At 40.3% G+C, this 51,547-nt stretch carries 57 protein-coding genes (1 of these 57 only partly in view); 20 read left to right on the top strand and 37 right to left on the bottom strand.

Features of this window, described 5'->3' with window-relative positions; genetic code table 11:
• A protein-coding gene (tatC, locus tag AC1M9L_RS05585) for a twin-arginine translocase subunit TatC (RefSeq protein WP_481591565.1) crosses the window boundary here: on the top strand, positions 1-590 show its 3' portion. It extends 193 nt beyond the left edge of the window; only the last 590 of its 783 coding nucleotides appear in the window; the start codon falls outside the window, past its left edge; it ends in the stop codon at positions 588-590.
• Between the two features lie 165 nt (positions 591-755).
• Positions 756-2,963, top strand: a complete 2,208-nt coding sequence (locus AC1M9L_RS05590; protein WP_035266728.1) for a PhoX family protein — start codon at positions 756-758, stop codon at positions 2,961-2,963.
• A gap of 27 nt (positions 2,964-2,990) precedes the next feature.
• Here the strand turns inward: AC1M9L_RS05590 and AC1M9L_RS05595 are convergent, their stop codons facing one another.
• The gene (locus AC1M9L_RS05595; RefSeq protein WP_481591566.1) at positions 2,991-3,794 is read right to left on the bottom strand and encodes an NRDE family protein; all 804 of its coding nucleotides are present in this window, start codon (positions 3,792-3,794) and stop codon (positions 2,991-2,993) included.
• A gap of 93 nt (positions 3,795-3,887) precedes the next feature.
• On the opposite strand from AC1M9L_RS05595, the gene lgt reads away from it, so the two are divergent.
• The 8 genes from lgt to msrA all read left to right on the top strand — a co-directional run bounded on the left by lgt (position 3,888) and on the right by msrA (position 10,055).
• Positions 3,888-4,703, top strand: coding sequence for a prolipoprotein diacylglyceryl transferase (gene lgt, locus AC1M9L_RS05600; RefSeq protein WP_035266733.1), 816 nt, complete (start codon positions 3,888-3,890; stop codon positions 4,701-4,703).
• 84 nt (positions 4,704-4,787) lie between these two features.
• On the top strand, positions 4,788-5,159 hold the full coding sequence (locus AC1M9L_RS05605; protein WP_481591589.1) for a hypothetical protein: 372 nt from the start codon (positions 4,788-4,790) through the stop codon (positions 5,157-5,159).
• Between the two features lie 531 nt (positions 5,160-5,690).
• Positions 5,691-6,182: a lipocalin family protein gene (locus AC1M9L_RS05610; protein WP_481591567.1), complete on the top strand. Its 492-nt coding sequence runs from the start codon at positions 5,691-5,693 to the stop codon at positions 6,180-6,182.
• Between the two features lie 192 nt (positions 6,183-6,374).
• On the top strand, positions 6,375-7,217 hold the full coding sequence (gene thyA / locus AC1M9L_RS05615; RefSeq protein ID WP_035266815.1) for a thymidylate synthase: 843 nt from the start codon (positions 6,375-6,377) through the stop codon (positions 7,215-7,217).
• 93 nt (positions 7,218-7,310) lie between these two features.
• The gene (locus tag AC1M9L_RS05620; RefSeq protein WP_035266739.1) at positions 7,311-7,823 is read left to right on the top strand and encodes a dihydrofolate reductase; all 513 of its coding nucleotides are present in this window, start codon (positions 7,311-7,313) and stop codon (positions 7,821-7,823) included.
• A gap of 26 nt (positions 7,824-7,849) precedes the next feature.
• A complete protein-coding gene (locus AC1M9L_RS05625) occupies positions 7,850-8,920 on the top strand; it encodes an Lnb N-terminal periplasmic domain-containing protein (RefSeq protein ID WP_481587592.1) in 1,071 nt (356 codons plus the stop codon).
• A gap of 74 nt (positions 8,921-8,994) precedes the next feature.
• Positions 8,995-9,450, top strand: a complete 456-nt coding sequence (locus tag AC1M9L_RS05630) for an META domain-containing protein (RefSeq protein WP_035266743.1) — start codon at positions 8,995-8,997, stop codon at positions 9,448-9,450.
• 83 nt (positions 9,451-9,533) lie between these two features.
• Positions 9,534-10,055, top strand: coding sequence for a peptide-methionine (S)-S-oxide reductase MsrA (gene msrA / locus AC1M9L_RS05635; RefSeq protein WP_035266744.1), 522 nt, complete (start codon positions 9,534-9,536; stop codon positions 10,053-10,055).
• A gap of 50 nt (positions 10,056-10,105) precedes the next feature.
• Here msrA and AC1M9L_RS05640 read toward each other — a convergent pair whose 3' ends face one another.
• The 5 genes from AC1M9L_RS05640 to AC1M9L_RS05660 all read right to left on the bottom strand — a co-directional run bounded on the left by AC1M9L_RS05640 (position 10,106) and on the right by AC1M9L_RS05660 (position 13,833).
• Positions 10,106-10,510, bottom strand: a complete 405-nt coding sequence (locus AC1M9L_RS05640; RefSeq protein WP_035266746.1) for an ExbD/TolR family protein — start codon at positions 10,508-10,510, stop codon at positions 10,106-10,108.
• Positions 10,510-11,133: a MotA/TolQ/ExbB proton channel family protein gene (locus tag AC1M9L_RS05645; protein WP_180028347.1), complete on the bottom strand. Its 624-nt coding sequence runs from the start codon at positions 11,131-11,133 to the stop codon at positions 10,510-10,512. Before AC1M9L_RS05645 ends, AC1M9L_RS05640 begins: the two co-directional genes overlap by 1 nt.
• A gap of 20 nt (positions 11,134-11,153) precedes the next feature.
• The gene (locus AC1M9L_RS05650; RefSeq protein WP_092766747.1) at positions 11,154-11,972 is read right to left on the bottom strand and encodes an energy transducer TonB; all 819 of its coding nucleotides are present in this window, start codon (positions 11,970-11,972) and stop codon (positions 11,154-11,156) included.
• Between the two features lie 213 nt (positions 11,973-12,185).
• Positions 12,186-13,052 carry a formyltetrahydrofolate deformylase gene (gene purU / locus AC1M9L_RS05655; RefSeq protein WP_092766746.1) on the bottom strand — a complete coding sequence of 289 codons (867 nt, stop codon included), beginning with the start codon at positions 13,050-13,052 and terminating at the stop codon, positions 12,186-12,188.
• 88 nt (positions 13,053-13,140) lie between these two features.
• A complete protein-coding gene (locus AC1M9L_RS05660; protein WP_035266753.1) occupies positions 13,141-13,833 on the bottom strand; it encodes a TetR/AcrR family transcriptional regulator in 693 nt (230 codons plus the stop codon).
• A gap of 124 nt (positions 13,834-13,957) precedes the next feature.
• Here AC1M9L_RS05660 and AC1M9L_RS05665 point away from each other — a divergent pair, with 124 nt between their 5' ends.
• From AC1M9L_RS05665 to AC1M9L_RS05680, 4 genes are all read left to right on the top strand, one after another.
• Positions 13,958-15,406: a coniferyl aldehyde dehydrogenase gene (locus tag AC1M9L_RS05665; protein ID WP_035266754.1), complete on the top strand. Its 1,449-nt coding sequence runs from the start codon at positions 13,958-13,960 to the stop codon at positions 15,404-15,406.
• Between the two features lie 165 nt (positions 15,407-15,571).
• On the top strand, positions 15,572-15,808 hold the full coding sequence (gene rpmB / locus AC1M9L_RS05670) for a 50S ribosomal protein L28 (protein WP_000048256.1): 237 nt from the start codon (positions 15,572-15,574) through the stop codon (positions 15,806-15,808).
• Between the two features lie 12 nt (positions 15,809-15,820).
• Entirely contained in the window at positions 15,821-15,976 is a 156-nt protein-coding gene (gene rpmG / locus AC1M9L_RS05675) for a 50S ribosomal protein L33 (RefSeq protein WP_001205031.1), read from the top strand.
• Positions 15,977-16,127: 151 nt separating this feature from the next.
• Positions 16,128-17,846, top strand: coding sequence for a cation:proton antiporter (locus AC1M9L_RS05680; RefSeq protein ID WP_179998680.1), 1,719 nt, complete (start codon positions 16,128-16,130; stop codon positions 17,844-17,846).
• A gap of 36 nt (positions 17,847-17,882) precedes the next feature.
• Here the strand turns inward: AC1M9L_RS05680 and AC1M9L_RS05685 are convergent, their stop codons facing one another.
• From AC1M9L_RS05685 to AC1M9L_RS05710, 6 genes are all read right to left on the bottom strand, one after another.
• Positions 17,883-18,161: a hypothetical protein gene (locus AC1M9L_RS05685; RefSeq protein ID WP_035266758.1), complete on the bottom strand. Its 279-nt coding sequence runs from the start codon at positions 18,159-18,161 to the stop codon at positions 17,883-17,885.
• A gap of 122 nt (positions 18,162-18,283) precedes the next feature.
• Complete coding sequence (locus AC1M9L_RS05690) at positions 18,284-18,787, bottom strand: DUF6586 family protein (protein WP_481591568.1); 504 nt, start codon at positions 18,785-18,787, stop codon at positions 18,284-18,286.
• Positions 18,788-18,981: 194 nt separating this feature from the next.
• A complete protein-coding gene (locus AC1M9L_RS05695; protein WP_481591569.1) occupies positions 18,982-19,308 on the bottom strand; it encodes a hypothetical protein in 327 nt (108 codons plus the stop codon).
• Between the two features lie 297 nt (positions 19,309-19,605).
• The gene (locus tag AC1M9L_RS05700; protein WP_035266766.1) at positions 19,606-19,857 is read right to left on the bottom strand and encodes an RNA recognition motif domain-containing protein; all 252 of its coding nucleotides are present in this window, start codon (positions 19,855-19,857) and stop codon (positions 19,606-19,608) included.
• A gap of 80 nt (positions 19,858-19,937) precedes the next feature.
• Positions 19,938-21,926, bottom strand: a complete 1,989-nt coding sequence (locus tag AC1M9L_RS05705; RefSeq protein WP_481591570.1) for an ATP-dependent helicase — start codon at positions 21,924-21,926, stop codon at positions 19,938-19,940.
• A 102-nt stretch (positions 21,927-22,028) separates the two neighbouring features.
• Positions 22,029-23,171 (bottom strand): glycerate kinase family protein, encoded by a 1,143-nt coding sequence (locus AC1M9L_RS05710; protein WP_481591571.1) that lies wholly within the window; start codon positions 23,169-23,171, stop codon positions 22,029-22,031.
• Positions 23,172-23,305: 134 nt separating this feature from the next.
• Between AC1M9L_RS05710 and AC1M9L_RS05715 the strand changes: the two genes are divergently transcribed.
• Positions 23,306-23,821, top strand: coding sequence for a hypothetical protein (locus AC1M9L_RS05715; RefSeq protein WP_481588666.1), 516 nt, complete (start codon positions 23,306-23,308; stop codon positions 23,819-23,821).
• Between the two features lie 55 nt (positions 23,822-23,876).
• Here the strand turns inward: AC1M9L_RS05715 and topA are convergent, their stop codons facing one another.
• The 4 genes from topA to AC1M9L_RS05735 all read right to left on the bottom strand — a co-directional run bounded on the left by topA (position 23,877) and on the right by AC1M9L_RS05735 (position 28,571).
• Entirely contained in the window at positions 23,877-26,516 is a 2,640-nt protein-coding gene (gene topA, locus AC1M9L_RS05720; protein WP_481591572.1) for a type I DNA topoisomerase, read from the bottom strand.
• Positions 26,517-26,548: 32 nt separating this feature from the next.
• Positions 26,549-26,998: an ammonium transporter gene (locus AC1M9L_RS05725; RefSeq protein WP_481587602.1), complete on the bottom strand. Its 450-nt coding sequence runs from the start codon at positions 26,996-26,998 to the stop codon at positions 26,549-26,551.
• Positions 26,999-27,202: 204 nt separating this feature from the next.
• Positions 27,203-28,213 carry a hypothetical protein gene (locus AC1M9L_RS05730; protein WP_481591573.1) on the bottom strand — a complete coding sequence of 337 codons (1,011 nt, stop codon included), beginning with the start codon at positions 28,211-28,213 and terminating at the stop codon, positions 27,203-27,205.
• Between the two features lie 112 nt (positions 28,214-28,325).
• Complete coding sequence (locus AC1M9L_RS05735) at positions 28,326-28,571, bottom strand: SlyX family protein (protein ID WP_035266784.1); 246 nt, start codon at positions 28,569-28,571, stop codon at positions 28,326-28,328.
• 34 nt (positions 28,572-28,605) lie between these two features.
• Between AC1M9L_RS05735 and AC1M9L_RS05740 the strand changes: the two genes are divergently transcribed.
• Positions 28,606-30,516 (top strand): ATP-binding cassette domain-containing protein, encoded by a 1,911-nt coding sequence (locus AC1M9L_RS05740; RefSeq protein ID WP_481591574.1) that lies wholly within the window; start codon positions 28,606-28,608, stop codon positions 30,514-30,516.
• Positions 30,517-30,575: 59 nt separating this feature from the next.
• On the opposite strand, the gene AC1M9L_RS05745 is transcribed toward AC1M9L_RS05740, so the two are convergent.
• The 5 genes from AC1M9L_RS05745 to AC1M9L_RS05765 all read right to left on the bottom strand — a co-directional run bounded on the left by AC1M9L_RS05745 (position 30,576) and on the right by AC1M9L_RS05765 (position 33,996).
• On the bottom strand, positions 30,576-31,145 hold the full coding sequence (locus AC1M9L_RS05745) for a HupE/UreJ family protein (protein ID WP_035266789.1): 570 nt from the start codon (positions 31,143-31,145) through the stop codon (positions 30,576-30,578).
• Positions 31,146-31,162: 17 nt separating this feature from the next.
• Positions 31,163-31,777 (bottom strand): urease accessory protein UreG, encoded by a 615-nt coding sequence (gene ureG / locus AC1M9L_RS05750; protein ID WP_035266791.1) that lies wholly within the window; start codon positions 31,775-31,777, stop codon positions 31,163-31,165.
• Positions 31,778-31,799: 22 nt separating this feature from the next.
• The gene (locus AC1M9L_RS05755; RefSeq protein WP_481590387.1) at positions 31,800-32,465 is read right to left on the bottom strand and encodes an urease accessory protein UreF; all 666 of its coding nucleotides are present in this window, start codon (positions 32,463-32,465) and stop codon (positions 31,800-31,802) included.
• Complete coding sequence (ureE, locus tag AC1M9L_RS05760) at positions 32,452-32,937, bottom strand: urease accessory protein UreE (RefSeq protein ID WP_481591590.1); 486 nt, start codon at positions 32,935-32,937, stop codon at positions 32,452-32,454. The genes AC1M9L_RS05755 and ureE overlap by 14 nt, the downstream gene beginning before the upstream one ends.
• A 171-nt stretch (positions 32,938-33,108) precedes the next feature.
• A complete protein-coding gene (locus AC1M9L_RS05765) occupies positions 33,109-33,996 on the bottom strand; it encodes a DMT family transporter (protein ID WP_481591575.1) in 888 nt (295 codons plus the stop codon).
• Positions 33,997-34,388: 392 nt separating this feature from the next.
• Here AC1M9L_RS05765 and AC1M9L_RS05770 point away from each other — a divergent pair, with 392 nt between their 5' ends.
• Complete coding sequence (locus tag AC1M9L_RS05770) at positions 34,389-35,876, top strand: PAS domain S-box protein (protein WP_481591576.1); 1,488 nt, start codon at positions 34,389-34,391, stop codon at positions 35,874-35,876.
• A complete protein-coding gene (locus tag AC1M9L_RS05775) occupies positions 35,867-36,514 on the top strand; it encodes a response regulator transcription factor (RefSeq protein ID WP_092766732.1) in 648 nt (215 codons plus the stop codon). The genes AC1M9L_RS05770 and AC1M9L_RS05775 overlap by 10 nt, the downstream gene beginning before the upstream one ends.
• A 35-nt stretch (positions 36,515-36,549) precedes the next feature.
• Here AC1M9L_RS05775 and AC1M9L_RS05780 read toward each other — a convergent pair whose 3' ends face one another.
• The 10 genes from AC1M9L_RS05780 to AC1M9L_RS05825 all read right to left on the bottom strand — a co-directional run bounded on the left by AC1M9L_RS05780 (position 36,550) and on the right by AC1M9L_RS05825 (position 44,893).
• Positions 36,550-37,542, bottom strand: a complete 993-nt coding sequence (locus AC1M9L_RS05780; RefSeq protein ID WP_481591577.1) for a 2Fe-2S iron-sulfur cluster-binding protein — start codon at positions 37,540-37,542, stop codon at positions 36,550-36,552.
• Positions 37,543-37,547: 5 nt separating this feature from the next.
• The gene (locus AC1M9L_RS05785) at positions 37,548-37,880 is read right to left on the bottom strand and encodes a non-heme iron oxygenase ferredoxin subunit (RefSeq protein WP_092766730.1); all 333 of its coding nucleotides are present in this window, start codon (positions 37,878-37,880) and stop codon (positions 37,548-37,550) included.
• Entirely contained in the window at positions 37,877-38,647 is a 771-nt protein-coding gene (locus tag AC1M9L_RS05790; RefSeq protein WP_092766729.1) for an SDR family oxidoreductase, read from the bottom strand. Before AC1M9L_RS05790 ends, AC1M9L_RS05785 begins: the two co-directional genes overlap by 4 nt.
• Positions 38,644-39,168: a flavin reductase family protein gene (locus AC1M9L_RS05795; RefSeq protein ID WP_092766728.1), complete on the bottom strand. Its 525-nt coding sequence runs from the start codon at positions 39,166-39,168 to the stop codon at positions 38,644-38,646. The genes AC1M9L_RS05790 and AC1M9L_RS05795 overlap by 4 nt, the downstream gene beginning before the upstream one ends.
• Positions 39,155-40,426 carry a styrene monooxygenase/indole monooxygenase family protein gene (locus tag AC1M9L_RS05800; RefSeq protein WP_481591578.1) on the bottom strand — a complete coding sequence of 424 codons (1,272 nt, stop codon included), beginning with the start codon at positions 40,424-40,426 and terminating at the stop codon, positions 39,155-39,157. The genes AC1M9L_RS05795 and AC1M9L_RS05800 overlap by 14 nt, the downstream gene beginning before the upstream one ends.
• Before the next feature lie 34 nt (positions 40,427-40,460).
• Positions 40,461-40,937, bottom strand: coding sequence for a nuclear transport factor 2 family protein (locus AC1M9L_RS05805; RefSeq protein WP_481587616.1), 477 nt, complete (start codon positions 40,935-40,937; stop codon positions 40,461-40,463).
• 13 nt (positions 40,938-40,950) lie between these two features.
• On the bottom strand, positions 40,951-41,304 hold the full coding sequence (locus tag AC1M9L_RS05810; protein ID WP_481587617.1) for a hypothetical protein: 354 nt from the start codon (positions 41,302-41,304) through the stop codon (positions 40,951-40,953).
• A gap of 11 nt (positions 41,305-41,315) precedes the next feature.
• Positions 41,316-42,518: an aromatic ring-hydroxylating oxygenase subunit alpha gene (locus tag AC1M9L_RS05815; RefSeq protein ID WP_481587618.1), complete on the bottom strand. Its 1,203-nt coding sequence runs from the start codon at positions 42,516-42,518 to the stop codon at positions 41,316-41,318.
• A 110-nt stretch (positions 42,519-42,628) separates the two neighbouring features.
• Complete coding sequence (locus tag AC1M9L_RS05820) at positions 42,629-43,963, bottom strand: acetamidase/formamidase family protein (RefSeq protein ID WP_225530670.1); 1,335 nt, start codon at positions 43,961-43,963, stop codon at positions 42,629-42,631.
• Positions 43,964-44,008: 45 nt separating this feature from the next.
• Complete coding sequence (locus AC1M9L_RS05825) at positions 44,009-44,893, bottom strand: SphA family protein (RefSeq protein WP_481591579.1); 885 nt, start codon at positions 44,891-44,893, stop codon at positions 44,009-44,011.
• A 332-nt stretch (positions 44,894-45,225) separates the two neighbouring features.
• On the opposite strand from AC1M9L_RS05825, the gene AC1M9L_RS05830 reads away from it, so the two are divergent.
• Positions 45,226-45,699: a nucleotide triphosphate diphosphatase NUDT15 gene (locus AC1M9L_RS05830; protein WP_481591580.1), complete on the top strand. Its 474-nt coding sequence runs from the start codon at positions 45,226-45,228 to the stop codon at positions 45,697-45,699.
• 22 nt (positions 45,700-45,721) lie between these two features.
• Here the strand turns inward: AC1M9L_RS05830 and AC1M9L_RS05835 are convergent, their stop codons facing one another.
• From AC1M9L_RS05835 to AC1M9L_RS05855, 5 genes are all read right to left on the bottom strand, one after another.
• The gene (locus AC1M9L_RS05835) at positions 45,722-46,258 is read right to left on the bottom strand and encodes a GNAT family N-acetyltransferase (protein ID WP_481591581.1); all 537 of its coding nucleotides are present in this window, start codon (positions 46,256-46,258) and stop codon (positions 45,722-45,724) included.
• Between the two features lie 243 nt (positions 46,259-46,501).
• Positions 46,502-48,202: an urease subunit alpha gene (gene ureC / locus AC1M9L_RS05840; RefSeq protein WP_481591582.1), complete on the bottom strand. Its 1,701-nt coding sequence runs from the start codon at positions 48,200-48,202 to the stop codon at positions 46,502-46,504.
• A 12-nt stretch (positions 48,203-48,214) separates the two neighbouring features.
• Positions 48,215-48,523, bottom strand: a complete 309-nt coding sequence (locus AC1M9L_RS05845; protein ID WP_035270651.1) for an urease subunit beta — start codon at positions 48,521-48,523, stop codon at positions 48,215-48,217.
• 22 nt (positions 48,524-48,545) lie between these two features.
• Entirely contained in the window at positions 48,546-48,848 is a 303-nt protein-coding gene (ureA, locus tag AC1M9L_RS05850; RefSeq protein ID WP_035270654.1) for an urease subunit gamma, read from the bottom strand.
• Between the two features lie 96 nt (positions 48,849-48,944).
• Positions 48,945-49,820 carry an urease accessory protein UreD gene (locus AC1M9L_RS05855; protein ID WP_481591583.1) on the bottom strand — a complete coding sequence of 292 codons (876 nt, stop codon included), beginning with the start codon at positions 49,818-49,820 and terminating at the stop codon, positions 48,945-48,947.
• Between the two features lie 235 nt (positions 49,821-50,055).
• Here AC1M9L_RS05855 and AC1M9L_RS05860 point away from each other — a divergent pair, with 235 nt between their 5' ends.
• A complete protein-coding gene (locus AC1M9L_RS05860; protein WP_092766717.1) occupies positions 50,056-50,991 on the top strand; it encodes an LpxL/LpxP family acyltransferase in 936 nt (311 codons plus the stop codon).
• Positions 50,992-51,013: 22 nt separating this feature from the next.
• Here AC1M9L_RS05860 and AC1M9L_RS05865 read toward each other — a convergent pair.
• On the bottom strand, positions 51,014-51,547 hold a 534-nt coding region (locus tag AC1M9L_RS05865; RefSeq protein WP_481591584.1), incomplete at its 5' end, for a hypothetical protein.

The following is a 51,547-nucleotide window of genomic DNA, read 5'->3' on the forward strand; positions in this document are numbered from 1 at the left end:
GAGCTCAACTCCCAATAAATTCATCAATGATTGCAACTGATGTCACCGCGACATTTATGGCACCATTTAAGTTAAACTTCTTCGTTGCTCTAATGATCGCCATGCCATTTATCATTTATCAAATATGGGCTTTTGTCAGACCGGCGCTTTATAAAAATGAGAAAGCTTTAGCTCTACCATTACTCATCGGAAGTATTACATTATTTTATGCAGGTGTTGCTTTTGCTTACTTTATAGCCCTCCCTTCGATTTTACATTTTTTCATTAGCGTTGCACCTGAAACGGTTGCACCCATGACTGACATTAATAGCTATCTGAGTTTCTGTTTAAAATTATTCTTGGTTTTTGGTTTAACTTTTGAAATTCCAATTGTGACTTTATTACTCATTATGATTGGGGTCGTTACCACAGAACAATTGGTTGAAAAAAGACGTTTTATTATTGTAGGTTGTTTCTTCGTTTCTATGTTTGTGACGCCACCTGATGCACTCTCGATGATTATGTTAGCGATACCAATGTGGATGTTATTTGAATTGGGACTTTTGTTTGGAAAATTACTCGAAAACAGAAGAGCAAAGTCAGTACTTTGATATCTTGACCCTTTTACACATAGGCGAGTCTGAAGACTCGCCTTTTTCATACTCTTTAAATAAAAGCTTAATTCAACTGACATAAATCTATCACTTGATTGTCATGATTCCGCATTAAGTTGTTTGTGACGCTAAAAACTACCAAGCAAGATGCTAGGAACGAACATGACTGATTTAACACCTTTTAACGATGATTACGATAGCAATGATTCGGGGAATCCAGAATTTCACCATTTACTTGAAAAGCAAATTACGCGTAGAGATCTCATTAAGAAGACTGCTGGTGGTGCAGTAGCATTGACAGTAGCGGCTTCAGTAGCAGGCTGTAACAGTGACGACAATGACAATAACAACTCAAATCCTTCTCTACCTGAATTCGACAAATCAAAAACGCCAACTGAACTAACATTTAAAGCGGTTGATAAAAATATTAAAAATGAATTCACAGTGCCTGAAGGATATGAAGCACGTGTTATTTATGCACTAGGAGACCCGCTTTTTGAAGGTATGCCTGAATGGGATGCAGATAATATTCCGAGTGGTGCTTCATTTACCATGCGCTCAGGCGAATGTCATGACGGTATGACATATTTCGGCATGAAAAATAGTCGTTATGATCAAAATGAGTCAAATGTAGGTTTACTGGTACTCAACCACGAATATGTAGATAACAAAGCGATTTTGCATCCAGCGAATAATACCATTTCAGCGGATATTCGTTCTGAAGATGAAGCATTACGTGAAATCAACTGTCACGGCGTTTCAGTGATTGAAGTACAAAAAAATCCTACAACTCAACAAGTCACTCTAAACAAACGCTCTGTATTCAACCGTCGAATTACAGCTGCAACACCGATCGATTTCGCTGGTCCTGTAAAAGGGCATGAATTGGTACAAACCAAGATCAGTCCAGAAGGCACATTTACATTAGGTACGATCAATAACTGTGGTAACGGTTATACGCCTTGGGGCACATACTTAACCACTGAAGAAAACTTTAACCAATACTTTACTCGCGATGATAAAGATCGTTCTGAAAAGGATTTGGAGTCGTTAAAACGCTATAAAATTGCTTCAAATAGTTCTTATAAGTGGCACACAGTTCAAGCACAACTGTTCCCTCAAGATGTTTATGAGCGCTGGTTAACTAAAGTCTCTGCATCTTCTGCAACTCAAGATTTTAGAAACTCACCAAATACATTTGGTTGGATTGTTGAAATTGACCCGTTTGATGGTCGTCAACGCCCAGTAAAACGTACAGCTCTTGGACGTTTTGCACATGAAGATTGTCGTGTCAGTCGTGCCATTCCTGGGCAACCACTAGCCTTCTATATGGGGGATGACTCTCAAGGCGAATATATCTATAAATTTGTTTCAGATGCGGTTTGGGACCCTAAAGATATCAACGGTGGTTATGCTGCTGGCGATAAATATATGAATAACGGTAAATTCTATGTTGCTAAATTTAACTTTAATGAAGCAACTCAAAAGACGTCTGGTGAGTGGATTGAACTCAATATCTCCAATCCATTAATTGCTAGTTATTCAAAATACAAATTTACAGATCAAGCTGATGTATTGGTAAATGCCCGTTTAGCAGGTGATGCAGTTGGTGCAACCAAAATGGATCGTCCAGAATGGGTTGCCGTAAACCCAGAGAATGGTGAGGTTTATGTCACCTTAACAAATAACTCATTACGTGGAAGTGAGCATACGATTGATGCTGCCAACCCTCGTAATTATGCTGATAATGATAAAGGTGGTAGTCCTCGCGGGAATATCAACGGACATATTATTCGTTTCCGTGAAACTGGTGATACTGTTACAGCAAAAACATTTGTATGGGATATCTTCTTATTTGGCGCAGAAGAAGATTCACTTCCGGGTGTAAACCTATCTGGACTCACATCAGCAAATGATTTCTCAAGTCCAGATGGCCTATGGTTTGATCCACGTGGTGTCTTGTGGGTACAGACTGATGATGGCGCTTATACAGATGAAACGAATTGCATGATGCTCGCTGCACTTCCAGGTCAAGTAAGTGATGGTAAAGTGACTTCTGCAAATGCTGGTTCAAATAATGCCACTCAACTTACTCCTGCTGGCGCACAGCTTGATGATTCAAAGTTACGTCGTTTTTTAACAGGCCCTTCAGGCTGTGAAATTACAGGTGTAACGATGACACCAGACTATAAAGCTATTTTTGTGAATGTTCAGCATCCAGGTGGCACTTGGCCTGCAAATCACAGCAACACTATCAGCGGTGGTAAAGGTACACGTCCTCGCTCTGCGACGGTCGTGATTACACGTAAAGATGGTGGCGAGATTGTTGGTGAAAGTCTAGAAAAGAAAGAAAACACTCCTGCTGCTTAATTCAAACATTGAAATAGAAAATGCCGACTACGATGTCGGCATTTTTTTTGAGAGATTCAGATCAATTTTGACTATGTGATTCTGATGTTCACCTTGCTGCGTTTTTTCAAGCCAAGTCCATTGGTTTCTTTTCAACAACAGGTAGTTTGAGCATCGTGTTCCATATATCGGGCTTTGTATAAAAGTAGAAGATAACAGCTGCTCCATTTCCACTGATATGCCCGTTTGAGGTAATAAGTCTAAATCAATTTTTCTTTCATCTTGTAAGATATCCCAAACGGCGTACTCTAAATCATACGCTTTTTGAGCATTGGGATTTAATTGCAATAATGGTAAGAACTCTTGTGTGAAGCGTTTACGCAAATGTTTGGTTTTTTCCCATGGATCACTTAATACACCATTGGAAACCACATATACACCTTTGGCAAGCACTTGTGGAGATTCACCACGATTACTCATATAAACCGCTTGATCAGAGGTTCCGATAAAAAGGTTAAATCCAGCGTAATCACATTGCTTTTTTTCTAATTCTTGGGCGAATCGGATCGGTGCTAAATCGGATTCCAGATATTGCTGAATGATATGTCCTCTTGAAGTTGGATATTCCTTCTTATCATTTGCATCACGGTAATTTGTCACAAGTGCCCAACGCCCTGCAGCAGTAATCCCCATCCATGTCCCACCAGATTGTAAATCTTGACCTGCAATAATTGGGCTATTTTCCCACTTATGAATTTGTGAAGCAGGTCGGTGATAAAACTCATCCCGATTTGAAATTAAGCATAATGGTGTTTCATCCAACACTTGCCATGCGATTGCTACAATACACATCGTTGCATCCTTAGAACTTTACACATTGAATGTACAACATTTTTTCAGTCTTTCCGTTAGAATCGACACAAAACATAATATAAAGGAAAAGCAATGCTGACCTATCCTTCTATTGACCCAGTGGCAATATCTGTGGGTCCATTACAAGTTCACTGGTATGGACTCATGTATCTACTCGCATTTTTATTTGCTTGGGGCTTGGCAACATTCCGTGCTAAGCAACGAGGATGGACACCAGACATGGTCTCTGATCTCATCTTTTACGGTGCATTAGGTGTCGTGATTGGTGGTCGAGTAGGCTATGTGTTCTTTTATGGTTTTGATCAATTCCTTGCAAATCCGATATGGTTATTCCAAGTTTGGACAGGTGGCATGAGCTTCCATGGCGGCTTCTTAGGTGTCATGTTGGCCATGTTATTGTGGTGTAAAAAATACAAAATGACTTGGTTCCAAACACTGGATTTTATTGCCCCATGTGTTCCAACAGGTCTGATGTTTGGTCGTATTGGCAACTTTATTGGCGGCGAACTTTATGGCCGACAAGTCACAGATCCAAATTTCGCATTGGGTATGATTTTCCCTACAGATCCTTTACAACTCGTACGACATCCATCCCAACTTTACCAAGCACTCTGTGAGGGTTTGATTCTTTTTATTGTTCTGTGGTGGTTTAGTTCTAAACCTCGTCCACGCATGGCTGTTTCTGCCCTCTTCTTAATTGGATATGGCATCGCTCGCTTCACAGTTGAATTCTTCCGTGAGCCAGATAATGGACAATTATTTATCGGATGGATGAGCAAAGGACAATTCCTTACAGTTCCAATGATTCTCATCGGGCTATGGATGCTTTGGTATGCCTACCAAAAGAAAGTATATGACTGGGGTCCTCTACAAAATAATGGCAAATAAGTAAATCATGCCCTCAAAGGTGAACATCTTGTTCACCTTTTTTTGTGCTAGAGTTTTGACTTATTTACTTTGATTCAGATTACTATGCTCGAGTTTTGGTTTGATCCTAAAGTTTCAATACAACACAAAGCTTTATTTTTTATTTTGATTACGAGTGCTACCGCTACGTTATATTGGATGCAACCGCTTAACTTCGATGCGATCCTAATGTTTGTGGGCACAGGTATCGTTTTTCTTATTTGCCGTTACTGTAAAATTCATTTCGCTTCACACCATCCAACAGGGTTGATGTACCGATTATTTACTTGGATTCCTATCGCTCTGCTACTTGCCTTAATTTTCATACATGCAAAGGATGGAGAAATTCTTTTACCTGGTGCTCAAGGATTAGGATTTATGGCTTTATCTATTTGCTTATTTTCTCCACTGTCACTACTTCATCAACATCAGCATTAAAACGTCATTATGTTAAATTTCTGGTATTCGGAACGATGCACACGCACGATTAAATTGATCATTTGTATATCAACGTGTGTAGTGATTCTGTTGACAGCTGAAATTAAAAAACTTGATTTTCTATCGACACTAATGAGCTTATGTTTAGGCTTAAGTCTACACATTATTCATCATGTTTTGATCCAATCTAAGCGTCTAAAGCATCAGCTGAAAGCATATTATGCTTTTAGTCCTTTCATCTTGATTGTATTTTTTATCTTCATGCTTTCAGCGCTGAACTTTCAAAATAGCAGAGAGTTTTTTGCACTTTTTGTACAACTCATGGGTTATAGCGCAGTGGGATTATTCGTAGTGAGTTTATATGCATCTCGTACACCCCGCTGAATTTCAAAACAACTAAGCAAATGAAAATAAATATAAAATTAATCACACTCACTTAACGCTTTGCTACAGAACAGTATTATTTCTACTCCAAAACTGTGCCTATACTCAAAGGATGTATCTAATTTAGATTAAATGGAGTAAATCATAATGAGTCAAAATTTAACGACCGTATCTAACTTCCAACTTGAACGCTATTTAGGTACTTGGTATGAGATTGCACGCTTACCAATGAAGCATCAACCTGAAGACAGTACGGATATTTCGGCAGTCTATACCTTAAACAGCGATGGAACTGTACGTGTTCAAAATCGTTGTCTTGATGGCAACAAAGAACTGGATGAGTCTATTGGCGAAGCCACAGTTGTAGATGCTGAACATGGCAAATTAGAAGTCAGCTTTTTGCCTGAAGGATTTCGTTGGATTCCATTCACTAAGGGTGATTATTGGGTACTTAAGATCGATGAAAATTATCAAACTGCTTTAGTCGGTGAACCTAATCAAAAATATCTTTGGATTCTGCACCGTGAACCTGTGTTAAATGAATCTATCAAGCAAGCGTATCTAGCATATGCTCAATCCATTGGTTATGACCTAAGCGATTTAATTCATACTGTACATACAGGACACAAAACTGTTTAAGCCCTAAAATTTTGTGTTAAATGAGAGCACCCTAAAGGGTGCTTTCTTATTTCTTTAATTACTCGCTTTCAAAGAGTCTATTCCGTAAGGAAGATATTAAAATGCATGCTGCTTTAGTATAAACTGATGCCAATGAAATTTTTGGCATTGGTTTATTCTTCAAATGCCACATTCAAATCGATCAGGACATTTATGAAAGCGTATTTAGACCTACTACAACATATCCTCGACAATGGCGGTGATAAAGGTGACCGTACTGGTACAGGTACTCGTTCTGTATTTGGTCATCAAATGCGCTTTGATCTTTCTAAAGGTTTTCCTCTACTGACCACAAAGAAAGTTCACTTCCGTTCAATCGTGATTGAATTACTTTGGTTCCTTAAAGGTGATACCAATGTTAAATATCTGCAAGATCATAAAGTTACAATTTGGGATGAATGGTCGACAGCTGAGCAGACTGCTCGTTTTGGACGTCCTGAAGGAGAGCTAGGTCCAGTATATGGACACCAATGGCGTAACTTTGGTGCAACTAAAAAAGACGATGGTTTATACGAGCAAGATGGTTTTGATCAAATCAAATGGTTAATTAATGAAATTAAAACCAATCCAAACTCCCGTCGTTTAATCGTATCAGGTTGGAACCCAAAAGAAGCTGGACAAGTGGCACTCCCTCCTTGTCACACGCTTTTCCAGTTTTTTGTTCAGGATGGAAAATTATCATGTCAGCTTTATCAACGTAGTGCTGATGTTTTTCTTGGCGTTCCATTTAATATTGCAAGTTATGCACTTCTCACCCATATGATTGCGCAAGTCTGTGATCTAGAAGTCGGTGATTTTGTTTGGACAGGTGGTGATACTCATCTTTACGCCAATCATTTCGAGCAAGCACAACTTCAATTAACACGTGAACCACTTCCATTGTGCCAACTCAAACTGAATCCCGAAATTAAAGATATTTTTGATTTCAAATTTGAAGATATTGAAATCGTAAATTACGAATCGCATCCTGCAATTAAAGCACCTGTTGCGGTTTGATTTTAACTAATGTCTTTTGGGATCACAGTTGATACTAATCGTGATCCAACTTTACATTTCCCTCTTTAACTCATATTCGCTGGAAGAATAATCATGGCATTTCAAGGTTTAGAAGTCGTACACGTCGTTGCAATGGATCAGCAACGTTGTATTGGCAAAGGAAATGATTTGCCATGGCATATTTCAGCTGATCTCAAACATTTTAAAGAAATTACCCAAGGTGGTGTTGTGGTGATGGGACGTAAAACACTTGAGTCTATGGGTAGAACGCTTCCTAAACGTGTAAATTGGGTCATTACACGAGATACGTCATGGCAATTTGAAGGAACAAAAATCGCGCATACAATCGAGAGTGCACTTGAGCAGGCAGTCCATGATGTAAAAGCTTCAGAAAAGCCTGGATCTATTTTTATCATAGGTGGTGGAGAAATTTTTAGCCAAACGATCTCTATTGCGGATCGCTTAGAACTCACGCATGTTGAATTAGACGTTCAAGGTGATGCTCATTATCCTGAGATTCCACCTGAATTTAAAAAAGTGGCATCAGAGCAACACATTGATGACAAAACAAATATTGCATTTGAGTTCGCAACCTACCAAAAATAAAGCTTTCTTACATATAGCCAATAACAATGCATAACATCGGTAAAAGAGAGTTTATTCTTGCGCTTGCAAAGGGAGCTTTTCACTCCCTATTTAGTTTATTTGTCATCTTCTCTTCAATTTGGTTATGTATGGCCTTATGGGTTCAAGAGCCATTTGGCTGGTTAGTCAGTCGTATTATCATTGGCTTTTGGGTCGCTTTTGCCTTAAGTGTTTTAGGCATATATGCAACACAACATTTTTTCAGCCGTAGTAAAGATGTTGTCTTATACATTGTCTTTTTTGCGTTCAGTTTAGTTTGGTATTTTAGTATCCCTGCCAAACAAGACCGTGAGTGGAATCCTGAAGTCGCAAGAATTCTCAATTATGAACGTCAAGGTGATTGGGTCACTTTACACAATGTGCGTAATTTTGCATGGAATGAAGACGGAACCTATCAAGAACGCTGGGAAACACGTCAAATTGATTTGAATCAAATCAGTGGCATTAACATCATTACTTCATATTGGATGGGACCACAAATCGCCCACACTTTAGTCAGCTTTGATTTCAAAAACTCTAAACCACTGACCTTTTCGATTGAAATTCGCAAAGAAAAAGATGAAGAGTTTTCTGCTATTGGTGGTTTTTTTAGAAAGTACGAAGTCAGTTTAGTTGCTGCTGACGAGAAAGACATTATTTATACACGTAGCAATGTACGTAATGAGCAGGTCTATTTTTTCCCAATCAACATGGAAGCTGCTGAAATGAAAGCTTTATTTGAGGAATATTTAGAGCAAGCAGATAAACTTAGTCAAGAACCAAAATGGTATAACACCTTGACCAGTAACTGCACCACTTTGGTTTTTGATATGGTTCAAGCGATTTCCAAACATGAACTGCCAGTGGACTACCGATTATTAGCCTCAGGTTATTTACCTAATTATCTGTATGACTTAGGGGCATTACAACATCATTGGGATATCAAAACATGGTACAACAAGGCACATGTCAACCCAAGAACAGACCAATTTAATCAATTTAAATATCAAAGTAGTGAAAATTATTCAAAATTGATTCGTCTGGGTCTCCCTCAGAGTCAGCCAGAGCTTGCACCTTAGCGTATCAGTTGATATACATAAAATTGACTTGAATTTAATTTACATTAGAAAGAAATAACACAGGGGCATTTCATATGTTAAAACAACTTTTAGCCGTATCCGTTATAGGCTCAGCATTACTTTTTACAGCATGTACCACAACACCATCTGCTGAAAAGCAACAACAAGCACTTAATCAATTGCAAAATAAAACTTGGATTTTGACACATATTGGCGCAACAGAATTTAAGACCGACCCTACTGCACACAATGTTCCAAGTATTCAATTTGATGCAGCATCTAGTCGTTTGAGTGGTGCAGATGGTTGTAACCGTTTTATGGGTGCATATAGCATTAAAGCTGACAAAATTAGCTTGAGTGAAGTTGCAACTACACAAATGATGTGTGTGAATACTCAAGAACTTGCAAATCGCTATAATGCTGCCTTGGCAAAAGTCGCGGCATTCCAAGTCTATGACAAAACGCTTCGCCTACTCGATGAGAATGGTAATCCAGTATTGCAGTATGAGTCTGCAATACAACCGCGTTAACAGTTAAGCAACCATTTCACTGGTTGCTTTTTTCATTCTACACCCCATTATTTCAGTCATTGCAACTCAATAAGGTGAATCCCATGCAACAAGCTTTGCTCGGTGGCGGATGCTTCTGGTGTGTTGAAGCAGTTTTCCTTCAACTCAAAGGTGTCACTAAAGTCGTGAGTGGTTATGCGGGTGGGTATACGGCCAATCCAAGCTATGAGGACATTTGCAAAGGAGACACCCATCACGCAGAAGTGGTTTTAGTGGATTTTGATGAAAGTCAAATTAGCTTTGCTCAATTGCTTGATGTATTTTTTGCAACACATGATCCAACCACACTCAATCGCCAAGGTAATGATATAGGTACGCAATATCGCTCTGTCATTTATTATTTTAATGAAGAACAGCGCCAGATTGCAGAGAAAGCGATTCAACAGTTAAAAGCAGAAGGTTTAGATATTGTTACAGAACTAAGCTCAGTACCGACCTTCTACCCTGCTGAAGAATATCATCAAAATTTCTTTGCTCGTAACCCGACTCAGGGCTACTGCAATTTTAGTATCCCACCAAAACTTTTAAAGCTTCGCTCTAAATTTGAAGGTTTACTCAAAGACTAATACAGGTATAAAAAAAGCGACCTTATGGTCGCTTTTCTCATGTTAATCAGTTAATTATCTGTGGCAAAGGCAATGTCAGCAAGCCCGGCTTCGCTTGCACGTGACATCACTTGAGCAACAGTATCGTAACGTGATTCTTTATCTGCTTTAAGAATAATTGTCGGTTGTTGTGCTGAACCACCGGCATCGTTAAATCTTTTTTGCAATTCATCTAAGCTGATAATTTCTGAATCCCATGCAATCTCACCCTGTGAGTTAATGCTTACTTGAATCGATTCAGGTGGCGGATCAATGATATCCGCTGTCGTTTTTGGTAAAGTTAATGGAATTGATGGGTTAGCAACGGTCGCTGTCACCAAGAAGATGATCATCAAAACCAACATAATGTCAATTAACGGGATGAGGTTCATCTCCGTCATGCCTGTATCGTTGTCTTCACCCAATTGAAAAGCCATTAAGCTTGACCTCCAACGTAACTTTCTTGAGTCGCTTTCACTTCAACTTTTTGCGCAGAAGAATCTTGTTGCAGCATCGTGTCGATTAAAAGACTGTGAGCATGATCTTGTAGTTCATTACTTAATGTACGATTAAAGCGAATACAAATGTTGTATGCGATCACTGCTGGAATAGCTACTGCTAGACCAATACCAGTCATAATCAGGGCTTCACCCACAGGGGTTGCAACTTGTGCAAGTCCTGCTTGACCGCTTTTACCTACTGCAACCAATGCATGGAAGATTCCCCATACTGTACCAAATAGCCCTACAAATGGTGCAAGTGAGGCAATTGTTCCGAGTACAGCAACACCTTTTTCAGCAGATGCTTTTTCCAAAGCAATCTGACGCAATAAAGCTTGCTCAGCAACAGCTTTACGTTGTTCAAATCCCAAAGGAGCGAGTTTTGCTTTCAATCCTGCTAATGCTTTAGAGAGTTGAGCATAAGCAACTTCTTTCAGTTGACGTGTTCCCATCACACGTAAAACGACAATTGTCCATGTCGCAATAGACATTGCGAGTAAAACGAAATAAAGCGTCTTACTGACTGCATCAGCATGTTGCCAATAAACTGAAAAGTTCATACTCGAACTCCTAATAAAAGTTAGCCGTTAGAATTCAACTTAAGTTCAAATGGTTGTTCCGCTCTAAACGGATAAGCCACGCCATTTTCCTTATAAGGTCTGAATTTTGCATTACGCACCGAGCGTAAAATCTTTTGATCAAGCGAATCAATTCCACTTGATTTTGTGATTCTGGCATTCACTACATTACCGTTAGTGTCCGCTTCAATCGATACTACAACAGTACGATCAGAACCTTGTAAATCTCGGTTGGTATATGATGGCTTCGGTGTACGAGACCATGATATTTGCCCAATACTTAAATTCTTTGGTGTATTACGTGCTTGCTGCTCACGACGTTCTTGTTCGCGTCTTTCATTTTCCAAGCGCTCACGTTCTTGTTGCTCACGTAGCTGTTGGTCACGCAATGCTTGCTCACGTCGCTGCTGTTCAAGCAACTCACGATTTTTACGTTCTTGCTCTAAACGCTGTTGTTCCTGCTTTTGCTTTTCTAATTTATCTTCTTGAACAATTGCTTTTTGTTCGACAGGTTTAGGCTTTTCAGCAATGACTTTGGGTTTAACCACAGGAGGTGGTTCAACGACTTTAGGTTCTGGTTTTGGTTGAACTTGAGGTTTCACAGGTTCAACAGGAGGTGGCGGCGGTGGCGCATCCTCTTTTATCTGAACAAAACGAACCTTAATTGGATCCTTATCAATAGGTTTTAATTCAGGTGTTTTCATCTGACTCACGGCAAATAAAACACCAATATGCCCGATCACCACTGCAATGAGCGAAGTAAGCACTTTCTTTTTCATTGAGATTGGATTTTGCATCATAGGAATGGGAGATGGGCTCATTAAAATTTATGATCTGATATACATTGACGCTGTCTTCATAAGGAAGATTTCAATCAAACTTATCGGTTAGTACAATTAAAGTACGCCAATAATAAATGAGAAGTGTTTTCATTTGCAACTATTAATTCTGCAGTTTTGATGAGTTTTTTTGATCATCAATAAAAAAGGCATGCTCATGCATGCCTTAATAAATCAGTGATATTTAATTAAAAATCACTGGAATACCACAGTTTTATTACCATCAACAATGATACGGTCTTCTAAATGCCACTTAACAGCACGCGCCAAGACATTACGTTCAACGTCTTGACCTAATTCACGTAATTGATCAACTGTAAAATCATGGCTGACACGCTCAACATCTTGTTCAATAATCGGACCTTGATCCAAATCAGCTGTCACATAATGCGCTGTTGCACCAATCAGTTTTACGCCTTTTTCATACGCTTGCTTATAAGGGTTAGCACCCACAAAAGCTGGAAGGAAAGAATGATGAATGTTGATCACTTTCATTTCCCACTTAGAGACGAACTCTTCATCAAGAATCTGCATATAACGTGCGAGTACAAGCAAATCATTACCTTGCATTAACTCATCAATTTTTGCATATGCTTCGCGCTTGTTCTCTTTATTGACAGGCACAACTTCAAAAGGAATACCGAAGTTTTCCACAGACTCACGTAGATCTTCATGATTCGACACAACCTTAGTGATTTCACAAGGTAATCCACCACGTGCATGACGCCATAAAAGTTCAAGCAAGGCATGATCGACTTTCGATACCAAAATACCTACTTTCTTTACATCTGACACTAAAGCTAGACGCCAATGCATGTTGTAACGTTCAGCTACGTTTGTGGCGAAAGTTTGTAGAATATTTTCCTTACGGCTTTGCAAATTGTCGAGTTCAAACTCAACACGCATGAAATAACGCCCGCCCTGAGCTTCTGTTGCATATTGATCAAGCGCAGTGATGTTTGCCCCTTGATGATACAAAAAGCTCGATACAGCCTGCACGATTCCTGGTTTATCTTCGCAAGTAATCAGTAAACGTGCTGTGTTAGCAGTTGTCATATTCATGATGATTTATATCACTTAACAGTTAAATTGAAAAACAGCCGCGTATTCTAACTCTTTTTTTAATGCTTTCAAATTATCTTTGCTGAAATCAATCTTCTCGATCAGCAGAAAGACTAGCAAATAATTCAGATGTTCCCAACGTTTCAAGCAAGCGCTCATAAGTCTGACGACTTTCACCACGTAAATAAGGACCTTCAAGAAACACCATTTGACGCAGTGCCTGCCAAACCCACTTTTCATCTAGATGGTTGGAATCTTTTAAATGACCAGACATATAGAGAAAGTTCGTCCAATTGGTTAGGACAATCCATAGGTTAATGATCAACGCTTCAATTTCAGACTCTGTCATTTGCATGAGACCTGCATTGACGAAGGCTCGGTAAATCTTTTGACCTTGTTGCATCACTTTACCTGCGAAACGCGGGTAAATTTTTCTAAAGTCGTCATTATTTTCGGTTAAATGATATACATCACGATGCAGAAAACGATAGGCCCATAACTGACTACTGAGTACTTGAAAGTATCGGATTTTATCATTGGCATTTACATCACGGTCTTCTGGCAATGCTAGCAGCTCTAAAGTTGCATGCTGATATTGCTCCATCAACTCTTTAATGATCTCTTGCTTGTTACGAAAGTGATAATAGAGATTACCAGGGCTAATACCTAACTCTGCTGCGATATGGTTAGTTGTGACAGATCGCTCTCCACGTTCGTTAAAGAGTTGCAAACTAATTTGCAAGATTCGGTCTTTGGTTTTTAACGTTTTGGAATGCGACATCCTAATACCATCTATAACAAGAATAATGACGTTTAGCCCAAGCTAACATAAAAGTGACTTGACTTTTAGAGTATTTACTCTAAAAATAAAAATCACATCAACCCTTACATTAGTGGTACTGGTCATGAACAGTCAAACAAAAACAAATTTAATGACGACTGAAGCATCGGAAGTTCAGCATTTACATGATCTTCTAGCGCTTCAGAAAGCAGCCTATCGACGTTATCCGAACCCGACAGCAAAACAGCGTATTGAACGTTTGGCTCGTCTTAAAGCAGTTTTGATTAAATATCAGGACCAAATTGCAGAAGCAATTAGCCAAGATTATGGTAATCGTTCGGTTTCTGAAACGAAAATTGGTGAACTACTCACTTCACTCGAACAAATCAAATATTACAGCAAACATTTAACAGAGTGGATGAAGCCTTCTAAACGCCATATCGGTATTTTACATCAACCTGCAAAAGGTTGGGTTCAGTATCAACCTTTAGGTGTTGTCGGTATCATTTCCCCTTGGAACTACCCTTTATTATTGGCGATTAGCCCATTAGTATGTGCATTGGCAGCGGGCAACCATGCCATGATTAAAGTTTCAAGCACCTCTCGTAACTTTGGCTATGTATTACAAAATGCTTTATCTGAAGCGTTCCCACAAGAGTTAGTTGCCGTTGTTACAGGTGGTGGCGTAATCTCTGACACATTCAGTCATCTTGCATTTGATAAATTAGTCTTCACAGGCTCTACCAATGTTGGTAAGACTGTGATGAAAGCAGCATCTGAAAACTTAGTTCCAGTTATTCTAGAACTTGGTGGTAAATCACCAGTTATCGTGCACCCTTCAATTGACTTAAAGGATGTCGCGGAGCGTGTTGCATTCGGTAAATTGTGGAATGCGGGTCAAACTTGTGTCGCACCAGATTATATTTTCCTACCACGTGGTAAAACTTCAGAGTTTATTCACCAGTTTGAAACCGTTGCGAAAACGATGTATCCAACATTACGTGACAACCAAGATTACACCTCTATAGTGAGCGATAAGCAAAATAAACGCTTACAAGGTTACTTAGAAGATGCGATTCAAAATGGTGCTCAAGTCACTGAAATTAACCCATTAAAAGAAGAGCTTGCTTCTGTACGTAAAATAGCGCCAACCCTTCTGACCAATATCAGCCCTGATATGGAAATTATGAAGAACGAAATCTTTGGTCCAATTTTACCAATCTTAGAATATGATCAAATAGACGAAGTTATCGAGTTTATTAATGACCGACCACGTCCACTTGCATTATACTATTTCGACTTTAACGATGCTCGAGCAGAATACGTTTCGCAACGTACTCACTCTGGACACTTTGGTCAAAACGCTGTTGTTACTCATGTTGCACAAGATGATCTACCTTTCGGTGGCGTTGGTGCATCTGGTATGGGCAGATACCATGGTCCCGAAGGCTTCTTCAGTTTATCAAATGAACGCTCAGTCATGTCTATTCCAAAGCTATTCAGCTTGAAATACGTACTGCCTCCGTTTAATAGACCGATCCCTAGTCTTATCCGTAAAGCCTTTCTTCGTTAAATGATCAAGGCATGATCTATCACAACAGGTCATGCCCTGTTTTTATCAATTTCGCTTGTCTTTTAAGCGTATTTTTGATATAAAACGCCCCTTGAATGAATTCAATCCGTTTTATTTTGACTGGCCATACAGGTTTGCTGTTGGCTAAATCAATGGAGTTACACCATGTCTAAGGTTTGCCAAGTTACCGGCAAGCGTCCAGTCGTTGGTAACAACGTCTCACACGCCAACAACAAAACTAAGCGCCGGTTCGAGCCGAACCTGCACCACCACCGTTTTTGGTTAGAAAGCGAAAAACGTTTCGTACGTCTTCGTCTAACTACTAAAGGTATGCGTATTATCGACAAATTGGGCATCGAAAAGGTTGTTGCTGACCTACGTGCTCAAGGTCAAAAGATCTAAGGAGCAACGAAAATGCGTGATAAGATTCGCCTAGTTTCTTCTGCTGGTACAGGTTATTTCTATACCACTACTAAGAACAAACGTACTATGCCGGAAAAAATGGAAATCAAAAAATTTGATCCAAAAATCCGTCAACACGTAATCTTCAAAGAAGCTAAAATCAAATAATTTTAGTTCTTTAAAAAAATACGACCCATTGGGTCGTTTTTTTTGCCTTTTTTTTCTTCAGGTTGTTAAAATTTAATCTCAGTTTGGCATTTTTTATGCTTATACAGCTCAAAAGCCAATTCATAATTTATAAATATTTAAGGGGTGATTAGTGCCACATGATGTAGATTTAATTATATTGCTTGCGGTTGGTTTTGGCTTAGCCCTTATTTTTGGCTTTATCGCCGCACGTTTACGTCTACCCCCTCTTGTTGGCTATCTCATTGCCGGCATTATTATTAGCCCCAAAACCCCCGGTATCGTCGCCGATATCACACTAGCCAATCAACTCGCAGAACTGGGTGTCATGTTTTTGATGTTCGGTGTCGGGATGCACTTTTCACTGAAAGATTTAATGCAAGTTCGGCGTATTGCTGTCCCTGGTGCAATTTTACAAATCACAGTGGCTACCATCCTCGGGATTGGCGTCTCTATGCTATGGGGATGGAGTTTTGGGTCAGCATTGGTGTTTGGCTTAAGCTTATCTTGTGCGAGTACTGTGGTACTCCTGAAAGCTTTGGGTGACCGAGGCTTATTGGATTCAGTCAATGGAAAAATTGCTGTGGGATGGCTACTCGTCGAAGACCTAGTTATGGTGCTCGCTTTAGTTTTATTACCCGCTACAGCCGTACTCCTCGGCGGAACAGCACTCGAAGGCGCCAATCCAGATCAAAATGTCTTTGTGACTTTAGGAATAACCTTACTTAAAGTTGCGGGCTTTATCGCCTTTATGCTGATTATAGGTAAGCGCCTCATCCCTAAAATTATTCAGTTTGTCGTACGCTTAGGTTCTCGCGAGCTATTTACATTGACTGTGGTTGCAGCAGCCGTATCCATTGCCTATGGTTCGTATGCAGTTTTTGGCGTTTCAATGGCATTAGGTGCATTCTTTGCTGGGATGGTGGTTAAAGAGTCTGACTTCAGTCATCGTGCTGAAGAAGAAACGTTACCACTGCGTGAGATATTCTCCATCCTATTCTTCGTCTCTGTCGGAATGTTGTTTGACCCAACAATTATCGTTGAAGAACCACTTCATATTCTGGCTGTGATTGGCATTATCATGATCGGAAAAACATTAGCAGCAATGGCGCTGGTTTTGTTCTTCCGCTATCCATTAAATACCGCACTTACAGTAGGTGCCTCACTGGCTCAAATCGGTGAGTTCTCCTTTATCTTGGCAACACTCGGTCTATCTATAGGATTATTAACCCCTGAAGCTCAAAACTTGATTTTAGCCGGGGCATTATTTTCTATTTCGCTCAATTCTGTTTTATTTTCAGCCATTGAACCCGTACAGAAATGGATTCGTGAGCGCTCGCATTTGGCTCGTTTGCTTGAGCGTAGTGGTGATCCATTGGCGATGTTACCTGACGAGGTCTCACAGGACTACCTGCGCGATCAAGTGGTCATGGTCGGTCATGGAGAAGTTGGACGTCGCTTAACAAAAACACTGATGGAAAATAACATCAAAGTGGTGATTGCTGAAGAAAATCGAGAAATTGTTGAAAAACTACGTGCAAAAGATATTGCTGCAGTATCAGGTTCAGCAACAGAACCGGGCGTATTAATTCAAGCGCATATACAACATGCGAGGCTTTTAATTATCTCGCCGATGGATATTTTAGATATTCATAAGATTGTAGATACTGCCAAACTTCTGAATCCACAGATTCAAGTTTTGATCTGTGCAGAAAGTAAAGAAGAAGCTGAAGCAATACGTGCAGATGAAATTGGTGAAGTGTATTACGCGAAGGAAGAAATGGCGAAGAACATGAGCAATCATATTCTAAATCAAATTGAAATCGCACATCATCATGCACCATCTCACTAAGTAAAATAAAAACCGCGCTATTTGCGCGGTTTTTTCTTAGCTATAAAACTGTGGTTTTTCATCTACGACTTCCGCATGCCATTCATTCGATTGTTTTTCGAGAAGTGCAAATAACGCAGCCTGAATCATGTGTTGGGCAATCAAAGGCATATGATCACCTAATAAAGCTTTCACTTCATCATTAAATTGAATTTTCACAAGTGGCTCATCCTCGGATGCAGCGTGACGAAGAGCTAACTCGCCATTCTCAAGTTGCACCAATTCTAAAATTGCTTCTTGTGTTCCGAATAATTCTTTCAATTGCTCTATAGACATATACCCTCCATGATTCACATGGTGGCAAAATGCTGAATGCACTTTGCATTGCTTAGACTATTTTATATAAGTTCTAAAATTTATATTTCAAGTCTAATCGTTTAAAACTGTCATGATTACAATTAAAACTCAACCATTTCGTTACGAAAACCGTCAATAAGATGGGTTAAGTCACGATGCCACTCTCGAAGAATTTGAGTGTCTGGCAACCACGCTTGAGGTGTCTGCGTGACTTTAATAATAAGATTTGAAGAAGTCTCATCCTCAGGTTCTGGTGCACTTGGTTCAGGTGCATACTGGCACATACGATAAGCGCGCTTTAGTTCTGCAATAAAACCATCCTTTGCAAGATGCTGTAACACGGTGATTTCTGGAGAAACTTGCCCTTTAGCGGCCATATGCTCTTCAATAGATTTTAATGTAGGTGAAAAATCATTTAAACGGTAATAACGCACCAACTCTTGCAAAAATGCCAAGACCGCTCCATGCAAATGAAAGACTGCCGCTTCACGATGGGCTTGAGCTTGTTGAATATGCTCTGTCTGTTCTGCTTGCTGACATGATAGACGGGCAAAATAGAGTTTTTGATTAGTGCGATCTGCATGAAAACGAGCAACACGAGACATGAAAACTTCCTAACAACATTTATGTCATACAACTTAAATGTTGACGCCATATCACGCAATGCTTTTAAGAAAAAAATCAAGATTAATTTTAGATCAACAAGATTGATTGAAAGCCTGATTATTAATGCATACTGCTTAAATAAAAAAGCCAGCCAAATGCATGGCTGACCCTTTCGAATGAATCTAAGGTTATATTAGCGAACAATACCCTTAAAAATTCCTAATGGATTATAAGTCCCATCGCCTTTTTCATTGTCATAATGAAATTTGACCTGATCTTGATCGCCACCTAACAGTGTTCCAGCCCTGTAAAGACCTTCTGAAATCGCAAGGAAGCCAACATCAATTGCTTGATGAACTGTACCAACACCAGGAATTAGGCTCAATGGCTTCCAAATTGGAGCTTGAACATTCAATGTGCTCGAAAATAGGTTTGATGCGTTTTGAAGCGTGTCACCGATTAACGTACCTGCACCTGATACGATTTCTGTTTCTAGATGATTTAATTCTTGAATAGACATTTTTATAACCTTTTGGGGTTTTATAATGGAGCTTTTATACTACACACTTCACTCAAACTTATTCAATCTATTATTAAGATATACTTCACAATAATTTGTATATAAATGTGATTTTAAATGTATGTTTTTAATAAAAATATTAATATATAACAGAAATACATTTCAAAAATATGTCAACTCTTCAAAGTACAAAAGTTGGTCAAAAAAGCTAAAAAAGATTCATATTTATTAGTAAAATTAAATAAAATATCAAATAAAAAGGAGCAATAACTGCTCCTACTTTATTTAGACATCAAGTTATGCTTCTGGCTTTTCGTCTGCAGCTTTTACTCGAATACCTGCACCTTTAACTTTACGGGTGTTCAGCCCCTTAATTGCTTTCACAGCTTCACGGCCATGTGGCATTTCAACAAAGGCAAATCCTTTCGATTTGCCTGTTGCAGCATCTAACACCAATGTACATGAGTCTACTGTTCCAAACTGCTGAAATAACTCCAGAATCTCAGCTTCAGTAATGCTGCGCTCTAAGTTACGAACTAAAATTTTCATGAAAAAACCTTAAGAAGATAGGCAAAAAAACCAAAAAGTACGCGCCTACTCTACTTTTTGTATGAAACAATCTAGATAGTTTAATCGAGATCAATTCCAAAATCTAAATTAATCGACTGTCGCTCAATCAAAGCACTCTTAACCGTTTGCTGCCTGGTTTTATAATGTGTTTCACTTGTACACAAATGTCTTGAAAGATTATTAAGAAAATAGCTTTCAACTTTTCGTCCTTGCTCATCGACTTGTTCCCTTGCCCACGTCACCAAATTTTGCTTGGTTAAAATCAATTCATTTTGTGCACGGGTAAGTGCTACATAAAGCACACGGCGTTCTTCTTCAACTTCATCAAAATCCCCTTGAGCTCTTGCATGTGGATACTGACCAGGTGTCACATTCGCCACGTAACAAACTTTTTGTTCAGTTCCTTTAGCAGAATGTATCGTGATCAAGGTAACAACATCAGTATCTGACTGGCGTTCGATTTCACTGATTGAAACTGGATCAAGCACGTAGGCTTCTAAAAACTCACTTAACTGAGTATGTTTTGAAGCTAACTGTTTCACCAACTCAAAGTCTCCTTGACGACGCCCCCAATCCTTTTTGTAATTTTCACTCAACTGAATTTCTATTGCCTGAATTGCCAAGCTTACGCAAGCTTGAACTTCAGTCTTTAACACATTCAACTGCTTCATAATGAGTAGAGCCTCAGCAGGAATACGTCCAAATTTTTCTAGTTTTTCCGCAATGACGTCATCTTGAGGGTCCTGTAACAACTGTTGCGCTAAACGGCTTGCGCCAACATCACCGACCCCATCCCAAAGCGTCAAAAACCGCATCCATGCAATATCGTCTGAAGGATTGGCAATGACCCGTAGTAAACTCAGTAAATCCTTAACATGCGCAGTTTCAAGAAGTTTCATACCACCAATAAACCGATATGGGACATTCGCTGCAATGAAAGCTGCTTCAATATGACGAGCTGCAAAGCTTGAACGTACCAGAACCATATGATCGCGCCAAGGACTTCCCTCAAGCAAATGTCGCTCTTTAATATCTATGGCAATCCATTTTGCTTCATCAAACTCATTCGGGAAAATATGAATTTTAGGCTTTATGCCTGTACCTCGATACGCATTTAAGCGCTTGTCATATTTAATCTCACTTTGATCAAGCAACCAATTTGATAAATCTAAAATTTCTTGAGTAGATCGGTAGTTTTTTTCTAATTTAAAGATCTGTGCTGCTGGCACACGCTCTTTAAAATGATGAATGTTTTCGAAATCTGCTCCACGAAAACCATAAATCGATTGAGCATCATCCCCGACACAAAACAAACTTACTCGATCCTTTAAAGGCTCTAATAGCGCCCATTGCAATGGATTGGTGTCTTGCATTTCATCCACAAGCATATGTCTGCAAATCGAGGCCACATAATCGACTAGACCCTCAGACTGTGCTAAAGCTGATGCCACGATCGCAAGAATATCGTCATAATCAAGAAAGCTACGTGCCTGCTTTCGAGTTTCATATTCTTTCATGATTTCTGCAATCAGGTCTTTCATTGCTAAGAATTCAGGCATTTGCTTTTCTATGGCAACACTTAGCTTTTGACGCGTATTTCTAGCATATGAATACAGATCACATAATTCAGCAGGCTTCGGGAGCTGATTGGGATTCTTCTTATCATCTTTACCACGTATCAAACGAAACATCATGAGTTGATCATCACGATCAATAATTGAGAATTGCGCTAAGCTGAAAGCTTTTGGTATACGACGCAGCAAGTACATACAAAAAGTATGGAATGTTGATGCTCGTAATCCTTTTGCTTGTTCACCGAGTGCCAATTCGACACGCGCCACGATTTCACTGGCAGCACGACGCGTAAACGTCAAAATTTGAATTTGATTGGCGGGTACACCTTGATCAATGAGATAAGCAGCACGTGCCACAATCGTTTTGGTTTTACCACAGCCCGCACCCGCCAACACCAAACTATGTAAGGCTTCTGTGGTTGCAGCTTGTTTTTGTTGAGGATTTAATTCATCAATCAGGCTGTCTAAACTCATCGCTACTCATCAATTTTACAATAACAATAGTTTAACAGAGCTAGATTTAGAAAATACAAACACGCTTCAGTTTTAAACATCAAAGCCCACTTACATAGAGAATTAGATATACTGCCTTACGATATTTTGTACCGTTAAATCTAAATTCTGAACTGCATTTTTCAAGGATTCTGACAAACTTTGATCCAGAGGATTAATACTACAGATGTGATGAAACCCTTGTTCGTACAATGGTTCTACTCCTTCACCAACTCTACCAGCGAATGCAAATACAGGCTTGTTGTGCCGATATGCGACTTGAGCAACGGCAAATGGGGTTTTACCAAATTGAGTCTGAGTATCAATTTTCCCTTCACCCGTAAATACATAATCAGCTTGCTCAATTTTTTCAGCCAATTGAGTTTCCTCAATGATTAATTCAGCACCCGATCGAATATCTGCGCCTGTAAATGCCATCAAACCAAATCCCAAACCACCTGCTGCACCAGCACCAGATCGATGACGTAAATCGACTAAAAGCTGCTGCTCTACCACCCCTGCAAAGTGCAATAAATTATGATCCAATACTTGCACCATTTCAGGTGTTGCCCCTTTTTGCGGACCAAAAATATAAGATGCGCCAAGTGGACCACATAATGGATTGTTTACATCTGAAGCAATAACAATATCTGTTTTAGTCAATCTTGGGTCGAGTTGTGACACATCAATGGAATCGATTTGGTTTAAGTTTCCACCTGTTGGCTCAAATACTTCATGATATTGATTAATAAATTTCACGCCCAAAGCATGCGCCATACCAGCACCACCATCATTGGTCACACTCCCACCCAATCCGATGATGATCTTTTTCACACCGAATTCGAGAGCTGCGGCAATCAGTTGCCCTGTTCCTACAGTATTAGTGAACAAAGGATTTCTTAAATGAGGTGGTATGAGATGAATGCCATTGGCTTTCGCCATTTCAATGACTGCTGTTTGTCCCTGATCAATTAATCCAAAATGAGTCATGACACGCTGATTAGCGAATGGGCCTTGTACTTCGCACGCGATTTTTAATCCTGATTTTGCCATGACCAATGCATCAATGGTTCCTTCACCACCATCTGCCATTGGATTCAAAATACATTGTGCATCGGGTAAGACTTTATGGATTGCATTTTTCATAATCATGCATACCTGCTCAGCAGGCATGCTTTCTTTGAAAGAGTCGGGAGCCAAAATAAAAGTTTCTATCCTTTGCTGCATGCTTTATTGCTATTCTCATATTTAAATTAATTCAGATACTTATTTATTACATTGAGATTTTCAATTTTTCAAATAGAACCCTTATATATATTGTAATAAACTTACAATTCCCCAAAAAAAATAACGGTATAACAATGCAAAAATATCAAATATTTAAAAAAACTTTAGTGCTGTGTACATTCATTTTTGTATGTAATCAAGCTACCAGCTCGTCTGCAACCAATTCACACAGTAGTGAAAATATTCAATTATCAGCACTTTCAGCCAAATGGAAATGTACTGAAGAAATGGATTACATGGGTTATGCTGCGAAAAGCGAAATAGTGTCTGAGTTCAAACCAAATGGTCAATATTTTGAAAAAAATCAAATGACCTTTATTAAAGATAACGAGAAAGCAATTGCTTATACCCAATCTGAAGCTCAATGGAGTTTACAAGAACATATACTCACAATTGATCAAAATAAATTACTGAAATTTGAAATAGACAATGCTCAAGTTGAAGAGCAATTAAACCTTAAATCAGCTTTAGCTGATCCTGATGCTGTGAAATTACTAATTAAAAAACTCGATAACAAAGAAATGATTGCGAATTTCATTCTATTTGATACAGAAATAGAAAATCTCTCAAGAGTATGTGTAAGACAATAAATTTAATGTCATAAAAAAATGCTGACCTAAGTCAGCATTTTCTGTTATTTAAACGTTAAGCTTCAATCCATTTACCATCTTGGTAAATCAAAGACCATTTCGTTTGTTTACCTTCAGGCGTTTCAGAACCAATATATTGCGCTTGATTTTTACGACTAAACTTCACTAAAGTTGGGTTTCCATCAGGGTCAGTATCTGGCGCTTGCAGAATAAACTGATACTTTGGATCTAGCTGTTCAGCAACCGTACGCAATTCCGCAACCTTAGGAGCACGAGTTTCACGTACTTTAGGGAATTTACTTGCTGCTAAGAATAAGCCTGCTGCTCCATCACGTAATACGAAAAAGTCGTCGTGTTTCGTTGAGCGCAAATGTTCCATTTTAATCGGGTCGACACGAGGAGGCGCTGGTTGACCGTTCTTCAATACTTTACGTGTATTTTCACAGCTTGTGCAGGCAAAATAAGGACCAAAACGCCCTGTCTTTAACTGCATCTCACCATCGCATTTGTCACATGGAATTGTTGGACCATCGTACCCTTTAATTTTGAACTCACCTTCTTCAAGCTCAAAACCTTCGCAGTCTGGATTGTTCCCACAGATATGAAGTTTACGACCACCATCAATAACATAGCTATCCATTGCTGTTTCGCAAATTGGGCAACGTTTTTTCGACATTAAATCTGCGGTTTCTGCAGACTCATCATCAGATAATGCGGCCAAGGACTCTACTGGCGTTAAGTTGAGTGTACCTTTACAACGTTCTTTCGGTGGTAAGTTATAGCCAGAACAACCTAAGAATACACCTGTGGTACCGGTACGAATCTGCATCGGACGATCACATTCTTTACAATGCACAGCATCAACTTCAACAGGCTGATTACGGCGCATGCCATTTTCACCCTGTGCAGTAGTCAGACGTTTCTTAAAATCACCATAGAAACTATCTAATAACTCTTTCCAATTACGCTCACCATCTGCAACTTTATCCAGTTGACCTTCTAGATCTGCAGTAAATGCATAATTCATTAAGTTGTTAAAACTTTCGTCCAAACGATCTGTAACGATTTCACCCATCTTCTCTGCATAGAGACGACGGTTATCCAATTTCACATAGCCACGATCTTGGATCGTTGAAATAATCGCTGCGTAAGTTGAAGGACGACCAATGCCTTTTTTCTCAAGCTCTTTCACCAATGATGCTTCTGTAAAACGTGCAGGTGGTTTAGTGAAATGTTGCGAAGGATCTAACTTTTGAAGTTGCAGAACTTCACCCACTTTCACAGCAGGCAGTAAAACATCATCATCCGACTTGTTCTGGCCACGTACTTTCGTAAAGCCATCAAATACCAAAGTACGACCTTTAGCTTTAAGTTCTACACCGTTTGCATCGACCAAGATTGTCGAAGACAAATATTCAGCAGGTGTCATTTGACATGCAACAAACTGACGCCAAATCAGATCATATAGACGCTGAGCATCGCGATCTACGCCCGCAAGCTGATCACCCTTCAACGCGACGTTTGATGGACGAATCGCTTCATGGGCTTCTTGCGCACCTGCTTTATTTCCAAAACGGTTTGGCTTTGCAGGAAGATATTTTTCACCATACTCGGTTTCGATATGTCCACGTACCATATTGACCGCATCATCACTCAAGAATGTAGAGTCGGTACGCATATAGGTAATATAACCTGCCTCATACAAGCGCTGTGCCATCGTCATTGTTTTCTTTACAGAGAAACCAAGTCGAGTACTTGCTGCTTGTTGTAAGGTCGATGTGATATAGGGTGCGCTCGGATTAACTTTGGTCGGTTTATCTTCACGGGCAGCAACTTTAAATTCAGCTTCTTTTAAAACATCCAATAAAGCATCTGTTTGTGCTTTGTTTTGAAGTTTTAATGTCTTACCTGACTGTTTGACTGCTTCTAAACGAATATCATCTTTTTTAGATTTGGTATCTGCAAAAACTTGCCAATATTCTTCAGGAATAAAAGCACGAATTTCTCGCTCACGCTCTACCACAAGTTTCGCAGCAACTGACTGTACACGACCCGCAGATAAACCACGTGCGATCTTCTCCCACAATAGTGGTGAAATCATAAAGCCAACAATACGATCAAGGAAACGGCGTGCTTGTTGTGCATTGACTTTATCAATGTCTAAACGAGCAGGCTGTTTAAATGCTTCTTGAATGGCATTTTTAGTAATTTCGTTGAAAACCACACGTCTATAACGAGAGTCATCACCACCAATGACTTCTTTTAAATGCCAAGCAATTGCTTCTCCTTCGCGGTCCAAATCGGTTGCGAGATAGACCTCGTCAACCTGCGAAGCAAGCTTTTTCAGTTCTGAAACAACATTTTCTTTACCAGGAAGCACTTCATAGTGTGCTTTCCAACCGTGCTCAGGGTCTACCCCCATACGATTAATCAGTGCCTGTTGAGCTTTTTCAGCTTTCTCTTCAGCAGTCTGTTTGGTACGTGTTACTGGTTTCTTTTCCGTACTTTTTGAAGCACCTGTTGGTAAGTCACGGACATGACCCACAGATGATTTCACAATGTAGTTTGAACCTAAGTATTTATTAATGGTCTTCGCTTTAGCAGGCGACTCGACGATCACTAAAGCACGTTTTTTTCCAGCTTCTGACGATTGAGCTGTAGCGCTTTTGGATGTGGACTTAGGAGCATTCGCCATAGTGAACCGTTATTCCTATAAGATTAAAAAAATTAAATTTCAGCCAATTTATGTAAAAGTGCTTTCATTTCATCAAGTTGTGTAGCGTGAAGATCTTCTTCTTCATTCCAGTACAAACCGACGCAATTAGACTGCATATCAATAGCATAAATCCCTTTTAATGCAATGGGGAAATCATTAAATTTCTCATTTCCGTGAACAACATTGAGTTTTTCATTTTCAACCAAAGCGCGCATTAAAGGTAGGCGACCATCAGGAATGATAACGCTGTAATACGCCACCATACTGGCACGATTTTCTGATGCCATTGGAATATTGGTCCATGAAGGTGCAGCAATCAAACGTGGGTGTAATCCCATTTTTCGCGCTTTCTCACGCATAATCCCCAAAGCTTTTTCTCTTGGATTTACACGTAATCCGAAGATCGAGCCCAGCACAAACACAACGATAAGAATCGTTATCCAAAGTCCAGCATTTTCCATAGTTCACCTTTTGCTTCTTATATTAGAGTTGCATAAGCCGAATATAAAAGGCAAGTTGAAAATTAAAAATACGATTTATAGCGGCATGAAACCAGTATTGAGACCTGAACCAAATAAGGCACGATGTGGTATAACCCACCTAAGCACAGTGCAACTGAAATAAAAAAAAAGCGATAAAATCATCGCTTTTTTCCTAGGCATATTTTAGTTCAAAAACATCTCATGGCTATAAAGTACTTCATGACCATTCCAATAAATATATCCCTTATCAATCATTTCCTTAAGCAATAATCGCACATCAGATTTTGGAAATAGCTGTTCTAATAAATCACGCAGTTCATAAATATCTTTAGGCTTTCCGGATTTTAAAGCGTTCAATTTTTGGATGACTTCCAGCTGGACAGGATCTATTTTTTCAAAATTTTTAAACAAATCACTCTGAATATGTTGAATGTCTTGTGACTCTTCAATTTCAGCTAAAATGTCTTTTGCTTCGATATGTAGCTTCGCCAATAACGCATCTACCTGACCAAGCTTGTGGTCTGCTACTACATCTTCATCAACATTCATATCCAATTGAGCCCACTGCTTTAATACCTTTTTACGAAAGGAAATTTGCTCACCTTCTTTTTTAACTACCTTTAAATTAATCAGCATGCCAATCAATTTAGCGCTGTGCTCGTCATTTATGCGCAACGTATTCTCGATCGAGTTTTTAAGCTTAGCTAAGGTGTTGGGCTTCCCTTCCATACGAACCACAACATCACAATACTGCTTTACTTTAAATAAATCATGATTTTGACGAATAGTTTCAACTGAAGGCACGTTGTATTTGAGTTTTGACACAGGTTGCTCTGGTTGTACCTGTATCAAATTACATTGAATGCCAGAAGCTCGCATCATGTCAGCCAACATGGTGCTACAGTCTCGTGCAGAAATCACATCAATCTCTGCGCCATGCTCAACCAATGCCAAGATTTGCCCCACAATCACAGCGTACTCAAATTCTTTTTCTTTTGCCTCAAGCATTTCTAAAATGACAATTTGACCACTACTAATCCAACTCGCAAATTCAGTCAAATCAGTGAGACTGTAATAAAAACTCCCTTTCGAATGAAATAGATAGGTCGTGGTGTAATGTTGCACAATCTCCCGAAATAACGTCGAAGTCGGCATGTTATTTTCAAGATCTATTAGGACAACTTTAGCGCTCATAGGATAAGATTCAGAATTCGGCAAGTGAAAAGACTATTACAACGACCTTCATATCAAAGGTCAAACTATTTACGCATACTTCTTAATAAATAATCAGTATTTATGTCACGTCTTAATAATGTGGCGGTTTATCCAAAATTGGATCAAATGGAGCAACACCATCGTCAGCATGAGTAGCTTCAACACGTTGATACAAAATTTGCATTTGTTTCTTTAAATCGCTGATTTCACGGCTTTGTAATGCAATTTGAATATTTAACTGATCAACTAATTCATCTAAAAATGCAATTCGGACTTGCAAATCTTCTATGGGTGCGGAAAATGACGCCTGCTCATTTAGATTTTTTTGATTCGACATTATAAGTCCTCATCAGGGGATTTCAGGAAACATTATGGCCTATATTACCTTAAGGGACGTCCAACTCGCATTTGGTGGACCGTACTTACTCGACGGCGCGAATTTTAGTTTAGAGCGCGGCGAACGAGTGTGTTTGATTGGCCGTAATGGTGAGGGTAAGTCTACTTTACTTAAACTCATTGATGGAAGTTTATTGCCTGACGCTGGTGAAGTTTCCCTGCAAAATGGTATTACCATTTCTATGCTGGCTCAAGACGTGCCAATGGACTCGGGACGTGTTGCAGATATTGTGGCAGATGGCGCAGGTGAAGCAGCTTCTGTTCTTAGAGCTTATCACGAAGCAAGCGAAGCTTGTGTAGTCGGCGATATGGAAGCTTGCGATCGCATGGGTAACTTGCAACATAAAATGGATCAATTAGATGGTTGGGCACTTGAAACTAAAGTGAATTCAATCCTCAGTAAAATGGGACTTGATCCTGATGCTGATTTAGCTGATCTTTCAGGTGGTCGTAAACGTCGTGTGCTTCTTGCACGCGCACTACTCACCCAACCTGATGTTTTGTTACTCGACGAACCAACGAACCATTTAGATGTTGAAAGTATCGAGTGGTTAGAAAAATTCTTACTCGATCAAAATAATCTAACATTACTCTTCATTTCGCATGACCGTTCATTTGTAGACAGTATTGCTACACGTATTGTGGAACTGGATCGTGGCATCTTACGCAGTTATGAAGGGAACTATTCACGTTACCTCGAACTCAAAGCTGCACAGATGGAAGCAGAAGAAAAACAAAATGCGCTGTTCGATAAAAAGTTAGCAGAAGAAGAAGTTTGGATTCGTCAAGGTATTAAAGCACGTCGTACCCGTAACGAAGGTCGTGTGCGTGCCTTAAAAGCATTACGAGAAGAATCTAAAGCCCGCCGTTCGCAGCAAGGCAAAGTGAGCATGGCCACCCAAGATGCTCAACGTTCAGGCAAAGTGGTCTTCGAAATTGAAAACCTCAGTGTGCAATTTGGCGACAATCCTCCAATTATCAAAAACTTTAACGCATTGGTGCTACGCGGTGACCGTATTGGTCTAGTCGGTGACAACGGTGTCGGTAAAACCACGCTGATCAAAGCAATTTTGGGTCAACAAGAACACTCAGGTACGGTCAAAACAGGGACACAACTCGAAGTGGCTTATTTTGACCAGCTTCGTAACGTGCTCGATCTTGAAAAATCGGTAAAAGACAACGTGGCCGAAGGGTCAGACTTTGTCGATATCAATGGCGGACGTCGTCATATCTATAGCTATTTACAAGATTTCTTGTTCTCCCCTGAGCGTGCTCGTACACCTGTAAAAGCCCTTTCTGGTGGTGAACGTAACCGCATTTTATTAGCGAAATTACTGCTTAAACCATCGAACCTCATCGTGATGGATGAGCCAACCAATGACTTGGATATGGTGACGCTTGAGCTGCTTGAAGAGATGCTCAGTGATTACAAAGGAACTTTATTGTTGATCTCGCATGACCGTGCCTTTATGGACAATGTCGTGACCTCAACTTGGGTATTCGATGGCAAAGGCAATATCGATGAATATGTCGGTGGTTATCAAGACTACCTCATGCAACGTCCTGATCAAACTGTAGTCGATCAGAAATCTGCGGTGAAGAAAGCAGCTGCAAAAGCTGAAGCGGCGGCAACCCCTGCACCCGCAGTTAAAAAAGTAAAACTAAGCTATAAAGATCAACGTACTTTAGAACAACTTCCTGCTGAAATGGAAGCTTTGGAAAAGGAACAAGCCGAGATTAATGCGCTTTTAGCTGATGGTTCTTTATTTGTGACAGATAGTGACAAAGCAACTCAACTTTCGATTCGCCTTACTGAAATTGATGAGTTACTTTTAGAGAAATTAGAGCGCTGGGAAGCGCTTGAAAGTCTTGCGAATGGTGGCTGATTACCCTGATGAATAAAAAACTCCGCGCTTGCGGAGTTTTTTTATTTTGCCAAGTTTGATCACGCTAAACCAATTACTGCAACCAATGCTGCTAGCACACCTACAATCTTTTTACCTTGTGGAACAAATTTCACCATCAATGCCCCTAAACCCAGTCCAAGAGCATAAATCATTGCCATGGCAGTAATCATGCCTAAAATCTGAACGCCAACATTTCCATTCATCGCTAATTCAGCTCCGTGTGCTGAACCATGAAAAACTGATAGAAACACTGCTGCAACTGGAAAAATTCTGTTCGATTTGGTCCATAAACTTACAGCTAAGATGAACAATGAACCTACAATTCCAATTTCTGCAACGCCATTCGGAATAATTCCATGCGCACCTAAACTGAATCCAGCAACAAGCGCTGTAAGCAAGCCCCATGCCCCTATCATCTTCCAAATTTTAGACATGCTCCACATCAAAACGCCGAAACTGAGTGCCATCATCAAATGATCCAATCCTGTAAACGGATGAATGAAGCCCGTCCAAAAATTAGCGTCATGGTGATGATGGCCTGGATGTGCCATTACAAGGCTCGGAACACTTGCCAGAATGAATAGACCGAATTTATTGCATTGTTTCATCCTTTAAGCCCTCTTGTTTAAGCTTTGAATAAACCTTGTTTTTCAATAAAACTGATAATCTCGTTTAAACCATCTTCAGTTTTCATGTTTGAAAACAAGAACGGTTTATCTCCTCGCATACGCTTGGCATCTTGGTCCATCACCTGCAAATTCGCTCCAACCATTGGCGCCAGATCTGTTTTATTGATAATCAGTAAGTCAGACTTGGTGATGCCTGGACCACCTTTACGTGGAATTTTTTCACCACCAGCAACATCAATCACATATAACGTCAGATCAGACAGTTCAGGGCTAAACGTTGCTGCCAAATTATCGCCACCACTTTCAATGATAATTAACTCTAGACCATCAAACTTTTCACATAAGTCATCAATCGCTGCCAAATTGATTGAGGCATCTTCACGAATAGCCGTATGAGGGCAACCGCCAGTTTCCACCCCCACAATACGATCGGGTGACATGGCTTCATGACGAGTTAAGAAGTTGGAATCTTCTTTTGTATAAATATCATTGGTCACCACCGCCATATTGTATTTATTACGTAATGCACGGCATAAATTTAAAGTCAGTGCTGTTTTACCAGAGCCGACTGGTCCACCAATTCCGACACGTAAAGGAGAACGTTCTGACATGATTGATTCCTTATGATAATTTTTAAGATCTAAATAAACGCGAATATTGTGTTTCATGGGACATGCTGAGCATGGCATATTGAGGTAAGGCACTGCTGAGTTGATGATCTTCTATACACATTGCATGCGTTATGGCATCTGGGACTAAACCATGTAAATGCCACAAAATTCGTTGACCACTCATCTGTCCGAGCGGCACAGTTTTGACTGCGCCAAGTACTTGGTTTTCTAAAACAGTAAATGTATACGCCGTTAAAACATCTTCGATATTCAGATCCAATCGCCCACATAACTGAGCATATACAGGTACAAATCCAAGTTGTTTTTTGACCGTAACGGGCATTTTCAATACATCTTTAATCCATGCGTTCAAGGAAAATGCCAACTGCTGCGATTCAGCCAATAACTCACGACTTTCACGACTGGCTCGATACAACTGCGCCCAATGATTAAACTGCTGTTCATCATCATGGGCCTGCATCAAACGCTTCAATACAGGTAGCTCAAAACGAACCAAAAGCATTTCCAGAACTTCTTCGAAGTACGCAATACTGGATTGCTCATCATGGATCAAACCTTGATCGATCGCACTTTCAACACCTTGCGAATAGCAATAAGCGCCTACAGGCAAAGCTGTAGACGACAAAGTTAACAGTTTGAGTAAGTGAGCTGCATTAGTGATGCGCATGAGCATGAATCGCTTTGATTGGGCTGAGACGATGATCATGTCCATGCTGAGCATAAGCACCACTTTCTGGCTCAAATGGATGATCCACTTCAGTCACCATTAAACCCAATCCTTCGACCATTTCTGCTAAGACATGATCAGGTTCAAAATATAATGCATGAGGAGTGAGCATAAGAGGGACATGACGATTCCCTAAATGATAGGCTGCTTTCAAAAGCTCAAAATCAGAAGAAGCTTGGGCACACATCAGGCGTTCGGGCAATGCGTCCACCCGCAGTAAGTCACCTGATTCAGTTGCAATAAATGATCCGCCGCGAAGAATACCTGTGCGCGGTAAATCTGCACCAATATCGCACCCTGAAACTAAAGTTGCACGAAAACGGCTCTTTTGTCGTGTATCAAAGTTGAGTTGCACAGTTTCGAAAGCTTGATCTTCTGTCACTGCTTCTATTCTTTGAGTATAGATTTTCATGCCTTTCCTATTGTCGCTTGAATACTTTGCTTTAATTTCAACTCGCGAAATGTCTTGTTCAACATCAATCCATTTACGCATCAAAATTAAGCATTATTCATGCCAACATGAAATCTATTGGTGCATCCCCTTCTTTCTTATTAAATAATATTTGATGATCTCTAAAAATATTTAAGCCCAAATCACCAAGATTGCTGCAATCACAACTAAGGCTAATCCCCAATGTTCGGCTTTCGCTAACTTTTCTTTAAAGAAATAAGCGGAGATCAACAAACTAAATAAGATTTCAATTTGACCAAGTGTTTTTACAACTGGGACACTCATCATACTCATGGCAGTAAACCATCCGAGAGATGCCATAAAACTACATACACTGACTTTAAAGGTCAGTCCTAGACGTTGCCACATCGCCAGCAACGTTTGATGACTGAATAAACTGAGATACAAAAGCATACTCAAACATTGTAAGCCAATCACCGACAGTAATACCCATGCAGCGCGATGAATTGTTGGCAACATTGTTAGTTCAAGACTGGCCTCTCTAACCAATAGTGAAGTGATAGCAAAACACAAACCACTTCCGATGCCAATCACCAGTGTTTTGGGTGAAAATCCTGTAAAACCATGTCCCCGACTCAACAGAAACACAGCAAAACCACCCAGTAACACCCCAAACCATACCAACCATGACAAATGATCAGAGAGAAAAGCAACGCCAATGATTGCAGCTAAGATCGCTTCACTTTTAGCCAGTCCCACGCCAATGGCATAGTTTTTTTGTTTAAATAACTGCACCATCAATGCAGTGGCTAAAATTTGGCTAATGCCTGCGATAAAAATATAAACCCAATATTTTGTCGTAAATTGAACAGTCGCTGTTACAGGTGAGAAGTGATAAAGGCTACTCAAATAAATCAATGCAAAAGGCAAGGCGAAGATAAAGCGTGCAAGGGTGACGCCCCATACATCGACAGTGGTACTCAATTGTTTTTGAAAGGCATTGCGCCAAGCCTGCATAAAAGCAGCCATGAGGGTAAAGAGAATCCAACTGAACGCCATAAAAATATCACTTTAATGAGTAGGACTGACGGGTTTTATTCTATGCCTCATCCAGTGTAATGACTAATCAAAAAAGGATTGTATGTAGATAGCATAAAGTTTGATTTTATTCGTTAGATAAAAAGATGATATTTTTTGAGCTAACATTCCTCGTGTAACTGTCACCTAAATCAGTTGAAGTAACATGGTATCTAAATTGCATAACATTGAGATCACTGATAAATTTTTCACATGAATATTTTTATATGTTAAAAGTATGTAATTAGACCCTAAGTCTAATTGCAAGATGCTGCCCCTTAATGCAGTATTTACTTATAAAAAAAATGATTTATCAGTGACGATATTTCACCCTATACCCGATAGCCGGAAGCCATCTCAGGTAAGGACCTACAATGACCAGCTTACAATATTATCAAACTATTTTTGATAAAGCGGGCGATGCAATTTTTGTACATGATATTGGCAGTGTCCAATTTATGGATGCCAATGAAGCCGCTGTAGAACTTACTGGATATAGTAAATCTGAATTGACACAAATGAACGTTGAAAAGATCAGTGCTTTTCAACATGGTTTTGATTTGCATCATGCACTCCGAAAAGTTCAACAGGCCGCCACTACAAAAGACGAAGCAATCACATTTGAATGGTTAATAGAGTCTCAAGACCAACGTCATATCCCAGTTGAAGTATGTCTTAAAAAAGTTGAGATTGAAAATAAACCAAAGCTTCTCGCTCTAGTACGTAACATCAGCGAAATCAAAAAGTATCAATATGCTCTACAGTCTAAAGATCAATATTTCAAAATGCTGCTTGAGCATTCTGGAGATGGAATTGCTATTCTCGACTTACAAGGCAAACTACTTTATGCCAGCCCATCATTACAAGGTATTCTTGGTTATCGGGATCGCTTTGTACTCAATAAGAATGTGTTAACTGCAATTCATCCTGATGATCGTATTAAAGTCAGACAGCTTCTATTTAAGAAAACGGAACAACGTGCAGTTGGTGTGATTCATTACAAAATCTTGCACCACAATGGAAAATGGCGACACCAAGAGGCAACCTATCGTAACTTATTAGATCACCCTGATATTCAGGGAGTATTGGTGAATTATCGTGATATCACTGAGCGTATTGAGGCTGAAGAAAAAGCACGTGCTCGTGAAAAGCAACTTGGTCATATGTCACGTTGCAAAACGATGGGCGAACTGGCTACAGCGCTCGCCCACGAATTAAATCAACCACTGGCTGCACTCAACAATTACGTTGGAGGTAGTATTATTCGCATTCAAAACGGTTTAGCCAACACACAAGAGACTCTTGATGCCCTCAATGCTGCTTTAAATCAAACACATCGCGTCAATGGCATTATTCACAGCATGAGAAGCTTTTTACGTAAAGGCGAAGCGAATTTCCAGATTCATTCTGTGAGTCATCTTATTCAAGAGTTACATCCTTTGATTAAGCTTAAAGCAGATCAAGGTGGATGTACCATCCATTATGAATTAAGTGTTTCGCCTATTTTTATATCAGCAGATGAAACGCTCTTTAGCCAAGTCATTATCAATCTCGTCTTCAATGCGGTCGATGCTCTACAAACTAACCCTGAGGGTGAAAGGGACATTTATATCCGCACTTGGCAACATAACCAACATGCTCGAATTGCAATTGCAGATAATGGGCCTGGACTCGAAGGGCAAAATCCAGAACAAATTTTTGAATCTTTCTATTCAAGTAAAAACAACAGCATGGGTATTGGCTTAACTCTGTCTCGAAGCATCATTGAAAACCATCATGGTTATTTATGGGTCTGTGAAGGTGAGTCCGGCGCTATTTTTAATATCTCTCTGGCAGCACAGGAGCGTACAAAATGTATTTAACCAATTCTCATGTTCCCGAGCCCATTGTGTATGTGATAGATGATGATCAAGACATTTGTAATTCACTCACATGGTTGCTCGATTCCGTGCAACTCGAAACAAAAACATTCAATAGTGCTACTGAATTCCTGAATTATCAGCGCCCGCAAACGCCTGCATGTTTGATTCTTGACATTCGTATGCGAGGAATGAGTGGCTTGCAATTACAACAACAATTGAACCAACAAAAAACCCGTATGCCGATCATTTTCATGACTGGCCACGGCGACATTCCAATGTCGGTCAATGCGATGAAAGCTGGGGCATTTGATTTTTTAGAAAAACCTTTTAATCCACAACATATGCTTAATCAAATCCAAGCCTGTCTGCAACTTGCTGAACAAGACTTTATTGAAGAAGAAAAACGTCAAGAACAGATGATTAAATTGAAATCTTTATCACCAAGAGAAAGTGAGATTATAAATTTATTGGTCGATGGACTTTCGAGTAAACATATCGCACAAATGTTGAATATCAGCCATAAAACAGTAGAAATTCACCGCACTCATATTCGTCAGAAATTAGGAACTGAATCTATCGCACAGATCGTCAATATGGTCTTGATGTGTCGTGATCGCTCAATACCGGCGATGGGTTAACCATCGCCTGAGCGGGAGAAAAATGATATCTTCGATTAAAAGAAACGATCAAAATGAATTTGTTGTTGTGGAATACCTGCTTGATGGGCCATTTGTTCAATAGATTTCACCATCGGTGGCGGACCTGCACAATAAATTTCATGCTCACGCAATTGTTCGCCTAATACATCTTGAATCACTTCATGAATAAACCCCGAACGGATACCTTCAATGAGTTCAGAGGAGGTTGCAGGTACATAATTGAGGCGTTCCCCTAACTCTGTCCAGTCACGTAATTGATTTTCAGTAAACAAATCACGTTGCTCACGACCACCATGGAAAAACCAGACTTTTTGATGTTGCAAATGTGGGTTAACTGCAACGCCACGAGCAATCGCTAACATGGGAGCAAGTCCAGAACCACCAGCCACACAGACAATAGGGCGAGGCTTCTCTTGTAAATGCGCTAACCCATATGGACCATCAATTTGAATATCAGCCTTTTCACGTAACTGTTCATCAAATAACAAATTGGTCATTTTACCATCAGGAACACGTCGAATTTGGAAGACCCATAAACCGTCGTCATTCGGCAGATTGGACATCGAATAGGCACGAAGTAACTCTTGATTCACCCAAATTAAAGCGTATTGTCCAGGAATAAATTGTGCTGGCTCATCTGATTGAAAATGTACTTCCAAAATATCATGTGTCACCAAATGAGCATGCTTCAATGTTACTTTTTTTTGTTTTGGAATAATTTTAGGAACACATTGTTCGTCTAAACGAAGCTTAATCACGCAATCCGATTTGGGGCGACACTGACACGCCAGTAACCGACCTTTACGTTTATCACGATCGCTTAATCCAGGTGCATCTGCCCATAAATTTTCTACTTCACCTGACAGGACTTCGATTTTACACGTCCCGCAACCACCCGCATTACATTCGTAAGGAATGCCTAGTCCTTCACGTAAGCCACCGCGTAGCAATACATCATTAGCTGAACAATAAAATTCGGCTTGACCGTCTATTTGGATTTTATACATCGGCATCACTCCACCAAATAAACATTATTGTCACGTACAATCGATTGATAGGTTTTCAGTGGAATCGTACAAGGTGCACCACATGGTTCACCGGTTTTGATATTAAATGCACCCGCATGAAATGGGCACTCCACTTCACAGCCATCAATCTCACCATCTGCCAATGATGCATCACCATGTGTACACGTATCATCGGTGACATAGAACTCGCCATCTTCTAAGTGAAACACTGCCAATGGAGGATAACCGTCAATAATGATTTGTAGTCCCTCACCCTGTTCCACATCAGAGGTTGAACACAAAAATTTCTCAGCAACATTGGTCATTTTAATGTTCATTGAGTTAACTCCTCTATCGGTGAATCTGTGGCTTCAGGACCTAGAATGTGATAACCACCATCGGCATGAATCACACTGCCTGTAAGTAATTTTGCTTTCGGGCTACACAATAAACTTAATGCTTGTGCGACTTCCTCTGCATCCGCAATACGTCCTAACACATGGAAACGTCCTGCCACTCGATCAGTTTTGGCGCGGTCTCCGCCGGAAATCATTTGCATTGGGACGGACCAAGTCCAACCTAATGAGAGTGCATGTACACGAATACCATCTTGTGCTAGATCCAGTGCCATGCTTTGTGTGAGTTGCTCTAAAGTTGCTTTAGATGCTGGATAGACCCAGCGTTCTTTTTGTGCAATACGTGCACTGACACTGCTGATATTAATTACGGCACCATCAGTACTTTTTTTCAAAAGTGGTCGACATGCTTGTACTAACGCTGCGTGACCAAATACCGTGACATTGAACGTGTTTTGCCAATCTTGACGTGTAGATTCAGATCCATGATCTTCATACAAACACGCTAGGTTAACCAAGACGTCTAACTGAGTGAGTTTTCCACTTAATGTGCGAATACTGTCATCATTAGCGAGATCTAGAAATTCGTACTGAGCTTGGGTTGATTGTGCAACTTGCTGTCCTTGAGTTTGATTAATATCAGCAACAATGACCTGTGCACCTAAGCCTTTCAACTCTTGGACTACGGCTTGACCAATATGTGTCGCACCACCTGTCACCAAGACGACTTTTCCATCTAAGTCTGTCATGAAACCTCCTTGTACTCAGGCCATTCATTAAATTGTCCCTTGCAAAACAGCAGAGGTCGTTGATTACTGTGGCGACATTGCTCAATTTTACCGAGGAAGATTTGATGATCACCCGCTTCAATTTGTTGAGCTCTTTTGCAAATAAATTGCACGACACATCCTTCTAAAACAGGTGCTTTCGAACCTTGAATTTTCCACGTACCATACTGAAATTTGTCCGCAATCGGCTTAGCGAAGTTTAAGCCTACTTCCTGCTGATGTGCACCTAAAATATTAATGGCGAAGTATTCAGCATTTTCAAAAATAGATCGGCTTGGAGAATGATTGACTAAACTCCATAACACCAATGCAGGATCTAAAGACACTGAACTAAAGGAATTAATCGTCAACCCTACAGGTTGTTGATCTTGGTCTAGGCAAGTGACGATCGCCACTCCTGTCGCAAAGCCACCAAATGCCTGACGGAGCGATTTCGCTTCCGCCAGATCAACATCCTGCCAAAGTAATTCAGGCAGCTGCATGTTGAAACTCCTTTCGTGACAAGTATTCTTTTGCCCCAGCTTCACCATCTACCGCTGGCCAGAAACCACATGGATTGTTGAAATGCCCCATAAAATCATCTGCAATCGCTTGGTTTTGCGATGCTGCGCCTAACACTTGCAATAAGCTTTCACTTGGTGGGTTTAACAGCAAGTTGGTAAATTCTGTGGTATAACGACCTGACTTTTCCCAGAATTGCTCGAATACTTCTGTCATCCAATCTGCACTAAAGTCTTCATCACCTCGTGCTAAAATCGCAGCTAAATAATGCTCCACCATACGAGTTGCATTGTTTGCGCCTTGTCCTGCGATTGGATCATTTACAATGACAGTGTCTCCAATCCCCCAAATTTTTGCACCGTTATCTAAGGTTGCAACAGGATCTCGAACTTCAGGGCGGAATGCACCTTTGAGCCATGCATTTGGATCACTTAATTCCATATTATCGACCATACGGAAGCTTTGATCTGGTGTTACTTTGGCAACCGCTTCTTTCATGCGTTGGACCATTTCTTCGCCAGATGTCACATCATCGAAGATATCCATTGGACCATTCGGTACACATTCAAATAAGAAACTACGACATGGACCATGCGTGTGACTGTAGAATGGCATACTGAAGTATTCACCTGCACCTGCCACGAAGTTGAAATGTAAGGTCTGTGAGGGTTGACCTTGCCAACTATTTGGACCACACAAATCATCACCTACGACGAGTGCAGCAGCCAATTTACGTGGCGGTGTTTGATGCACTGAACGTGTTTCATTACGTTTGAATAGGCTCGTGATATTGCCCTTACCTGCCGCCAAAATCGTCAGATCATTTTCAGCAGTGATTACTTCCAAATCTTCTGGACTGACATTTTGAATGATGAGCTTGCCACCACGGCGTGGATATTCTTCTAACCAACGGTGATACTTGGTTCGCTGATCCATCGCGATACCTTTGTTCTGATGCAAGAATCCTGTAAGTGGCAATGCAATTGAACCATCTGGACCACGGAAATCTACATGAATGGCTTGACCATGATGGGCTTTACCATCCCAGAAATTCAAACCAAGTTTGCGTTCAAACTCTAATGTATTGGCGAAGAACATCGTGGTACTGACCATACGACCGTGTAACAATTCATCCGCAGGGCGATCTACATATAAAGTGACATCATATTTATTTTCGAGTAGCGAGAACGCCAGTAATAAGCCTGCTTGTCCACCACCGATAATTGCGATTTTTCTCATCTTGAATTCCCCTTAGGCCGTACTGATACAGTGCCTATATTGCTGTGTTCGGATAAGGTTGATTGAAGGTCAGATTCAGTTCGACACGATCAAATTTCCATTCACCCCATTGATTCCGACGTACTTCCGTTTTATAAAAACCACCTAAACAACAGGTTGTTGGTTGGTTTTGTTGTGTTGATGAATCTGCCAGATTACAGACTTCCCAAAGCATCCATGACGCGTTTGCATGATTTTGATCAATGACTTCAATATCTGGCATCGCCATGATATGTAAGCTCCAAAGCACTTGTGCTTCTGCAATCTCTGACAATGCATTCAAGATATTTTGGCGTCCTTGATATTCTCCAAAACCATTTGCACACCATATGGCATCCTCATGAAATACATGCTGTAAAATGGCTGAATTGTTGCGCTGATCAGCCGCTGTTGCATAACGACCGATCAGGCTACGAATCGCCTCGCAGGTCTCCAGATAGTGCAAACGCTGTTCTAGATTGTGCTGGCTCATCTTCGAGATCCTTTTAAACGTTAACTACATCACCAGTTTCATAAACGAAACGCTTTTCTTCAAAGGCGTATGGCACACCTACTGAACCTTTATAAAGTTCAATATGTGGAGCAACTTCGGCAAAACTCAGGCTTAACCAGTACAACTTGTGCAGCTCTTCAGGCAAGGTACCTAAAGCGTATTGGTCAAGTGCTGCAAGGAGCTTGCGCATTTCAGGCAAAATAGCATCGTAAAAAGCTTGCAATTCAGCTGTAGTCGAATTTAAGCGTGCTGCATGACGTTGTTTCGATGTCCCTAAAGCCCATTTCGCGACATAAGGTTCTAAGCTTGAAAAGTCAGCTGGCAATTGTGAAATGATGTTTGACATGTGCATTCTCCTTATGCGCGATTCAGGTATTGTTCAAGAACGTGGTAACCGTGACGAATCAGGATTTCTTCGTCTTGTAGATGCATCACTTTTTTCGCTCGAGACTCAAGTGCTTCTTGGGTATCTTCCATGGTGGCAGTATCTTCTAACCACGCATTACGTTGTAATACTTGTGCAAACTCTTGCGCCCAACGCTCTGAATAGGTTTTCGCTTTAGGCAGGTAATAGCGACCCTCCCAACGGGTTTGGTTATGACCGACCGGCCAGAACTGATGGGTGAACCATACACCTTCAGTCACATGCACCAAGATATTCGGGAAAATGACAGATAATTCAAACGAGAAGTCATCACGATCATTTGGATTGACTGATTTAGGTAGCTGAACACGTTCATAGTGATTCACCAATGATGCGCCAGTGATCTCACCTGACAATGCAGCCGCTGGTTTTGGATTGGCGTTTTTGGTTAAGCACACAGCGCAAGTACGATGATCACCAAACAATTGCACTTCTTGTAAACCTGATGCGAATACATTCGGGAAAGAGCCTGCATGAATGGTCGCCACGTGATACGCTTCAGCAAATGCGTCATGAGCGACTTTCCAGTTACAGTTCAGAACTGTGTTATAGGCAAAGCATTCTTCCATTTCATGGAATGGATAACCGCCTAAATGCTGTCCCATACCACCTAAGAATTCTTCTACCGATTGAGTGCCATCATTATCCAAATTGATGAAAATAAAACCTTCCCAAACTTGGGTACGAATAGGTGCAAGACCGTTATGACCTTTATCAAAACAAGAAGTGAATTTTTCTTCTTCAGGTACACTAACCAAATCACCTTTAGCATCGTAAACCCAGCCATGGAAACGGCAAGTCACGACTGCAGCTTTATTTGAACCAAAAGTTTCATTGCCAGTCTCCACCACAACTTTATTGCCACGGTGTGAACAAATATTATGAAACCCACGAATTTCACCATCTTTACCGTGCATTAAAATGACTGAGGTTTTAGCAAAATCTAAGCGTTTAACTTTGTAGTCGCCTTTCTTTGGTATTTCTTCTACACGCCCCACTTTCAGCCAAACTTTTGAGAAAACTTTTTCAATTTCCTCTTGATAGATCTCTGGCGAAATACATGGTTCGGTTGGAATCGGCTCAATACCAAGTTCTGGATATAAATCGCCCCAACGGAGTTTTGCATTACTGTTCATATGACATTCCTGTTCAAGTTCTCGTTTCTAAGTTTTAAGTTCAGTAAATTTCATGCTTATTTGCGAACAGCGTTTGAATCATCTGAATCAACCGCCGTTCACGTGATGAATTAAAGTTGGTAATGTTCGCGAACTAAGTTTGCGATCCCCAATTTTTCTAAAATTGGCATTGGGCATAAGAAGGTTGCACGTACCATTCCTGGTAAACGGCTGATTTCGATAGAGCCTGTGATGGTGCAACGGTTCATAACCTCATCCACACTTAAACCTGTGACTTTTGCCGCTCGATTTAAAGCATTGTCCGTTGCATCATTGAGGTTCTTACCTGTTCCCATAAATGTGATTGGACCACTTTCCTCAATCTCAGTTTGTCCCCAACGCGCACCTAATGCTTTCACTTTTTCACGCTCTTCCTTGGTAAATGGACGTGCCATTGGTGGTAAGTCATCTGGTGCTTGAAGTAAAATTGGGCCGTCAATTGTTAAACCTTTAATCACTTCCACTTGTAATTCTGTTTCGCCTGACACGTCCGTGGCATGCCCTGCAATTTCACCATTGCCTTGTTGCGCATGCATATCTCCCATGTAGACACCTGCACCTGGTACTTTCACAGGACAAATCAAAATACAGCCTGGACGAATCGAATTGGTATCCATGTGACCGTCTGTTTTGGCTGCGATAAGTTCTTCTTCAGTCATTCCGAATTTATGCGGTGCATCAATCAAATACTGACCAAAGTCGTGGCAGTTGTGAGAGTCTGGTAAGTCACGTGAAGGTGTCGTACCAATATTTCCGAGGAATGGACGCATATGCGCAGCAACCCCAGGCATATCAGCACGTGCAAGCGACAAGATTGAATGTTGCGCTGCATGTTCAGGCAGTGCAGAAAGCTCATTGGCATTGCCTGCTAACTTGTTGGCAATCTCTTGATTGACCGTCAAGCTCACTTTGTTTTCTTCATCCAACACAATCACATAACCATGTGAAAAGCGAAAAGCACTGACTTCTGCCCCACAGTTTTTACAGTGAATCGCATCTTCACCAATTCCTTCTACATAACTTGCCGGTTGCTCTGTACCACATGCTTCACAGTATTTCGCAACAAACGGATCGCCTTTATAACGCCCTTCAACAAATTGCATCACACCCGATGAGGTTGCTGTAGAAGTGACATGCATATCCTTAATCTTTAAAGCGACAGCATCACCTACCTCTGCACCTTCAATAAAGACAGGGAGTGTCACTTCATGACCACCTTGGAATGCAGGTGTAATCATTGGACCCCAACAGCCAGGCGGTGTGCCTGTTTTTAACGTTCCACCATTTTTTAAAGGTCCCAGCATACGTTGGCTTGGTCCCACAATACCGCCTGAAAACTCATTCACCACTAAATAATCGACAGCTCCAGCACTGCCTGCTGCATATTCTTGATTCTCAATTTTCATGGCCTTACCTCTATATGCTTGCTCTAATGTTTGGGTAACAATGTTTTAAAATGGAATGGTGATATCAATTGCGAACTTCTGACCTTCTGGTCGGTTTTCAACATCAAATTCTTTTTGATATTTCGCTGCGATTGCATACCCTTTAGGGAATTGATAGCGAACCTGTGGTCCTACGCTGGCTGCTTTAGCTTTAAAATCACCTAAAACAGCACCTTCACCTGAGTCACCTTCAAGCTGACGATGTACGTAACCACCAACACCAACCGCCAAAGGTCCCATGTGTTTCGCGACTAAGTAATCGACATGCAAAGCATTACCCGACTCGTATTTGGTATCTTTATTCTCGAAATTGATGTCATACATCCACTTGGTACTGACTTCGATACCTTGTTTATTTAAGTATGTGGTCGAGATAATCGGTTGAATGGTGTAATAATTACGTCCAATATTTGCGAGTCTATTTTTGTTGTAAGAGCCAACTGGAATATAAAAGTCGACACCTGTCGCCACATGCCAATCCCCTTTATGCCAACCCAATAAGAATGGATCGATAATGAGATCACCCATTGCCATGTGATCATCTTGACGACCACCTAATGTAAGATCTGCATTGGCATATACAAGGAATGCATGCATGCCCCATGTCGCGCCTAAAAATGTTTTGTCACTGACATAGACACCACGAGCAACTGTGGCAAAAGTATCAATTTTAAAATCATCAAATACTGGATGATCATTTTTAAATTTATCTGCGTTGTAGTATTGGTTATAACTGACGAGATACATCCCAGGTGGCGGCATTGCTCCACCAAAAAAACTCTCTGTCCCATCTGGATAAGCACTTCCGCCATTTTCAGCGGCAAGCGCTAAACTTGCGCTACTGAAAAGACATGTGGTCAATGCCACAGAAGTTAGATATTTCCTTACCATTACCGCATCCCCCTCGTTGCTAAATTCCTTGCTGGCGATGTTCTAAATCGTCTAGCGCATGTCTTAATCTAGTCTTGAAAGGAGGCAGGGAAATATAAGGATGAATCTATGTTGAATTAAGGGATTATCTTGTAGAAATATTGATTTTTTCTCACCGGTATAGAGGTTTTAGAGAAATAAAATAGGTTTTCTTTACTATAGTGATAGGTAAAATCCCCTATAAATGTGAATGCTTTTTTATTTAAATTACATGTTTTGAAACATTTGAAAGTTAGCGTTGTCATATCGCTGTTGTACTTTGTAGAACACAGAGCAGCTAGATGTGCACAATCATGAATATTAAAAGTAACCCAATCATCGGCGTGGGCATCATGTTGATTGATCAACGTCAAAAAGTTCTATTGGGTTATAGAAACAAAAATGATGAACCTGCCTCATGGTGTTTTCCAGGTGGAAAAATGGATGCGCATGAATCAGTTGAGGATGCTGCAGTACGCGAATTGTTAGAGGAAACTGCTTTAGATCTGAGTCAATATATTGAGTCTATTCAACCCTTAAATACGATCATTGATCAAAATGCTGAGGCGGTGAAGATTACGTTCGGAACGATTTATCAACTTTTAGATGAACGTTTAAAAACTCAAATTTGCGTGACAGAACCTGAGATTTTTGAGCGTTGGGAATGGTTTAGCATTGATGAGCTTCCACAACCACTTTTTTCTGAAACTGAAGTCATGATTAGACATTGGCTCAAACAATTTCAAGATAAAAAATGGTCTGTATATTCCTTGTCTAAGAAAGATTAGTTTTAATAAATTAATTTCAAAATTATTTTATAAAGGTATCTTTATTTATTTCATATAAAATATGATTTTCAAGAATATGCCCTGTAGGTAATTCTGGATGCTTGAATTGCTTAACTTCGGTCATACCTAGCCTTTTCATAACTGCTTCTGAAGGCTTATTTGTCAAAGCTGTAAATGCAACTACTTTATTTAAATTAAGCTCTTCAAAAGCATATATCAATGCAGCTCTTGCACCTTCTGTTGCGTACCCCATTCCCCAATATCTTTTTAATAACCGCCATCCAATTTCAACACATGGAGAAAATTCGAATAACACTGGTTGATTGTGCAATCCAATAAAACCAATAAACTCACTAGTATCTTTCAACTCTACAGCCCAAAAGCCCCACCCGTTTCGTTCAATTAACTCATAAATTTTTTCCGCCATCTCAATACTCTGTTGTGGGGTCAAAACTTCATGAAAATATTTCATAACATCTGGATCTAAACCCATTTTTATAAAAGATGAGTAATCTGCTTCCTTCCATTGTCTTAATATTAGTCTCTCAGTTTCAATCATTAGAGTACCTCTATGAATCTATTAAATTTAATATTTTTTGTGCTTGGAAAACTTCTAATATCGATTAAATTTAAAATTTATATATTTTAATTCAGTGTTTAATTTCTTTTAGCAAACGCGTTTATTCCGCTGAAATTTTTATGTATTTAAAATAAATCGATGAATTCTATCTAATGATAAAGTCTTATTAATTACATAAGACTTTATCACCTATCACAGTAATTATCTTTTCTAGAGACAACTTTAAAACAAGAAATACCGCTGTGCCATCGGCAATACTTCCGCAGGCTCACAGGTTAGCAATTTCCCATCGGCTCGCACTTCATAAATTTCAGGATCAACCTCCATCACAGGACAGTAGGTATTCAGTTTCATATCTTTCTTCTGAATATCGCGTGTACCTTTACATGGACTGATCAACTTTTTCAGACCCAATTTTTCATGCACGCCTGCTTCAATCGCGACTTGTGACAAGAACGTAATACAGGTGTTATGCACACCGCGCGCATTTGCCCCAAACATCGGACGATAATGCACAGGCTGTGGTGTTGGAATCGAAGCGTTAATATCTCCCATCGGCGCAGCTGCAATCATGCCACCTTTAATAATCATCGACGGTTTTACCCCAAAAAATGCAGGCTTCCACAGTACCAAGTCAGCAAGTTTACCTACTTCCACCGAACCAATTTCATGGCTTAAACCATGCGTAATTGCAGGGTTAATTGTATATTTAGCGATATAACGTTTTACACGATTATTATCATGTGTCGCATTGTCACCCTCTAAAGGTCCACGCTGCACTTTCATTTTATGCGCGGTTTGCCACGTACGAATCACCACTTCACCGACACGCCCCATCGCTTGCGAGTCTGATGACATCATGGCAATGGCACCTAAGTCCTGCAAAATATCTTCTGCAGCAATGGTTTCACGGCGAATACGACTTTCCGCAAAAGCCACATCTTCAGAAATCGCAGGGTCTAAATGGTGACAAACCATCAGCATATCCAAATGCTCATCAATGGTATTGATGGTATAAGGACGAGTTGGATTGGTGGAAGATGGCAACACATTCGGCTGACCAATGGCTTTTAAAATATCAGGGGCATGTCCACCGCCTGCTCCTTCGGTATGGTAGGTGTGAATGGTACGATTTTTAAATGCAGCGAGGGTTTCTTCCAAGAAACCACTTTCATTTAAGGTATCGGTATGAATCGCCACTTGGACATCAAACTCATCGGCAACGGTCAGACACGTATCAATCGCTGCAGGGGTTGAACCCCAATCTTCATGTAGCTTTAAACCGACCACACCTGCACGAATTTGCTCACGAATTGGGTCGGGCTGACTTAGGTTTCCCTTACCGAGTAGACCAATATTCATCGGTAAATCATCTATGGCTTGAAGCATTGTCCCAATATGCCAAGGCCCCGGTGTCACTGTTGTTGCAGAAGTCCCTGCCGCAGGGCCTGTACCACCACCAATCATGGTGGTCACACCGGACATCAGTGCGGTTTCAACTTGCTGCGGGCAAATCCAATGAATATGCGTATCGACACCGCCTGCGGTGAGAATCTGTCCTTCACCAGCGATCACTTCCGTCGCTGCACCAAGTGGAATGGTGATATCGGGCTGAATATCTGGATTTCCCGCTTTCCCAATTTTCCAAATGCGACCGCTCTTTAAACCGACATCAGCTTTGACAATACCCCACCAATCCACAATCAGCGCATTGGTAATGACCGTATCCGCAACATCTTCAGCCAACAGTTGTGATTGTCCCATGCCATCACGAATCACTTTACCACCGCCAAACTTCACTTCCTCACCATAGGTAGTGAGGTCTTGCTCAACTTCAATAAACAGCTCAGTATCCGCGAGACGAACTCGATCACCTACCGTTGGACCAAACATTTCCGCATAAGCACGGCGTGACATTTTCATTATTATTTTCCCTTAATCCAACTTACCCATAACACGACCCGCAAAGCCATACACCTCACGCTTACCTGCGAGTGCAACAAGTTCAATATCTCGACTCTGTCCTGGCTCAAAACGCACCGCTGTACCTGCAGCAATATTCAGTCGATATCCTCGTGCCAACTCACGATCAAACTGCAACGCATCATTCGCTTCAGCAAAGTGATAATGTGACCCAACCTGAATCGGTCGATCCCCTGCATTTGCTACCGTCATTTTGAGCGTTGCCCGTCCGACATTCATTTCAATGTCTGTATCGGACGTAATGATTTCACCTGGAATCATATTTAATTTTTCCTCTCAGACATCACACAATCGGTTGATGTACAGTGACCAGTTTTGAACCATCAGGAAATGTCGCTTCCACTTGGACCTCTGCGATCATTTCAGCCACGCCTTCCATTACTTCATCCCGTTTTAGCAATGTTGTTCCAAAATGCATGAGGTCACTCACACTCATTCCATCACGTGCACCTTCTAATAGTGCGGCAGAAATATAAGCCACTGCTTCTGGATAATTCAGCTTTAAACCACGGGCCTTCCGTCTTTCCGCTACAAGCCCCGCAGTAAAAATCAGCATTTTGTCTTTTTCTGTAGGTGTTAGTTCCATAATGCTTTCCTCACTATCTTTAAATATTGATGCAAGATGTGTGCTCAAATATTTGTGTTAAAACAACTTAACTATGTTGCTATGACAAGAATAAATTTATGTGCGCCAAATTCTTGGGAACTCTTCATCAAGATCAAACCAATAACGACGAAGCTTTGCACGAATTGCAGCAAATGCATCATGACACTCACGTACATCATTTCCGAGATAACGTGCTGTCACGACGTAATCGAGTAACGTCAATGTGACGTTAATATTCATACGCATGATTAATTCACGAATTTGATCAATATGTTGATCAAGATAGAAATTTGACCGGTATTGTTCTGGAGGCACTGCCCAAAAACTGGCCATCACTGCATGAGCGTTCATCCCTAAACAAGACTTTAACCAACGATCATTGCCTTTAAAATTTAAACAGTCTGCAACCAATATTTTCTGATTTTGATAAAGCTGAAATTTATTTTGGTAAGCACCCTGTGAGAAAGTTTCATGTCGTGCTTGCCGTCCAATCACCAACATATCCCAACCGATAAAACTGGCAGCAGCGTCCAAATGTACGATTGTTTCTGAATTTGCATTCGCACCATTAAAGAGCATCGTCTCTTGAGGAAGCCATTCGAAAATCGCCTCATCTTGGACATGAATATGAATATGTTGAAATGCTTGTTTAAGATTGGTTTTGTACCACTTCCCTGCGCCAGGTGTGGTAACCAAAGCATGCGAATCCTGATCTATTTTTATTTCAAAGGTAAGATGATCTCCACCAGCAATTCCAGCAGGTGGATGAACAATAATGGCATGACATACTCCTGTTTTTTCAGGCCACAGCATCTTTTGCACGCGAACAGGTCCAAAGTGCTTACGATGCGCCAAAATTGTGCGATTTGAATCTTTGGTAAAACCTAACTCTAATTTAGCAAACCAATACTGTGCATTTTTGACTGGCTCATTGAACAATACTTGATTCATTCACGGTCATCTTCGTATTCATATCATTTTCAGTAAATGTTCTGCAAAAATTGCACCAAGTTTGCTCAAGCTAATTTTGGTTAAAGGTTTTTAGGCACTTAATGTTGTTATTGATGAGTAATTCATGTGAAAAATCTAAGAACGTTTTTCTAAAGAATCCGATTGTTGCCTTCGCCGAAAAAAAACAGTTCGTGCTAATATAGTGAATTACCTTAAATTGTTATCAAGTTTAAATATGAGTAAGCAGAAAAACTACCAACCGGGAGAGTTCCAGTGGTCTTTCTTAATGCCAAAATATTGGGGCATTTGGATTGGTATTATATTTCTGATGCTCCTTGCGATATTACCTTGGGCAATTCAGCATCGTTTAGCTTATCTGATGGGAAATGTAGCTTTCAAATACTTGCGTTCACGTCGTGAAACAACTTTAAGAAATTTAGAAGTCTGCTTTCCTGAATGGATGCCCGAACTTCGTTATGAAAATGCTCGCCAAGTCTTTATTGATCAAATGGTCGGTGTTTTTGAAACACTGAATGCTTGGTATTGTCCCAAATGGTTTAAAGATCGTGTAACGATTGAAGGTTTAGAACATATTCAACAAGCGCAAGCTGAAGGGCGTGGGGCTTTACTACTTGGTACACACTCTACCCTACTCGATGCAGGTGGATATGTCTGTGCCCAGTATTTTGATCCAGATGTCGTATATCGTCCGCAAAATAATCCATTGCTAGATATGCTGATTTACCGTTGTCGTGCCACGATTTATACCAATCAAATCGACCATGATGATATGCGTGGATTAATCCGTCATTTAAAAGAAGGACGACCTATTTGGTATAGTCCCGACCAAGATTTTGGTCTTAAACAAGGCGTTATGGCACCCTTTTTTGGTGTACCCGCAGCCACTGTAACTGCACATCGCCGTATATTAAAAATGACCAAAGCTGCCGCGATTCCACTTTACTTCTACCGTAAAGATGATATTACAAATCCGAAATATCATATTTTGATTGAACCTGCGTTAGACAATATGCCAAGTGAAGATGAAATTGCAGACGCGACACGAACAAATTTGATTATTGAAAATCAACTTCGTTTAGCACCAACCCAATATATGTGGTTCCACCGTAGATTTAAAACACGTCCGGAAGGTTTTGAAAAAATTTATTAAAAAAAGCGGCTGAGCCGCTTTTTTATTGTGTTTCTAATACATCTGAATTTTTATCAGTATCAGGCTTTTTCGCCTCTACCATCTTATAGCGGTTGATACGACCTAACTCATCTTTTAAAGTCATATGCTGCATGTCCAAGACATTTAATATCAGCTTTTCTGAAGTTTTATTTTGATTCTGATCTGTCCAATTTACATTGAACTCCGTACCTAAACGAGTCCATTGATTTGCATGAATTTCCCCGACAGCAACAGGGGTTATAAATTTTGGTACTTTTCCGTTGAGATCAATTTGAATCTCTTTTAAATCCACCCTTGGACATTGCTCAGCAAAACATTGATAGGCTGCTGGTTCAGGCGTTACTTTTTGAGCAAAAGACTGTGCTTTAGCTTCTTTAGCTTCTTTAGCTTCTTTAGCTTCTTTAGCTTCTTTAGCTTCTTTAGCTTCTTTAGCTTCTTTAGCTTCTTTAGCTTCTTTAGCTTCTTTAGCTTCTTTAGCTTCTTTAGCTTCTTTAGCTTCTTTAGCTTCTTTAGCTTCTTTAGCTTCTTTAGCTTC

The organism is Acinetobacter sp. ANC_7511, from assembly GCF_056779975.1.

Coding starts and splice junctions, on each gene's coding strand:
- AC1M9L_RS05735 (WP_035266784.1), bottom strand. CDS start 28,571: ATGTCGAATCAAAAAAATCTAAATGAGCAGGCGTCATTTTCCGCACCC.
- AC1M9L_RS05640 (WP_035266746.1), bottom strand. CDS start 10,510: ATGGCTTTTCAATTGGGTGAAGACAACGATACAGGCATGACGGAGATG.
- rpmB (WP_000048256.1), top strand. CDS start 15,572: ATGTCTAAGGTTTGCCAAGTTACCGGCAAGCGTCCAGTCGTTGGTAAC.
- ureA (WP_035270654.1), bottom strand. CDS start 48,848: ATGGAACTAACACCTACAGAAAAAGACAAAATGCTGATTTTTACTGCG.
- topA (WP_481591572.1), bottom strand. CDS start 26,516: ATGGCGAATGCTCCTAAGTCCACATCCAAAAGCGCTACAGCTCAATCG.
- AC1M9L_RS05595 (WP_481591566.1), bottom strand. CDS start 3,794: ATGTGTATTGTAGCAATCGCATGGCAAGTGTTGGATGAAACACCATTA.
- AC1M9L_RS05855 (WP_481591583.1), bottom strand. CDS start 49,820: ATGAATCAAGTATTGTTCAATGAGCCAGTCAAAAATGCACAGTATTGG.
- lgt (WP_035266733.1), top strand. CDS start 3,888: ATGCTGACCTATCCTTCTATTGACCCAGTGGCAATATCTGTGGGTCCA.
- AC1M9L_RS05780 (WP_481591577.1), bottom strand. CDS start 37,542: ATGTATAAAATCCAAATAGACGGTCAAGCCGAATTTTATTGTTCAGCT.
- AC1M9L_RS05685 (WP_035266758.1), bottom strand. CDS start 18,161: ATGTCTATAGAGCAATTGAAAGAATTATTCGGAACACAAGAAGCAATT.
- AC1M9L_RS05860 (WP_092766717.1), top strand. CDS start 50,056: ATGAGTAAGCAGAAAAACTACCAACCGGGAGAGTTCCAGTGGTCTTTC.
- AC1M9L_RS05620 (WP_035266739.1), top strand. CDS start 7,311: ATGGCATTTCAAGGTTTAGAAGTCGTACACGTCGTTGCAATGGATCAG.
- AC1M9L_RS05825 (WP_481591579.1), bottom strand. CDS start 44,893: ATGGTAAGGAAATATCTAACTTCTGTGGCATTGACCACATGTCTTTTC.
- AC1M9L_RS05800 (WP_481591578.1), bottom strand. CDS start 40,426: ATGAGAAAAATCGCAATTATCGGTGGTGGACAAGCAGGCTTATTACTG.
- AC1M9L_RS05745 (WP_035266789.1), bottom strand. CDS start 31,145: ATGAAACAATGCAATAAATTCGGTCTATTCATTCTGGCAAGTGTTCCG.
- msrA (WP_035266744.1), top strand. CDS start 9,534: ATGCAACAAGCTTTGCTCGGTGGCGGATGCTTCTGGTGTGTTGAAGCA.
- AC1M9L_RS05730 (WP_481591573.1), bottom strand. CDS start 28,213: ATGAGCGCTAAAGTTGTCCTAATAGATCTTGAAAATAACATGCCGACT.
- AC1M9L_RS05845 (WP_035270651.1), bottom strand. CDS start 48,523: ATGATTCCAGGTGAAATCATTACGTCCGATACAGACATTGAAATGAAT.
- AC1M9L_RS05830 (WP_481591580.1), top strand. CDS start 45,226: ATGAATATTAAAAGTAACCCAATCATCGGCGTGGGCATCATGTTGATT.
- AC1M9L_RS05805 (WP_481587616.1), bottom strand. CDS start 40,937: ATGAGCCAGCACAATCTAGAACAGCGTTTGCACTATCTGGAGACCTGC.
- AC1M9L_RS05785 (WP_092766730.1), bottom strand. CDS start 37,880: ATGAACATTAAAATGACCAATGTTGCTGAGAAATTTTTGTGTTCAACC.
- AC1M9L_RS05810 (WP_481587617.1), bottom strand. CDS start 41,304: ATGTCAAACATCATTTCACAATTGCCAGCTGACTTTTCAAGCTTAGAA.
- AC1M9L_RS05700 (WP_035266766.1), bottom strand. CDS start 19,857: ATGAAAATTTTAGTTCGTAACTTAGAGCGCAGCATTACTGAAGCTGAG.
- ureG (WP_035266791.1), bottom strand. CDS start 31,777: ATGTCAGAACGTTCTCCTTTACGTGTCGGAATTGGTGGACCAGTCGGC.
- AC1M9L_RS05650 (WP_092766747.1), bottom strand. CDS start 11,972: ATGAGCCCATCTCCCATTCCTATGATGCAAAATCCAATCTCAATGAAA.
- AC1M9L_RS05590 (WP_035266728.1), top strand. CDS start 756: ATGACTGATTTAACACCTTTTAACGATGATTACGATAGCAATGATTCG.
- AC1M9L_RS05820 (WP_225530670.1), bottom strand. CDS start 43,963: ATGAAAATTGAGAATCAAGAATATGCAGCAGGCAGTGCTGGAGCTGTC.
- AC1M9L_RS05835 (WP_481591581.1), bottom strand. CDS start 46,258: ATGATTGAAACTGAGAGACTAATATTAAGACAATGGAAGGAAGCAGAT.
- AC1M9L_RS05695 (WP_481591569.1), bottom strand. CDS start 19,308: ATGTCTATTCAAGAATTAAATCATCTAGAAACAGAAATCGTATCAGGT.
- AC1M9L_RS05815 (WP_481587618.1), bottom strand. CDS start 42,518: ATGAACAGTAATGCAAAACTCCGTTGGGGCGATTTATATCCAGAACTT.
- thyA (WP_035266815.1), top strand. CDS start 6,375: ATGAAAGCGTATTTAGACCTACTACAACATATCCTCGACAATGGCGGT.
- AC1M9L_RS05725 (WP_481587602.1), bottom strand. CDS start 26,998: ATGGAAAATGCTGGACTTTGGATAACGATTCTTATCGTTGTGTTTGTG.
- AC1M9L_RS05790 (WP_092766729.1), bottom strand. CDS start 38,647: ATGACAGACTTAGATGGAAAAGTCGTCTTGGTGACAGGTGGTGCGACA.
- AC1M9L_RS05605 (WP_481591589.1), top strand. CDS start 4,788: ATGCTCGAGTTTTGGTTTGATCCTAAAGTTTCAATACAACACAAAGCT.
- purU (WP_092766746.1), bottom strand. CDS start 13,052: ATGAATATGACAACTGCTAACACAGCACGTTTACTGATTACTTGCGAA.
- AC1M9L_RS05690 (WP_481591568.1), bottom strand. CDS start 18,787: ATGTCTCGTGTTGCTCGTTTTCATGCAGATCGCACTAATCAAAAACTC.
- AC1M9L_RS05740 (WP_481591574.1), top strand. CDS start 28,606: ATGGCCTATATTACCTTAAGGGACGTCCAACTCGCATTTGGTGGACCG.
- AC1M9L_RS05625 (WP_481587592.1), top strand. CDS start 7,850: ATGCATAACATCGGTAAAAGAGAGTTTATTCTTGCGCTTGCAAAGGGA.
- AC1M9L_RS05610 (WP_481591567.1), top strand. CDS start 5,691: ATGAGTCAAAATTTAACGACCGTATCTAACTTCCAACTTGAACGCTAT.
- rpmG (WP_001205031.1), top strand. CDS start 15,821: ATGCGTGATAAGATTCGCCTAGTTTCTTCTGCTGGTACAGGTTATTTC.
- AC1M9L_RS05770 (WP_481591576.1), top strand. CDS start 34,389: ATGACCAGCTTACAATATTATCAAACTATTTTTGATAAAGCGGGCGAT.
- AC1M9L_RS05755 (WP_481590387.1), bottom strand. CDS start 32,465: ATGCGCATCACTAATGCAGCTCACTTACTCAAACTGTTAACTTTGTCG.
- ureC (WP_481591582.1), bottom strand. CDS start 48,202: ATGAAAATGTCACGCCGTGCTTATGCGGAAATGTTTGGTCCAACGGTA.
- AC1M9L_RS05660 (WP_035266753.1), bottom strand. CDS start 13,833: ATGTCGCATTCCAAAACGTTAAAAACCAAAGACCGAATCTTGCAAATT.
- AC1M9L_RS05715 (WP_481588666.1), top strand. CDS start 23,306: ATGCAAAAATATCAAATATTTAAAAAAACTTTAGTGCTGTGTACATTC.
- AC1M9L_RS05710 (WP_481591571.1), bottom strand. CDS start 23,171: ATGCAGCAAAGGATAGAAACTTTTATTTTGGCTCCCGACTCTTTCAAA.
- AC1M9L_RS05705 (WP_481591570.1), bottom strand. CDS start 21,926: ATGAGTTTAGACAGCCTGATTGATGAATTAAATCCTCAACAAAAACAA.
- AC1M9L_RS05645 (WP_180028347.1), bottom strand. CDS start 11,133: ATGAACTTTTCAGTTTATTGGCAACATGCTGATGCAGTCAGTAAGACG.
- AC1M9L_RS05630 (WP_035266743.1), top strand. CDS start 8,995: ATGTTAAAACAACTTTTAGCCGTATCCGTTATAGGCTCAGCATTACTT.
- AC1M9L_RS05765 (WP_481591575.1), bottom strand. CDS start 33,996: ATGGCGTTCAGTTGGATTCTCTTTACCCTCATGGCTGCTTTTATGCAG.
- AC1M9L_RS05795 (WP_092766728.1), bottom strand. CDS start 39,168: ATGCAGCTGCCTGAATTACTTTGGCAGGATGTTGATCTGGCGGAAGCG.
- ureE (WP_481591590.1), bottom strand. CDS start 32,937: ATGAAAATCTATACTCAAAGAATAGAAGCAGTGACAGAAGATCAAGCT.
- AC1M9L_RS05665 (WP_035266754.1), top strand. CDS start 13,958: ATGAACAGTCAAACAAAAACAAATTTAATGACGACTGAAGCATCGGAA.
- AC1M9L_RS05775 (WP_092766732.1), top strand. CDS start 35,867: ATGTATTTAACCAATTCTCATGTTCCCGAGCCCATTGTGTATGTGATA.